The sequence below is a fragment of the Altererythrobacter sp. BO-6 genome, from assembly GCF_011047315.1.
GTDB lineage: Bacteria > Pseudomonadota > Alphaproteobacteria > Sphingomonadales > Sphingomonadaceae > Erythrobacter.
The window spans coordinates 2839272-2895958 of sequence record NZ_CP049259.1 but is presented as its reverse complement, the minus strand read 5'-3'; the positions used below and the strand labels follow the sequence as shown (position 1 = coordinate 2895958).

General features: G+C 61.5%; 56 protein-coding genes (2 of these 56 cut by a window edge). 20 read left to right on the top strand and 36 right to left on the bottom strand.

Features of this window, described 5'->3' with window-relative positions; all coding sequences use genetic code 11:
* The 24 genes from rpsE to G6N82_RS14020 all read right to left on the bottom strand — a co-directional run.
* Positions 1–617: the 5' portion of a 30S ribosomal protein S5 gene (rpsE, locus tag G6N82_RS14135; protein ID WP_241255123.1), read on the bottom strand. Its footprint begins 178 nt before the window's first position; the window shows 617 of its 795 coding nt (coding positions 1–617); its start codon is at positions 615–617; the stop codon falls past the left edge of the window.
* Positions 617–961 carry a 50S ribosomal protein L18 gene (gene rplR, locus G6N82_RS14130; protein ID WP_165197518.1) on the bottom strand — a complete coding sequence of 115 codons (345 nt, stop codon included), beginning with the start codon at positions 959–961 and terminating at the stop codon, positions 617–619. The genes rpsE and rplR overlap by 1 nt, the downstream gene beginning before the upstream one ends.
* Before the next feature lies 1 nt (position 962).
* A complete protein-coding gene (gene rplF / locus G6N82_RS14125) occupies positions 963–1496 on the bottom strand; it encodes a 50S ribosomal protein L6 (RefSeq protein ID WP_165197516.1) in 534 nt (177 codons plus the stop codon).
* Positions 1496–1891 (bottom strand): 30S ribosomal protein S8, encoded by a 396-nt coding sequence (gene rpsH / locus G6N82_RS14120; protein ID WP_165197514.1) that lies wholly within the window; start codon positions 1889–1891, stop codon positions 1496–1498. Before rpsH ends, rplF begins: the two co-directional genes overlap by 1 nt.
* Before the next feature lie 11 nt (positions 1892–1902).
* A complete protein-coding gene (gene rpsN, locus G6N82_RS14115) occupies positions 1903–2208 on the bottom strand; it encodes a 30S ribosomal protein S14 (RefSeq protein WP_165197512.1) in 306 nt (101 codons plus the stop codon).
* A 42-nt stretch (positions 2209–2250) separates the two neighbouring features.
* Complete coding sequence (rplE, locus tag G6N82_RS14110; protein WP_165197510.1) at positions 2251–2829, bottom strand: 50S ribosomal protein L5; 579 nt, start codon at positions 2827–2829, stop codon at positions 2251–2253.
* Positions 2822–3142, bottom strand: a complete 321-nt coding sequence (gene rplX, locus G6N82_RS14105; RefSeq protein ID WP_165197507.1) for a 50S ribosomal protein L24 — start codon at positions 3140–3142, stop codon at positions 2822–2824. The genes rplE and rplX overlap by 8 nt, the downstream gene beginning before the upstream one ends.
* Positions 3142–3510: a 50S ribosomal protein L14 gene (rplN, locus tag G6N82_RS14100; RefSeq protein WP_066765590.1), complete on the bottom strand. Its 369-nt coding sequence runs from the start codon at positions 3508–3510 to the stop codon at positions 3142–3144. The genes rplX and rplN overlap by 1 nt, the downstream gene beginning before the upstream one ends.
* A 59-nt stretch (positions 3511–3569) precedes the next feature.
* Complete coding sequence (rpsQ, locus tag G6N82_RS14095; RefSeq protein ID WP_165197505.1) at positions 3570–3860, bottom strand: 30S ribosomal protein S17; 291 nt, start codon at positions 3858–3860, stop codon at positions 3570–3572.
* Between the two features lie 11 nt (positions 3861–3871).
* Complete coding sequence (rpmC, locus tag G6N82_RS14090) at positions 3872–4081, bottom strand: 50S ribosomal protein L29 (RefSeq protein ID WP_165197503.1); 210 nt, start codon at positions 4079–4081, stop codon at positions 3872–3874.
* Positions 4078–4515, bottom strand: coding sequence for a 50S ribosomal protein L16 (rplP, locus tag G6N82_RS14085; protein ID WP_165197501.1), 438 nt, complete (start codon positions 4513–4515; stop codon positions 4078–4080). The genes rpmC and rplP overlap by 4 nt, the downstream gene beginning before the upstream one ends.
* A 14-nt stretch (positions 4516–4529) precedes the next feature.
* Positions 4530–5225 (bottom strand): 30S ribosomal protein S3, encoded by a 696-nt coding sequence (rpsC, locus tag G6N82_RS14080; protein ID WP_165197499.1) that lies wholly within the window; start codon positions 5223–5225, stop codon positions 4530–4532.
* A gap of 1 nt (position 5226) precedes the next feature.
* The gene (rplV, locus tag G6N82_RS14075; protein WP_165197497.1) at positions 5227–5604 is read right to left on the bottom strand and encodes a 50S ribosomal protein L22; all 378 of its coding nucleotides are present in this window, start codon (positions 5602–5604) and stop codon (positions 5227–5229) included.
* Complete coding sequence (rpsS, locus tag G6N82_RS14070; RefSeq protein WP_165197486.1) at positions 5604–5879, bottom strand: 30S ribosomal protein S19; 276 nt, start codon at positions 5877–5879, stop codon at positions 5604–5606. The genes rplV and rpsS overlap by 1 nt, the downstream gene beginning before the upstream one ends.
* Before the next feature lie 6 nt (positions 5880–5885).
* Positions 5886–6722: a 50S ribosomal protein L2 gene (gene rplB / locus G6N82_RS14065; protein WP_165197484.1), complete on the bottom strand. Its 837-nt coding sequence runs from the start codon at positions 6720–6722 to the stop codon at positions 5886–5888.
* Between the two features lie 23 nt (positions 6723–6745).
* Positions 6746–7054 (bottom strand): 50S ribosomal protein L23, encoded by a 309-nt coding sequence (locus G6N82_RS14060; protein ID WP_165197482.1) that lies wholly within the window; start codon positions 7052–7054, stop codon positions 6746–6748.
* Positions 7047–7670: a 50S ribosomal protein L4 gene (gene rplD / locus G6N82_RS14055; RefSeq protein WP_165197480.1), complete on the bottom strand. Its 624-nt coding sequence runs from the start codon at positions 7668–7670 to the stop codon at positions 7047–7049. The genes G6N82_RS14060 and rplD overlap by 8 nt, the downstream gene beginning before the upstream one ends.
* A gap of 3 nt (positions 7671–7673) precedes the next feature.
* Positions 7674–8507, bottom strand: coding sequence for a 50S ribosomal protein L3 (gene rplC / locus G6N82_RS14050; RefSeq protein WP_165197478.1), 834 nt, complete (start codon positions 8505–8507; stop codon positions 7674–7676).
* 259 nt (positions 8508–8766) lie between these two features.
* The gene (gene rpsJ, locus G6N82_RS14045; RefSeq protein ID WP_006831877.1) at positions 8767–9078 is read right to left on the bottom strand and encodes a 30S ribosomal protein S10; all 312 of its coding nucleotides are present in this window, start codon (positions 9076–9078) and stop codon (positions 8767–8769) included.
* A gap of 315 nt (positions 9079–9393) precedes the next feature.
* Positions 9394–10569: an elongation factor Tu gene (tuf, locus tag G6N82_RS14040; RefSeq protein WP_165197476.1), complete on the bottom strand. Its 1176-nt coding sequence runs from the start codon at positions 10567–10569 to the stop codon at positions 9394–9396.
* Between the two features lie 91 nt (positions 10570–10660).
* Positions 10661–12793: an elongation factor G gene (gene fusA / locus G6N82_RS14035; RefSeq protein WP_165197474.1), complete on the bottom strand. Its 2133-nt coding sequence runs from the start codon at positions 12791–12793 to the stop codon at positions 10661–10663.
* 54 nt (positions 12794–12847) lie between these two features.
* A complete protein-coding gene (rpsG, locus tag G6N82_RS14030; RefSeq protein ID WP_165197472.1) occupies positions 12848–13318 on the bottom strand; it encodes a 30S ribosomal protein S7 in 471 nt (156 codons plus the stop codon).
* 152 nt (positions 13319–13470) lie between these two features.
* Positions 13471–13842, bottom strand: coding sequence for a 30S ribosomal protein S12 (gene rpsL, locus G6N82_RS14025; RefSeq protein WP_165197470.1), 372 nt, complete (start codon positions 13840–13842; stop codon positions 13471–13473).
* A 495-nt stretch (positions 13843–14337) separates the two neighbouring features.
* Complete coding sequence (locus G6N82_RS14020; RefSeq protein ID WP_165197468.1) at positions 14338–14814, bottom strand: hypothetical protein; 477 nt, start codon at positions 14812–14814, stop codon at positions 14338–14340.
* A gap of 217 nt (positions 14815–15031) precedes the next feature.
* Between G6N82_RS14020 and G6N82_RS14015 the strand changes: the two genes are divergently transcribed.
* Positions 15032–16030: a transglutaminase-like cysteine peptidase gene (locus G6N82_RS14015; RefSeq protein ID WP_165197466.1), complete on the top strand. Its 999-nt coding sequence runs from the start codon at positions 15032–15034 to the stop codon at positions 16028–16030.
* 127 nt (positions 16031–16157) lie between these two features.
* Here G6N82_RS14015 and G6N82_RS14010 read toward each other — a convergent pair whose 3' ends face one another.
* Genes G6N82_RS14010 through G6N82_RS13985 form a run of 6 tightly spaced genes read right to left on the bottom strand, consistent with a single transcriptional unit; the run spans position 16158 to position 33472 of the window.
* Positions 16158–17447, bottom strand: a complete 1290-nt coding sequence (locus G6N82_RS14010) for an HlyD family type I secretion periplasmic adaptor subunit (protein WP_165197464.1) — start codon at positions 17445–17447, stop codon at positions 16158–16160.
* Positions 17444–18478 carry a cell wall hydrolase gene (locus G6N82_RS14005; protein WP_241255122.1) on the bottom strand — a complete coding sequence of 345 codons (1035 nt, stop codon included), beginning with the start codon at positions 18476–18478 and terminating at the stop codon, positions 17444–17446. The genes G6N82_RS14010 and G6N82_RS14005 overlap by 4 nt, the downstream gene beginning before the upstream one ends.
* Positions 18475–20643 carry a type I secretion system permease/ATPase gene (locus tag G6N82_RS14000; RefSeq protein ID WP_277601948.1) on the bottom strand — a complete coding sequence of 723 codons (2169 nt, stop codon included), beginning with the start codon at positions 20641–20643 and terminating at the stop codon, positions 18475–18477. Before G6N82_RS14000 ends, G6N82_RS14005 begins: the two co-directional genes overlap by 4 nt.
* 28 nt (positions 20644–20671) lie before the next feature.
* Positions 20672–22075 carry a TolC family protein gene (locus tag G6N82_RS13995; RefSeq protein WP_165197462.1) on the bottom strand — a complete coding sequence of 468 codons (1404 nt, stop codon included), beginning with the start codon at positions 22073–22075 and terminating at the stop codon, positions 20672–20674.
* A 12-nt stretch (positions 22076–22087) separates the two neighbouring features.
* Positions 22088–22801 (bottom strand): OmpA family protein, encoded by a 714-nt coding sequence (locus G6N82_RS13990; RefSeq protein ID WP_206520231.1) that lies wholly within the window; start codon positions 22799–22801, stop codon positions 22088–22090.
* A 27-nt stretch (positions 22802–22828) separates the two neighbouring features.
* Complete coding sequence (locus G6N82_RS13985; RefSeq protein ID WP_165197458.1) at positions 22829–33472, bottom strand: DUF5801 repeats-in-toxin domain-containing protein; 10644 nt, start codon at positions 33470–33472, stop codon at positions 22829–22831.
* Positions 33473–34400: 928 nt separating this feature from the next.
* On the opposite strand from G6N82_RS13985, the gene G6N82_RS13980 reads away from it, so the two are divergent.
* The 16 genes from G6N82_RS13980 (at position 34401) to G6N82_RS13905 (ending at position 48982) form a co-directional block, all read left to right on the top strand.
* Positions 34401–34580 (top strand): Flp family type IVb pilin, encoded by a 180-nt coding sequence (locus G6N82_RS13980; RefSeq protein ID WP_165197456.1) that lies wholly within the window; start codon positions 34401–34403, stop codon positions 34578–34580.
* A gap of 118 nt (positions 34581–34698) precedes the next feature.
* Positions 34699–35604, top strand: coding sequence for a Flp pilus assembly protein CpaB (gene cpaB, locus G6N82_RS13975; RefSeq protein ID WP_165197454.1), 906 nt, complete (start codon positions 34699–34701; stop codon positions 35602–35604).
* Between the two features lie 10 nt (positions 35605–35614).
* Positions 35615–37078: a type II and III secretion system protein family protein gene (locus tag G6N82_RS13970; RefSeq protein WP_241255120.1), complete on the top strand. Its 1464-nt coding sequence runs from the start codon at positions 35615–35617 to the stop codon at positions 37076–37078.
* Positions 37068–37358, top strand: a complete 291-nt coding sequence (locus tag G6N82_RS13965; protein WP_241255119.1) for a hypothetical protein — start codon at positions 37068–37070, stop codon at positions 37356–37358. The genes G6N82_RS13970 and G6N82_RS13965 overlap by 11 nt, the downstream gene beginning before the upstream one ends.
* Positions 37359–37424: 66 nt before the next feature.
* A complete protein-coding gene (locus tag G6N82_RS13960) occupies positions 37425–39059 on the top strand; it encodes a pilus assembly protein TadG-related protein (protein ID WP_165197452.1) in 1635 nt (544 codons plus the stop codon).
* Positions 39056–39559 (top strand): TadE/TadG family type IV pilus assembly protein, encoded by a 504-nt coding sequence (locus tag G6N82_RS13955; protein WP_346773739.1) that lies wholly within the window; start codon positions 39056–39058, stop codon positions 39557–39559. Before G6N82_RS13960 ends, G6N82_RS13955 begins: the two co-directional genes overlap by 4 nt.
* Before the next feature lie 2 nt (positions 39560–39561).
* Entirely contained in the window at positions 39562–40179 is a 618-nt protein-coding gene (locus G6N82_RS13950; RefSeq protein ID WP_165198285.1) for a TadE family protein, read from the top strand.
* A complete protein-coding gene (locus tag G6N82_RS13945; RefSeq protein WP_165197448.1) occupies positions 40176–41363 on the top strand; it encodes an AAA family ATPase in 1188 nt (395 codons plus the stop codon). The genes G6N82_RS13950 and G6N82_RS13945 overlap by 4 nt, the downstream gene beginning before the upstream one ends.
* 1 nt (position 41364) lies before the next feature.
* A complete protein-coding gene (locus G6N82_RS13940) occupies positions 41365–42759 on the top strand; it encodes a CpaF family protein (RefSeq protein WP_165197446.1) in 1395 nt (464 codons plus the stop codon).
* Between the two features lie 3 nt (positions 42760–42762).
* The gene (locus tag G6N82_RS13935; protein ID WP_165197444.1) at positions 42763–43764 is read left to right on the top strand and encodes a type II secretion system F family protein; all 1002 of its coding nucleotides are present in this window, start codon (positions 42763–42765) and stop codon (positions 43762–43764) included.
* 2 nt (positions 43765–43766) lie between these two features.
* Positions 43767–44741 (top strand): type II secretion system F family protein, encoded by a 975-nt coding sequence (locus G6N82_RS13930; RefSeq protein ID WP_165197442.1) that lies wholly within the window; start codon positions 43767–43769, stop codon positions 44739–44741.
* Between the two features lie 4 nt (positions 44742–44745).
* Positions 44746–45561, top strand: a complete 816-nt coding sequence (locus G6N82_RS13925; protein ID WP_165197440.1) for a tetratricopeptide repeat protein — start codon at positions 44746–44748, stop codon at positions 45559–45561.
* A 9-nt stretch (positions 45562–45570) separates the two neighbouring features.
* Positions 45571–46035, top strand: coding sequence for a prepilin peptidase (locus tag G6N82_RS13920; RefSeq protein WP_165197438.1), 465 nt, complete (start codon positions 45571–45573; stop codon positions 46033–46035).
* A 205-nt stretch (positions 46036–46240) separates the two neighbouring features.
* Positions 46241–46867, top strand: coding sequence for a hypothetical protein (locus G6N82_RS13915; RefSeq protein ID WP_165197436.1), 627 nt, complete (start codon positions 46241–46243; stop codon positions 46865–46867).
* 166 nt (positions 46868–47033) lie between these two features.
* Positions 47034–47969, top strand: a complete 936-nt coding sequence (locus G6N82_RS13910; RefSeq protein ID WP_165197434.1) for a helix-turn-helix domain-containing protein — start codon at positions 47034–47036, stop codon at positions 47967–47969.
* Between the two features lie 113 nt (positions 47970–48082).
* The gene (locus G6N82_RS13905) at positions 48083–48982 is read left to right on the top strand and encodes a sterol desaturase family protein (protein WP_165197432.1); all 900 of its coding nucleotides are present in this window, start codon (positions 48083–48085) and stop codon (positions 48980–48982) included.
* Positions 48983–48984: 2 nt separating this feature from the next.
* Here G6N82_RS13905 and G6N82_RS13900 read toward each other — a convergent pair whose 3' ends face one another.
* The 3 genes from G6N82_RS13900 to apaG are packed head-to-tail and all read right to left on the bottom strand — an operon-like array spanning position 48985 to position 50770.
* Positions 48985–49527 (bottom strand): GNAT family protein, encoded by a 543-nt coding sequence (locus G6N82_RS13900; protein WP_165197430.1) that lies wholly within the window; start codon positions 49525–49527, stop codon positions 48985–48987.
* Positions 49527–50315 (bottom strand): LysR family transcriptional regulator, encoded by a 789-nt coding sequence (locus tag G6N82_RS13895; protein ID WP_165197428.1) that lies wholly within the window; start codon positions 50313–50315, stop codon positions 49527–49529. The genes G6N82_RS13900 and G6N82_RS13895 overlap by 1 nt, the downstream gene beginning before the upstream one ends.
* Positions 50316–50371: 56 nt before the next feature.
* Entirely contained in the window at positions 50372–50770 is a 399-nt protein-coding gene (gene apaG / locus G6N82_RS13890; RefSeq protein ID WP_165197426.1) for a Co2+/Mg2+ efflux protein ApaG, read from the bottom strand.
* Positions 50771–50930: 160 nt separating this feature from the next.
* Between apaG and G6N82_RS13885 the strand changes: the two genes are divergently transcribed.
* Positions 50931–52724: a hypothetical protein gene (locus G6N82_RS13885; RefSeq protein ID WP_165197424.1), complete on the top strand. Its 1794-nt coding sequence runs from the start codon at positions 50931–50933 to the stop codon at positions 52722–52724.
* An 18-nt stretch (positions 52725–52742) separates the two neighbouring features.
* Here G6N82_RS13885 and G6N82_RS13880 read toward each other — a convergent pair whose 3' ends face one another.
* The 3 genes from G6N82_RS13880 to G6N82_RS13870 are packed head-to-tail and all read right to left on the bottom strand — an operon-like array spanning position 52743 to position 55162.
* On the bottom strand, positions 52743–53345 hold the full coding sequence (locus G6N82_RS13880) for a 2-hydroxychromene-2-carboxylate isomerase (protein WP_165197422.1): 603 nt from the start codon (positions 53343–53345) through the stop codon (positions 52743–52745).
* 28 nt (positions 53346–53373) lie between these two features.
* Positions 53374–54579 carry an aminotransferase class I/II-fold pyridoxal phosphate-dependent enzyme gene (locus G6N82_RS13875; protein ID WP_165197420.1) on the bottom strand — a complete coding sequence of 402 codons (1206 nt, stop codon included), beginning with the start codon at positions 54577–54579 and terminating at the stop codon, positions 53374–53376.
* A 43-nt stretch (positions 54580–54622) separates the two neighbouring features.
* Positions 54623–55162: a TetR/AcrR family transcriptional regulator gene (locus tag G6N82_RS13870; RefSeq protein WP_241255118.1), complete on the bottom strand. Its 540-nt coding sequence runs from the start codon at positions 55160–55162 to the stop codon at positions 54623–54625.
* 72 nt (positions 55163–55234) lie between these two features.
* Between G6N82_RS13870 and G6N82_RS13865 the strand changes: the two genes are divergently transcribed.
* On the top strand, positions 55235–55627 hold the full coding sequence (locus G6N82_RS13865) for a hypothetical protein (protein ID WP_165197418.1): 393 nt from the start codon (positions 55235–55237) through the stop codon (positions 55625–55627).
* Positions 55628–55675: 48 nt separating this feature from the next.
* Positions 55676–56687: the 5' portion of a phospholipid carrier-dependent glycosyltransferase gene (locus tag G6N82_RS13860; protein ID WP_165197416.1), read on the top strand. Its footprint extends 263 nt past the window's final position; 1012 of the gene's 1275 nt are visible here — the first part of the coding sequence; its start codon is at positions 55676–55678; the stop codon falls past the right edge of the window.

Sequence of the window (56687 nt, the reverse complement as noted above, 5' to 3'; positions counted from 1 at the left end):
TTGGTCACCACATCGGCCACGCCCAGGCTTTCGAACACAGCACGCATCGGACCACCGGCGATGATGCCGGTACCCGGAGGTGCGGTGCGGACGGTCACCTTGCCGGCACCGAACCGGCCATTGCCGTCATGGTGCAGCGTGCGGCCTTCCTTCAGCGGAACGCGGATCATCTTCTTGCGCGCAGACGCGGTCGCCTTGGTGATGGCTTCCGGCACTTCGCGCGCCTTGCCATGACCGAAACCAACCCGGCCCGAACCGTCGCCGACCACGACCAGCGCAGCGAAACCGAAGCGCTTGCCGCCCTTTACCGTCTTCGAAACGCGGTTGATGTGAACCAGCTTCTCGATGATGCCGTCGTCTTCTTCCTCGCGCTTGTTGCGCTCGTCACGGCGGCCTCGGCCACGACCACGGCCTTCACCACGGTCACCACCACGCCCGCGGCCCCGACCGCGACCTTCGGCCTGCGCTTCGTCTGCTTCTGCAGCCGGTGCTTCGGGCTCGGCCGAAGCCGACTGGTTGTCCGCCGCTTCCGACGGGGTTTCAGCAACCGCAGGGGTTTCCACAACTTCCGCCGTTTCAACCGGGGTTTCTTCGTTCTTGTTTTCGTCAGCCATCATCAGAACTCCAGCCCGCCTTCGCGGGCGGCATCGGCCAGCGCCTTGACGCGGCCGTGGAACAGGAAGCCGCCGCGATCGAACACGACGGTGGTCACGCCAGCCTTCTTGGCAGCCGCGGCGATGTCCTTGCCCACCTTGGCAGCAGCATCGACATTCGCACCCGACGCCTTGGCGCCCAGGGTCGAAGCGGCGGCCAGCGTCTTGCCGGCGGCGTCATCGATGATCTGCGCATAGATGTGCTTGCCGGTGCGGTGCACAGACAGGCGCGGACGACCACCAGCCCTGCTCTTGAGTGCAGTACGCACCCGGCGGCGGCGACGTTCAAAGAGTGAAAGCTTTGCCATCTTACTTCTTCTTCCCTTCCTTGCGGAAGATGTACTCGCCGCGATAGGCAATACCCTTGCCCTTATAGGGTTCGGGCTTGCGCCAGCGGCGGACCTCGGCGGCAAACTGGCCTACGGCCTGCTTGTCGATACCCGAAATCTCAACGGTGGTCTGGTCAGGGGTCTTCACTTCAAGGCCTTCCGGCACGGCGAGATCGACGTCATGGCTGTAGCCGAGCTGCAGCTTGAGCGTCTTGCCCTGTGCGTTGGCGCGGTAGCCGACACCCTTGATGTCGAGCACCTTGGTGAAGCCTTCGGTAACGCCTTCGACCAGGTTCGACACCAGCGTGCGCTGCATGCCCCAGTGGCTGCGTGCCGCCTTGGTGTCATTGGCCGGCGAGACCGAAATCTGGCCGTCTTCAAGCTTGTATTCGACCAGGTCCGACAGGCCCAGGGTCAGGGTGCCCTTGGGGCCCTTGACGCTCAGCGCGCCGTTGTCGATCGAGGCGGTCACCCCGCCCGGGATCGCGACCGGCTTTTTACCGATGCGGCTCATCAGAACACCTCCGCCAGCACTTCGCCGCCGACGTTCTGGGCACGCGCTTCGGCATCCGAGAGCACGCCCTTGGGCGTCGAGACGATGGTGATGCCAAGGCCGTTACGGACAATCGGAAGTTCCTTCGAACCCGAATAGATCCGGCGGCCCGGCTTGGAGACACGGGCGACATGCTTGATCGCAGGTTCGCCCTCGAAATACTTCAGTTCGATCCGCAGCGCGGGATGCTTGCCGGTGCTGTCTTCGCTGTAGCCACGGATGTAGCCTTCGCGCTGGAGCACTTCGAGCACGTTTGCACGCAGTTTCGACGCCGGCGAAAGGACGCTGTCCTTCTTCGCCTGCTGGCCGTTGCGGATGCGGGTGAGCATATCACCCAGGGGATCGGTCATTGCCATCTCTCAGATCCTCACCAGCTCGACTTGGTCAGGCCCGGGATCAGGCCCTTGTTGCCGAGTTCACGCAGCTCGATACGGTTGATGCCGAACTTGCGGTAATAGCCGCGCGGGCGGCCGGTGGTGGCGCAGCGGTTACGCACCCGGGTCGGGTTACCGTTGCGCGGAATTTCCGCCATCTTCAGGCGCGCGATCAGACGCTCGCTCTCGTCGAGCGAGTTGTCGTCCGCAATCGCCTTGAGCTTGGCGTACTTGTTTGCGTACTTCTTCACGAGCTTCTTGCGACGCTCGTTCTTGTTGATGGAACTCAGTTTCGCCATTGGACTTAAGCTCTCTTTCCTATCTCAATCAAAGGGCGCGGCTTACGCCGCTTCCTTTTCAGCCGACTCTTCAGCCGGGAACGGGAAACCGAACAGCTTCAGCAGTTCGCGTGCTTCCTCGTCGGTTTTCGCGGTGGTGGTGACGATGATGTCCATGCCACGCACCTTCTCGATCTTGTCATAGCTGATCTCGGGGAACACGATCTGCTCCTTGAGACCCATCGCGTAGTTGCCACGACCGTCGAACGAACGCGGGTTCAGCCCACGGAAGTCGCGGATGCGCGGCATGGCGATGGTCACCAGGCGGTCGAGGAATTCGTACATGCGTTCGCGGCGCAGGGTAACCTTGCAACCGATCGGCATGCCTTCACGCAGCTTGAACTGCGCGATCGACTTCTTCGCCTTGGTGATGACCGGCTTCTGACCGGCGATCAGCGCCATTTCCTCGGCAGCGGTCTGGACCTTCTTCTTGTCCTGGCTCGCTTCGCCCACGCCCATGTTGAGCGTGATCTTCTCGAGCTTGGGGACTTCGAGACGGTTCTTGTAACCGAACTTCTCGGTCATCGCCTTGACGATTTCGGCCTCGTACTTGGCCTTCATCCGGGGGGTATAATCAGCCATCGATGGTCTCCCCACTCTTCACGGCAACGCGCACCTTCTTGCCGCCCTTTTCTTCAAAGCGGACGCGGGTGGGCTTGCCAGTCTTCGGATCGGCCACGGCAACCTTGCTGATGTGCATCGGAGCCTCGCGGCGCTCGATGCCACCCTGCGGGTTGACCTGGCTCGGCTTGCGGTGACGGGTGGCGATATTCACACCCTCGACAACGACCTTGCCTTCCTTCGGCATGACCTGGGCGACCGTGCCGGTCTTGCCCTTGTCCTTGCCCGAAAGGACGACGACGCTGTCACCCTTCTTGATCTTTGCGGCAGCCATTACAGCACCTCCGGCGCGAGCGAAATGATCTTCATGAAGCCGCGGCCGCGCAGCTCGCGCACCACCGGGCCAAAGATACGGGTGCCGATCGGCTCCTCGTTCTTGTTCACGAGCACTGCCGCGTTGCTGTCAAAGCGGATGACGCTGCCATCGGGACGGCGCACGTCCTTCTTGGTGCGCACGATCACCGCCCGGTGAACGTCGCCCTTCTTGACCTTTGCACGCGGCTGGGCTTCCTTGACGGAAACCACGATCACGTCGCCGACGGACGCAGTACGGCGCTTCGAGCCACCCAGTACCTTGATGCACTGGACGCGCTTTGCGCCGCTGTTGTCCGCGACGTCGAGATTGGATTGCATCTGGATCATCGATCCGTTTCCTTCTCACTGGCTTGCCGGAACCAGTCCGGCAGTTCCTAACGTCTAACTCAGTTACCTGCGGCTTCGACTTCCAGGTCGGCTTCCACCGCCTGTACGCCGCCAGCCTGCACCCGGTCCTTCACGGCCCAGGTCTTGGTCTTGGAGATCGGCCTGGTTTCCTCGATGCGGACCACATCGCCAATCTTGTATTCATTCGCTTCGTCGTGCGCGTGATACTTCTTCGAACGGCGGATGATCTTCCCGTAAAGCGGATGCTTCACCTTGCGCTCGACCAGCACGGTCACGGTCTTGTCGGTCTTGTCGGAGGTGACGGTCCCGATCAGGATACGCTTCGGCATCGTTTAACTCCTCAGGCCTTGGCGGCGGCAGCTGCCGCACGCTCGCTCTGCAGCGTCTTGATCTTGGCGATCGTGCGACGCACCTGGCGCACGCGCGCCGGGGCTTCGAGCTGGTTGGTGGCAGCCTGGAAACGCAGGTTGAACTGCTCGCGCTTGAGCTCGGTCAGCTCAGCGTCCAGCTGGTCATCGGTCTTGGTGCGCAGATCTTCGATCTTGCTCATTTGTCGCCTCCCAGGTGCGAGGTGTCGCCCAGGCGGGCCACGACCTTGGTCTTGATCGGCAGCTTCATCGCAGCGCGCTCGAACGCTTCGGCAGCCAGCGGACCGGCCACGCCATCGAGTTCGAACAGGATGCGGCCCGGCTTAACCCGTGCTGCCCAGTATTCGATCGAGCCCTTGCCCTTACCCTGACGGACTTCGGCAGGCTTCTTCGATACCGGCACATCGGGGAACACGCGGATCCACAGGCGCCCCTGGCGCTTGATGTGGCGCGTGATCGCGCGACGCGCAGCTTCGATCTGGCGTGCGGTGATACGCTCGGGCTCCATCGCCTTCAGGCCATAGGACCCGAAGTTCAGCGTGGTGCCGCCCTTGGCGTTGCCGTGGATGCGGCCCTTGAACGCCTTGCGGGATTTGGTTTTTTTCGGTTGCAGCATAGCTCTTACCTACCTCAACGAGCCGGCCGGACGCCGGACGTCTGGGCTTCCATCATCAAACGGTCCTGCGCGGTCGGATCGTGAGCGAGGATCTCGCCCTTGAAGATCCAGACCTTGATGCCAATGATGCCGTACGCGGTCAGCGCTTCGGCTTCGGCATAGTCGACATTGGCACGCAGCGTGTGCAGCGGCACACGGCCTTCGCGATACCATTCGACGCGCGCGATTTCTGCGCCGCCCAGACGGCCGCCGCAGGTGATCTTGATGCCTTCCGCACCCAGACGCAGCGCCGACTGCACCGCGCGCTTCATGGCGCGGCGGGATGCGACACGGCGGATCAGCTGGTCGGCAATGCCCTGGGCAACGAGCTTCGCATCGATTTCCGGCTTGCGGATCTCAACGATGTTCAGCTTCACTTCGCTTTCGGTCATGGTCGAAAGCTTGGTGCGCAGCTTCTCGATATCCGCGCCCTTCTTGCCGATGATCACACCGGGGCGTGCAGCATAGATCGACACGCGGCACAGCTTGGCCGGACGCTCGATCACCACCTTCGAAATGGCTGCCTGGGGCAGCGCTTCGACGATGTACTTGCGGATTTCGATGTCTTCCTTGAGCAGCTTGGCATAATCACGCCCTTCGGCGTACCAGCGGCTGTCCCAGGTGCGGTTGATCTGCAGGCGCAGACCGATCGGATTGCTCTTCTGGCCCATCTTACGCCTCTTCCTGCTCGCGCACCACGATCCGCAGCCGGCTGAACGGCTTGAGGATCCGGGTCGACTTACCGCGACCGCGGGTGTGGAAACGCTTCATGGTGATCGACTTGCCAACCGAAGCCTCGGCGACGACGAGCGAGTCGACATCCAGGTTGTGGTTGTTCTCAGCGTTGGCGATCGCCGAAGCGAGCACCTTGCTGGCGTCCCTGGCCATCGCCCGCTTGCTGAAAGCGAGGATGTTCATGGCCTCTTCGGCCTTCTTGCCGCGGATCAGTGCAGCAACGAGGTTGAGCTTCTGCGCCGAACCACGGATCGTGGTGCCGACGGCCAGCGCCTCGTTATCGCCAACGCGGCGGGGTGCCTTTGCCTTGCCCATTATCGCTTGCCCTTCTTGTCGGCGGCGTGACCGGGGAAATTGCGCGTGGGCGCGAATTCGCCAAGCTTGTGGCCGACCATCTCTTCGGAAACCGAGACGGGGATGAACTTCTGCCCGTTGTAGACGTTGAACGTCAGGCCAACGAACTGCGGGAGAATGGTCGAACGGCGCGACCAGGTCTTGATCGGCTTGGTGCTGTTCGCTTCCTGTGCGTCCTCCGCCTTCTTGAGAAGGCTGAGTTCGACAAACGGACCTTTCCAGACGGAACGTGCCATGTCGGATTACCTCTTCTTCTTGGCGTGACGCGAACGGATGATCATCTTGTCCGTCTGCTTGTTGTTGCGGGTGCGGGCCCCCTTGGTCGGCTTGCCCCATGGGGTCACCGGATGGCGGCCACCGCTGGTGCGGCCTTCACCACCACCGTGCGGGTGGTCGACCGGGTTCTTGGCGACACCGCGGGTGAGCGGCTTCACGCCCATCCAGCGCTTGCGACCGGCCTTGGCGAAGTTCTGGTTCTGGTTGTCGGGGTTCGACACCGCACCAACCGTGCCCATGCAATCGCCGCGCAGGTAACGCTGCTCGCCGCTGTTTAGGCGCACGATCACCAGGCCGCGGTCGCGGCCGACGATCTGCACATAGGCGCCGGCCGAACGGGCGATCTGGCCGCCCTTGCCCGGCTTCATTTCGACGTTGTGGCAGATCGTGCCGACCGGCATCTGGCCCAGCAACATCGCGTTGCCCGGCTTGGTGTCGGTCTTTTCGCCAGCGATCACCTGGTCACCCACAGCAAGGCGCTGAGGGGCGAGGATGTAAGCCAGTTCACCGTCTTCATACTTCACCAGCGCGATGAACGCAGTGCGGTTGGGATCGTATTCGATCCGCTCGACGGTTGCCGGCATATCCCACTTGCGACGCTTGAAATCGATGAAGCGGTACTTCTGCTTGTGGCCACCAGCCATGCCGCGCGAAGTGACATGACCCTTGTTGTTGCGGCCACCGGTCTTGCGCTTGCCTTCGGTGAGCGACTTGACCGGGCGACCCTTGTAGAGGCCCGACTTGTCGATCAGGATGAGGCCGCGGCGCGCGGGGCTCGTCGGTTTGTAGTTCTTGAGTGCCATTGTTCGTTTCCTGTCCCTTGGCCTCAGATACCGCTCGTGATGTCGATCATTTCGCCCTCAGCGAGGGTGACGATCGCCTTCTTCACGTCGGAGCGCTTGTAGGGCTTGCCCTTCCAGCGCTTGGTCTTGCCCTTCACGACGATGGTGTTCACCGAAACGACCTTCTTGTCGTAGATCGCTTCGACCGCTTCCTTGATCTGCGGCTTTGTCGCGTCGCCGGCCACCTTGAACACAACAGCGTTCTGTTCCGAAGCCAGAGTCGACTTCTCGGTGATGTGCGGAGCAACGATCACATCGTAGTGACGCGCGTCGATTTCCTGCTTCTTAGCCATTGAAGCGCGCCTCCAGCTTGGCGACAGCGTCCTTGGTCAGGACCAGCGTGTCGTGGTTGAGGATGTCGTAGACATTGGCGCCCATGGCGGGGAGCACGTTGACGCCCGGCAAATTGCCAGCGGCCTTCTTGAAGCCTGCGTCCACGCTTTCACCGTCGATCACCAGCACCTTGCCGGTCAGCCCGGCCTTGTCGAGGTGACCCTTGAGCACCTTGGTCTTGGCGTCCTTCAGCTCGAGGCTGTCGACGACCACGAGGCCGTCCTTTGCCTTGCTCGAAAGCGCCATCTTCAGGCCAAGCGCACGCAGCTTCTTGTTGAGCGACTGGTTGAAGTCACGCTTGCGCGCACCGTGGGCCTTGCCGCCGCCGATGAAGATCGGAGCTGCGCGGTCGCCGTGACGGGCGGTACCACCACCCTTTTGGCGGCCGAACTTCTTGCCGGTGCGGGCAACATCCGAACGCTCGCGGGTCGGACGAGCCGTGCCGCGGCGGTTCTCAAGCTGCCATGTGACGATACGATGCAGGATGTCGGCGCGCGGTTCGACGCCGAAAATGGCATCGTTCAGCTCGATGTCGCCCGACGCCTTGCCGTCGATTTTCTGGACCTTCACCTTCACGGATCAGCCCTCCTTGTTTTCGTCGCTGGCCGGAGCGTCAGCTGCGGGAGCTTCTGCTTCGGGAGCGGGAGTTTCAGCTGCAGCCTCAACTTCGGTTTCAACCACAGGGGTTTCTTCAACCGGAGTCTCGACCACGGGCTCTTCAGCCACCGGTGCGGCGTTGAGATCGAGGACAGCGCCGGGGAACGGCAGGTCCGCATGGTCGATCTTCACTGCGTCCTTGACCAGCAGCCAGCCGTTCTTCGAGCCAGGGACCGAGCCCTTGACGAAGATCAGGCCGCGCTCCGCGTCGGTGCGGACGACTTCAAGGTTCTGCTGGGTGCGCTGGCGATCGCCCATGTGGCCCGCCATCTTCTTGCCCTTGAACACACGGCCCGGATCCTGGCGGTTACCAGTCGAACCATGTGCGCGGTGGCTGATCGACACACCGTGTGTGGCGCGCATACCGCCGAAGCCCCAGCGCTTCATCGCACCGGCAAAACCCTTACCCTGGGTATGACCGGTGATGTCGACCTTCTGGCCGGCAACGAAGTGATCCGCGCTGATCGTGGCGCCGACCGGGACCAGCCCGTCTTCGCCTTCCACGCGGAATTCCGCGACGCGCTTCTTCAGGCCGACCTGGGCCTTGGCAAAGTGCTCGCGCTGCGGCTTGTTGACATTCTTCTGCTTGGCCTCGCCCGCACCCAGCTGGACAGCGAAATAGCCGTCACGTTCTGCGGTACGGTGCGACACGACCTGGCAGTCTTCCAGCGAGAGAACGGTCACGGGAACGTGACGTCCATCCTCCTGGAACAGGCGGGTCATCCCGACTTTCTTTGCGATAACGCCTGTGCGCATCGTCAAAACTCCTAAACAGAGGCACACGAGGCCCATCCCCGCGTGCTTGCCAGCCCAAATTGTGATGCATCGCCCCGTCCGGGCTGAGCGCTTCCCGCGCCAGATGGCTTGGGGAGCTAGACGGGGGACGCAGCCCGAGCATGCTCGGCGGTATCCCAATGTCTGCGGGAGAACTTCTCCCACTGTGCGTTCCTACAAGTGCAGGAACCCAGAGCCTTGGTGCCCTGGCCCCCGGATCAAGCCCGGGGATCACTCGCGCTTAGGCGAGCTTGATCTCTACGTTCACGCCAGCAGCGAGGTCGAGCTTCATCAGCGCGTCAACGGTCTGGGCGTTGGGCTGCACGATGTCGAGCAGCCGCTTGTAGGTGCGTACCTCGAACTGCTCGCGCGACTTCTTGTCGATGTGCGGGCCGCGGTTCACGGTGAACTTCTCGATACGCGTCGGCATGGGAATGGGGCCACGAATAAGAGCACCCGTGCGACGCGCGGTGTCTGCAATCTCGCCAGTTGCCTGGTCAAGAACACGATGGTCGAACGCCTTCAGGCGAATGCGGATATTCTGAGCTTCCATTACCTACACCAATGCGAAAGAGCCAAAGGGACCTTTCAGCCCCTCAAAACAACAAAGGCCCGCCCCGCGTTAACCCGGTCTCCCGGAAAGGGCGGCCCTTCAAAAATTCTTGTGGCAGGGACGAATCCCTGCGTGTGGCCGGGCCTATACGGAGGAAGTAGGATTCTGGCAACCCCGTTTCCTGCAAATTTCGGTAACTGGCCGGATGAGTGCCCCGCCCCGCAAATTCAGGGTTCGTCCCTCATAAAAAGGGGCCCGGCACCCTTGCGGGAACCGGGCCTCCTCTTGTCGCTGCAGGCCAGGGCCTGCGAGCGCTTACTTGGTGATCTTTGCGACCACGCCCGAGCCGACGGTGCGGCCGCCTTCGCGGATAGCGAAGCGCAGACCTTCGTCCATGGCGATCGGAGCGATCAGCTTGACGTTGATCGTCACGTTGTCGCCCGGCATCACCATTTCCGTGCCTTCGGGAAGGATCACTTCGCCGGTCACGTCGGTGGTGCGGAAGTAGAACTGCGGGCGGTAGTTGGCGAAGAACGGCGTGTGACGGCCACCTTCGTCCTTCGACAGCACGTAGACTTCTGCGCTGAACTCGGTGTGCGGGCTGACCGAACCGGGCTTGCAGAGAACCTGGCCGCGCTCAACCGCTTCGCGAGCAACGCCGCGGATCAGGGCGCCAATGTTGTCGCCGGCTTCACCGCGATCGAGCAGCTTGCGGAACATTTCCACGCCGGTCACGACGGTCTTCTGGGTGTCCTTGATGCCGACGATTTCAACTTCGTCGCCCACGTTCACAACGCCGGTTTCGACACGGCCGGTCACCACGGTGCCGCGACCCGAAATCGAGAACACGTCTTCGATCGGCATCAGGAACGGCTTGTCGACCGGACGGTCGGGCTGCGGGATGAACTCGTCGACAGCCTTCATCAGCTCGAGGATCGAGTTTTCGCCGATTTCCGGATCGCGCCCTTCGAGAGCAGCCAGAGCCGAACCCTTGACGATCGGAATATCGTCGCCCGGGAAGTCATAGCTCGAGAGCAGTTCGCGAACTTCGAGTTCGACGAGCTCGAGGATTTCCTCGTCGTCAACCTGGTCAACCTTGTTCATGTACACGACCAGCGCCGGAACGCCGACCTGGCGAGCCAGCAGGATGTGCTCGCGGGTCTGCGGCATCGGGCCGTCAGCGGCGTTCACAACCAGGATCGCGCCGTCCATCTGCGCCGCGCCGGTGATCATGTTCTTCACGTAGTCAGCGTGACCCGGGCAGTCGACGTGAGCGTAGTGACGTGCGTCGGTTTCATACTCGACGTGTGCGGTCGAGATGGTGATGCCGCGCTCGCGCTCTTCCGGAGCCTTGTCGATGTTGGCGAAATCAACCGGTGCGCCGAGCACCTTGGTGATCGCTGCGGTCAGCGTGGTCTTGCCGTGGTCGACGTGACCGATGGTGCCGATGTTGCAGTGCGGCTTGGTCCGCTGGAATTTTTCCTTAGCCATTTGTCAAATAACCTCTGTTTGAAATTGAATCGGTGCGGGAGAAGGACGGCACCCGCTGAATCAGGCGCCGCCCCTAGACGGTGTCGCTCGCTTAAGCAAGCTTCTCCTTGACTTCCTGCGCGACGTTCGCCGGCACTTCGTCATAGTGGCTGAATTGCATCGTGTACTGGGCGCGGCCCTGAGTGAACGAACGCAGTTCATTGACGTAGCCGAACATGTTGGCCAGCGGCACGAATGCCTCGACCGCCTGCGCGTTGCCGCGCGTGTCGGTGCCCTGGATCTGGCCACGACGGCTGTTGAGGTCGCCGATCACGTCCCCGAGGTAATCCTCAGGCGTGACGACTTCCACCTTCATGATCGGCTCAAGCAGCTTGATGCCGGACTTCTGCGCGACTTCACGCATGGCGCCGCGGCCAGCGATTTCGAAGGCGATCGCCGATGAGTCGACATCGTGGTAGGCGCCGTCAAACAGCGTGATCGAGAAGTCGATGATCGGGAAGCCGACGAGGTGACCGCTTTCAGCCTGCTCGCGGAAGCCCTTTTCGATCGCGGGGATATATTCCTTGGGAATGTTACCGCCCTTGATGTTGTCTTCGAAAATCACGCCCTGACCGCGTTCACCTGGAGTGACCTTGACCTTCACGCGACCGAACTGGCCCGAGCCGCCCGACTGCTTCTTGTGGGTGTAATCGACTTCGACTTCACGGGCGAGCGATTCGCGGTATGCCACCTGCGGCGCACCGACATTCGCTTCGACCTTGAATTCGCGCTTCATGCGATCGACCAGGATGTCGAGGTGAAGCTCGCCCATGCCCTTGATGATCGTCTGCCCGCTTTCGTGGTCGGTCGACACTCGGAACGAAGGGTCCTCGGCAGCCAGGCGGTTGAGCGCAACGCCCATCTTTTCCTGGTCGGCCTTGGTCTTCGGTTCCACCGACAGTTCGATCACCGGCTCGGGGAATTCCATCCGTTCGAGGATGATCGGCTTGGCCGGATCGCACAGCGTATCGCCCGTGGTGGTGTCCTTCATGCCGGCCAGCGCAACGATGTCGCCGGCGAATGCTTCTTCGATGTCCTCGCGGTTGTTCGAGTGCATCAGCAGCATGCGACCGATCTTTTCCTTCTTGTCCTTCACCGAGTTCAGGACCTGGCCCTTGGTCAGCTTGCCCGAATAGATGCGAGTGAAAGTCAGCGAGCCCACGAACGGGTCGTTCATGATCTTGAATGCCAGCGCGGCAAACGGGGCATCGTCGCTCGACGGGCGCTCGTCTTCCTGATCGCTGTCGGGCAGCACGCCCTTGATCGCCGGAACGTCAAGCGGAGAAGGCATGTAGTCGACCACTGCATCGAGCAGCGGCTGCACACCCTTATTCTTGAACGCCGAACCACAGGTGACGGGAACGAAGTCACGCGCCATCGTGCCCTTGCGGATCAGCTTCTTGAGCGTTGCAACGTCGGGCTCGTTGCCTTCGAGATAGGCTTCCATGACATCGTCGTCCTGTTCGACGACGGTCTCGATCAGCTTTTCGCGATATTCGGCAACCTTGTCGGCCATGTCGGCCGGGATGTCGACGAACTCGTACTTCGCGCCGAGGTCTTCCGCCTGCCACACGATCCCGCGGTTGTTGACGAGATCGACAACGCCCTTGAGGTTCGATTCAGCGCCGATCGGGAGATACAGCACCAGCGGCACCGCGCCGAGGCGGTCGATGATCGACTGGACGCAGTAATAGAAGTCGGCACCGGTGCGGTCCAACTTATTAATGAAGCACATTCTGGGGACGCCGTACTTGTCAGCCTGGCGCCACACGGTTTCCGACTGGGGCTCAACGCCGGCCACACCGTCAAACACCGCAACTGCACCGTCGAGCACGCGCAGCGAACGTTCGACTTCGATCGTGAAGTCGACGTGGCCGGGGGTGTCGATGATGTTGATGCGATACTTCGGCTGGTTCGCGCGCAGATCTTCGGGAGCCGAACGCGGATCCATGGTCGGATCCTCGGGCGTCCAGAAGGTCGTCGTCGCTGCCGAGGTGATCGTGATCCCGCGCTCCTGCTCCTGCTCCATCCAGTCCATCGTCGCCGCGCCATCGTGCACTTCGCCGATCTTGTAGGACTTGCCGGTGTAGTAGAGGATACGCTCGGTAGTCGTGGTCTTGCCGGCATCGATGTGGGCCATGATGCCGATATTGCGGTACCGCTCCAGCGGATATTCGCGTGCCATGTTAAGTCTCCGTGAGGGGGGTTGCCCCCTATATAGGTGTTACCAGCGCCAGTGTTACCAGCGGTAATGCGAGAAGGCGCGGTTGGCGTCCGCCATGCGGTGCGTGTCTTCGCGCTTCTTGACGGCATTGCCGCGGTTGTTCGCCGCATCCATCAGCTCGCCCGACAGGCGGGCAGCCATGGTGGTTTCGGGGCGACCGCGCGCTGCGGTGATCAGCCAGCGGATCGCCAGCGCCTGGGCACGCTCGGGGCGAACCTCGACCGGCACCTGGTAGGTCGCACCGCCAACGCGGCGGCTGCGCACTTCCACCTGCGGCTTCACATTGTTCAGCGCATCGTGGAACATCTGGATCGGATCGGCCTTGGCCTTCGCTTCGACCGTTTCCAGCGCGCCATAGACGATGCGCTCGGCAACGGACTTCTTACCGTCCAGCATGAGGTTGTTCATGAACTTCGACAGCACCTGATCTCCGAACTTGGGATCAGGCAGGATTTCCCGCTTCTCGGGACGACGACGACGTGACATTTCGTATACTCCTTCGGAGTTTTTCTGCGGTGCCGGCCCGCTCCCCCTCCCAAGCCACCCGATACGCTACCCGAGTAAGTTATCGGGTGGCTTGGGAGGGGGAGCGGGCTGGAACCGACACCCGGCCGTTCAGGCCGGAAAAAACCTAAACCTTACTTCGGCCGCTTGGCGCCGTACTTCGAACGGCTCTGCTTGCGGTCCTTCACACCCTGCGTGTCGAGCACGCCGCGCAGCACGTGATAGCGCACACCGGGAAGGTCGCGCACACGCCCGCCGCGGATCAGGACAACGCTGTGCTCTTGCAGGTTGTGGCCTTCGCCCGGGATGTAGGAGATGACTTCGCGCTGGTTGGTCAGGCGGATCTTGGCCACCTTGCGCAGTGCGGAGTTCGGCTTCTTCGGCGTCGTGGTATAGACGCGGGTGCAGACGCCGCGCTTCTGCGGGTTCTGCTCCATCGCAGGGACCTTGCTCTTGGCCTTCTGCGGGGTGCGGCCCTTGCGGACCAGCTGGTTGATCGTCGGCATAGGTTACTCTTCACCGTGTTGCTGGTGGAACCCGGACCGGATGCTGGAAGGAGGGTTAGCCGCTTTTCGCGCCGTGATCTCCTGCGCAAGCAGGAGTCCATCTGCGCGCTGGGCTCCTGCCTTCGCAGGAGCGCACAGCCAAGCGAGCCTGAAACGCTCCACCACACCGGCCCTTCGGCCACCGGGTTACTTTGACGGCTGCCCCAAACCCGCTTTCGTCATTCCCGCGAAAGCGGGAAACCACATCAGCGAGCCCAATAGAAAAGAGCCCCTTGCATACCGCGAAGGAGCCCCGGGACATAACCGGCAATGTTCAGCTCTATTGCCCGCGCGAGAATCGTAAGGCCCGCCCGGTTGGCGCGCCTTTATGTTGGAAAGGGAGAAAGGTCAAGGCTTCCCTTGTGGCCTCATCCGCGCCGGATCGCGCTTCGATATCCCTTCGCCCCCGCCCGCATTCTTGCGCCAGAAGGCTGTTCCATCAGGCCGGCCCGCAGCTCAGCCGCCTTCAACGAAGGCGTCCACGATCACATAGCTCTCCGGGCCGAATTTCACCGTCACCCGGTCGCCCTCGCGGCTGGTGGCGAAGTCCCACCCGGCCGATCCGTCCGCCTGCGCACTGTCCGCGCCATAGGGTTCGGTGCCTTTAACAAAGATCGCGCGCTTCATCCCGTCCGGCTTCTGCACTTCGACCAGCGTGGTACCGTCCTCGCCCCATTGGCGGATCACCCCCGCCTCGCAGGTCTCGGTCGGTGCGGCCCCGCCAAAGCCGCAGGGGATTGGCGCGGTGGCATGATATTCGGTGCCGGGCACCTTGGCGTCTTCATCCGCCGCGGCCATCGCCCCCGCCTCTGCGGTGCTGTCTGCTGCCGTGTCGCTCGCCGCAGCTTCAGGCGCCTCTTCCGCCGCGCCGCCGCAGCCGGCCAGCCCCAGTGAAAGCCCCGCCATTCCCGTTACCAACCAGACCTTGCGCATATGCGTCTCCCTTCGCGGGAGAGACTATCGCCAAGCCCTGCCGCCCGCAAGAATTCACCACGCCTGTGAGCACCCATTTGCGCCGCGTTAACCATCGAACGCCTTGCGGCAAAAGCCTGCCGCCCGCGCGGCAAGGGGTTTCCGTCAACCTTCCCTAGCGATTTGGTAACCTTGTCTTCAAACCCCGTGGTGACGGGTGCCGGTGCATGTCGGCAGGATGATCAGGAAGACCCATCTTGCCGCAGGGCTTGTCACCAGCCTGCTCGCCGCCCCGCTGGCCGCTGCCACGCCGCCGCTGGCAGTGACCGTGCCGAGCGCCATGCCGCTCGCCGCGGTGGGTATTTCGCAGACTGCCTGCACCGTGCCCTCCGCCCCTGCCCCCGCCCTGCTCGCCGTGCCGCTCAACGCGCGCATGATGAAGAGCGCGGCGATCCTGGGCGGGCAGATGAGCGCGCTGGAGCGGATGAAGCTCGAACAATCGGGCCAGCTGGCGCTTGCCGCCGCGGCCCCTGCCCCTGTGGCGCCGCCCGTCGCGCTTTCGGCCGCACAGGCCAGAGCATGCGATATGCTGGGTGCGGGCAAGCCCGCCGCCGCCTCGCTGGCAGTGAATACCGTGACGGGCGACATGCAGCACCGCTGGGGCGGTGGGCTCCAGACCGGTCGTTTTCTTGGCACCGAGCGGATCGCCATCGGCCGCACCCGCTTCGATGCCTCGTGGGAGCGCGTCGCCGCCGCAGAGCTCACCATGGGCGAGGCGGAGCGCGCACTCGGCACGCTGGCGCAGGACCGCACGCAGCTGATGGCGCAGGTCAACGGCTGGGTGAACAAGGCGATCACCTATCGCCGGGACAGCGCCTTGTTCGGGCGGCGCGATTACTGGGCCGATGCGCGTAGCACGCTGGCACGCCGCGCGGGCGATTGCGAGGACTATGCGATCCTCAAGCTGCAGCTGCTTGCCGCCGCCGGGGTAGCGCGTGAGGACATGATGCTGACGCTGGCGCGCGACACGCTGCGCCGCAGCGACCATGCGGTGCTGCTGGTGCGCGACGAGGGCGAATGGTTCATGCTCGACATGGCGAGCGACCGGGTGGCGAACGCGGCGGCGGATTACGGCTATCGCCCGCTGATGAGCTTTACCGGCAGCGAGCGGTTCATCCACGGCACGCCCACCGGCGAGCTGGGCCCGCGCACGACGCGGCTGGCGCTGGCTGATTGACCACTATCGCGAGTTGATCACATAATCGGCGCGCAGTGCCGCAAGGGCGACTGCCCGCCCGCAGGTGCACCGTAGCGAAGCGGAGGAGCTGCACCGAGGACGCAAGCGCGGACGCGCTTGCATGAAACTATCGTTCGGTCATCGCCTCGCTAAGGCCGCGGGTGATCGGTTTCATCAGATAGCTCAGCACGCTCTTGCGGCCGGTGATGATCTCCACGTCGCAGATCATGCCGGGCACGATCGGCAGGCGCTGCCCGCCGCGCGAGAGGTACGAACGGTCGGTCTCGATCAGCACGGTGTAATAGGTTTCGCGCTCGACCTCGTCATAGACGCTGTCCGCACTCACCTGCAGCACTTCGCCGCGCAGGCCGCCATAGGTCGCGAAGTCATAGGCGGTGACCTTTACATTGGCACGGTCCCCCACCTTGATGAAGGCGATATCCTTGGGCGCGATGCGTGCTTCGATCAGCAGCTTCTCGCCCACCGGCACAACCTGCATGATCTGTTCGCCCGCGCCGACAAAGCCGCCGACGGTGGTGATCTGCACATTGTTGACGATGCCATCGGCGGGTGAGCGCAATTCATTGCGGTCGCGCCGGGCCGCCGCGCCACGAATGGTCTGCTCGTTCACGGCAATGCGCGTGGTGATTTCGGAACGCTCATTGAGCGCCTGCTGGCGGAATTCGCTGCGGGTCGCGGCAAGATCGGACTGGGCCTGGCTGATCGCCGCCTGCGCGCGCGCCACGCCCTGCCGCGCGGCTGCCAGCCGCCCGCGTGTGTCAACGAGATCGCGCTGCGCCGTCAGCAATTCGGTGCGCGGCACGATGCCCTGCGCGGCCAGCGGCTCCAGCATGTTGACCTGGTCCTGCGCCAATCGCGCACTGTTTTCCAATGCACTTACAGTTGCTTGCGCCTCGCCAAGGTCGCGCCTGCGCTGCTCGACTGCGGACGCAAGCGCCTGTTCACGGCTGCGCGCGGTTGCCACGCGCACCGCCTGCAGGCGCTGTTCGTCGGCGCAGACAGTGCCCTCTTCGCAGCCGATTTGCGTACCTGTAGCCTCGCCTTCGAGGCGATCTGCCCGCGCGGTCAGCCGCGCGTTCTCGGTTTCGAGCCGGCTCAGCTCGGGATCCGCGATGTCATCATCCAGCCTGACCAGCAACTGCCCCTTCTTCACGCTCTGGCCAGCGCGCACGAGGATTTCCTCGACCACGGAGGCCTCGGCCGGCTGGACAAGCTGCGCCTTGGACGAAGGGATAACCTTGCCCATGCCCCGCGTCACCTCTTCGGTTTGCGCCAGGCTGGCCCACACCAGCAGCAGCAAAACGGTGGCCGCACAGACCGCGATCAGCTTGCGATTGGCATCCCAATCGGCAACGATTTCATACCACTTCTTGATTGTATTAATCGTAGCGTTCACTTCTCGCCCTCATCCAGGCCGATAGCATTGTCCTCACCCTGGCGCGCCAGGGTGGCGTTGTAGGATCCGGTGGCGTTCACCGGATCGGGGATCGAAAGCCGCCAGCTCTTGGTGGTATCAATCCGCCCGCCCACATCGGCGGGGGCATGCCGGTCAGCGACATGCGGCGTCACGGTAAGTCCCGGCACATATTCCGGCTCGACTGGTCCCAGCTCAGCTTCGAGCATGCCGCGCAGACGGTCATAGTCGATTGCGGGTACCGCCTCGTAACCGTTCCAGCGACCGATAAAGGCGCGGTTGTTGCCCGCACTGCCGGGGAACCGATAGAAGATGTGCGTACCGATCTGCGTGATCTTGGCGAGGGTAAAGGCCCAGCGCGGCACCACATAATCGGCATGGTAATGCGTGGCGGTACCGACCGAGGGTTCAACCGACCCGGCCAGCATGGCTTGTGCAACCGCCTTGGATTCGCCCCACTGCCGCGCCATCGGCTGGCGCAGCAGCGCGCCATCGCAGGTAAAGCTGAATTGGCAAACGGGCCGGTAAACACCTTCGTATACCACGCCGCAGACTGAGTTTGGATAAGCGGGGTGCTTCAGGCGATTGAGCACCACCTGCGCCACCGCGCGCTTGCCCTGCAGCGGCTCGTTCGCCGCTTCGTAATAGATTGCCTGCGTCAGGCAGGTCAGCGCGCTGTTAAATTGCGCACCGCCCTTGGGAATGGCACTGAAACCAGCGACCTTGCCAATTGGCAGATCGGCGATCGGGATCATCGCGTTGCGTTCCTGCGCGCTGGTTCCTTCGATCAGGAGTTCGGCCTGCGTCCCCTGATCAAGGTTTTTGAGCCGCGCGACTTCGCTCGATCGCATGGCTATGCTGCTTTCCGCGCGCGAGGGATCGGGCGTGCCAATGACCAGTGCCAGGCCCACGCCGACAAACGCAGTCAGGCCAATTCCGACGGCCAGCCAGCTGCGGGTCGCGCCGCTGCTGTCACGCCAGGCCTTGGAAATCGAGGCGAGGTGGGCTGTCACTTTGCTGCCTCACCGCCACTGGCGCCCTGCGGCATGCCGGCTTGTGCCGCGGCACGCGACAGGATCGCCTGCTTGCTGCCGTCCGCCACAACCTTGCCCTTGTCGAGCACGATGATGCGGTCACACAGTTCGAAAAGGGCCGGGCGGTGCGTCGAAATCAACAAAGTCTGGTCAGGCGAAATCGACTGCTTCACGCGGTCGACAAACTGCCGCTCGGTCTGCGAATCCATTGCGCCGGTCGGCTCGTCCAGGAACAGCAGTTCGGAGGGCGAAACGAAAGCTCGGGCCAATGCCAGAAAGCTGCGCTGGCCGCCGGACAGGCGGCGGCCCTGCTCACCGACCGCACGGTCAAAGCCGGTGTCGTCGCGGGCAAGGAATTCATCGGCGCCGCTCATCCGCAGCGCTTCGAACAGGCGCTCGTCCCCAACCTCGGGCGCGCCGAGCGCAAGATTGTCTTTGATCGAACCGGTAAACAAGGTGGCATCCTGACCCACAAAGCGGAAAGCATTGCGCAGGTCCTGCGGCCGGAACTGCCGCGAGTCGATGCCATTTACCAAGAAAGCGCCTTCATTCGGCTGATAAAGTCCGCAAATTAACCTCCCCAGCGTGGACTTTCCCGAAGCGACACGCCCGATCAGGCAAATCCTTTCACCCGGCTTGATGGTGAGGTTGATCCGGTCAAGCGCCGCCACCGGCGCATCGGGATAGGAGAAGCTTACATCCTCCAGCTTGAGCGTGGCCTTTTGCACCGTTGCGGGCAGCATGGAAGAGCCCTGCTTGCGCTCGTCGGGCACTTCGAACAGACGCTCGATCGATTCGAGCGTTTCGCGCGCCTGGCGGCCACGGGTCAGCAGGAAGGCGATCTGGCCGACCGGCGCCAGCGAGCGGGATGACAGCATCACCACCGCGATGATCGCGCCCATGGTGATCACCCCGGCGTCGAAAAGGTAATAGCCACCCACCACCAGGGCGATCGACGAAACCTGCTGGCACGTCTGCGCCAGCCCCACCGCGATCGACTGTATCTTCTTCAGCCGCTGCTGCGACACGCTGCCGATATCGGCCAGATTGTACCAGCGACCCATCATGGCGCGTTCGCCATTCATCGACTTGAGCGTTTCCATGCCGGCCACGGATTCGACCAGCAGTGTCTGTTGCAGGCCATGGTCCGCCTGTGCATCGCGCGCGGCATCGGTTACCTTGCGTTGCAGGAAGAAGCCGGCAGTCCCCATCACTGCCATGGCCACGAGCGGGACCAGCGCCAGCCAGCCCGCGATATAGGCGATCACGGCCACGAACAGCACCAGGAAGGCGATATCGACGATCAGGACGATCGTGGTCGAAGCGAAGAAATCGCGCACCACGGCATATTCGCTGACCCGCGCGGCGAGCGCGCCGGTATTGCCCTGGCGCGAGGCCAGCGGCAGGCCCATGACCCGTCCGAACAGTTTCTGCGACAGCTTGATGTCGAGCCGCCGGCCAATCTCGTCGATCACATTGGTGCGCGCCGATCGCAGCGCGAATTCCATCGCGAAAGCGAGCAGCACGCCGATGCCGAGCACCCACAGCGTCGAAACCGCGCGGTTGGGGATCACCCGGTCATAGACGTTCATGGTGAACAGCGGCAGCGCCAGCGCGAGCAAATTGATGATCGCCGAAGCGACCAATACGGCGCGGAAGGCCTTGCGTTCCTTGCGCAGTTCGCCCCAAAACCAGTGATGGCGGGCCTTCTGGTGCCACGGCGCCTCTTGCTCGCGCAGTGAATCCGGATCGCCGAATATGCTCAGGAACTGCCCGGCATATTCCGCCGCTACTTCGTCGCGGGGCATCCAGCGCGCTTCGCCGCTGTCGGGCGTCCACAGCAACAGCTCGCCTTCGCGCGCCTCCTGGATCACCGCGCCCTTGCGGTCGGTGGTCGAGATCAGAGCCGGATAGGCCGCATCCTGTGTCGGCAGCTTCTTGTAGTCACGCCGGTCGAAATCGAGCCCGGCCAGTTCGATCGCGGCCTCCGCCTGGTGGAACGGCAGACGCCCTGCGGCATCGCGCGCCAGCGAGTCGAATTGCAACGGGGAGAAAGCCACACCATAACGGCGGGCCAACTCCCCGATACATTTTATCAGCGGGTCATTCGCCTGCAGCGCGTCCAAGTTCCTGTTCTGCAGCACGAAAACCTCGCATTCGTTTTAACCAAGTTCAGTTGGCATAACGGCGATAATCGGTTTCCGCGTCCTTCGAAGGACCATAGTCAAACCGCTCACGCTCGTTCTTGCCCGCACCCGCACCCGGCGCCACGTCAAGCGCGGTCAGGAGGCGGTTGGTGGCTGCCAGGATCTGGTATTGCGCAAAAATCTGAGAAAATCGTGAAGTTTCCAGATTCACCTGCGTGTTATAGCGGGTGTTTTGCGCATCCAGCACGTCGAGCAGCGAGCGCCGGCCGACGTTGAACTGGCTGCGATAGCTCAGCAGCAGGTCATCGCTGACTTCGGACTGGCGCGTCAGCGCACGCCCGATGTTCTGCTGCGCTTCCATCGCGGTCCACGAATTGGCTGCGTCTTCCTCGGCCCGGCGGACCATCTCATGCAGGCGATAGCGAGCCTGCGAAGCGCGGTGCACCATTTCCTGGTACTTGCCCTGGGTCTGGCCGCCGTTGAAGATGTTCCAGCGCATGTAGACACGCGCCTGAACGTCGTTGGTTTCGCCAGCAAAGCCATCGATGTCCTCACCGATCCGGCCGCGCACATCGACGCCGACGGTCGGGAAGAAATCGCCCTTCGCGTTCATTACCAGGCCATGAGCGGCATCGACATCCGCCTGCGCTTCACGCACCAGCGGGTTGTCGGTGCGCGCCATGCCGATCGCCATTTCGCGTGAAGCGGGCAGCGAGGTCGACAGGTCGGGTGGCAGGCTGGCCGAGAAGATCGACAGGCCGGTGAGCCGGCGCAGCGAGTTCTGCGCCAGTTCCAGGCCCTGCTTCGCTTCTTCTTCACGAACGACGGCCGATTGCAGCCGCTCTTCCGCCTGTTGCAGGTCAGCAACCGAAATCGATTCCTGTTCCACGCCCTTGGTCAGATCGCCCACCAGGGTTTCGTGGAAAGCGCGGTTGTCAGCGCTCGCCGCAACAACGCGCTGTTGCAGAAGCACGTCGAGATACTGGCGCGCCACCTGCAGTGCGATGAACTCCGACCGTTCGATCACACGCAGCGACGCACCGTCGACACGCGCAGCCTGGCGCAGCAATTCACCCCGGCGGCGGCCGAAGTCGAACATCGTCCAGTCGATCGTTCCCTGCGCCTCGAGCGGATAGAGCTCGTTATCGGCAATGCCGAGGTTGCGGCGGGTGTTGTTCTCCAGGCGCCGGATCCCGGCCGACGCTTCCAGGTCGACGCGCGGGTAATACAGCGACTGGGCCTGTTCGCGTTCGAACTGGATCGCCTCGGTATTGTACTGCGCCTGCAGGATTTCCGGATTGGCCATCATGGCCGTTTCGATCGCTTCGCGCATCGACACCGTGCCCTCGCCCGACTGCGCCAGCGCAGCCGGAGAAGCGGTGGCAAGCAGGACGGCGGCGGCGAAGCTCGTGATAGTGGTTGTCTTCATGTCACCCTCCCCTTAGCGGACCTTGATTTCCACACGGCGGTTCTGCAGCTCGCGCACACCGTCTTCGGTGGGCACGCGCGGCTCTTCCTCGCCCCGGAATTCGACCGTTACGCTGGCGCTCGGCACCGCCGGGCGCAGCATGTCAGCCACGTTATTGGCGCGTTCCTGCGACAGCTTCATATTGTAGGAATTCGAACCCGACTTGTCGGCATGGCCGATCACCATCAAATTGGTCCAGTTGCAGGCCGCGCGATTGGCAGCGATGAAATCGACCACCTGCTGCGCTTCGGTTGCCGGCGGAACCGGATTGTCCCATTCGAAGAAGATCAGCGCCGGATTGTCGCACTGGGCCGGCGGCGGCGGCGGGAGCGGCGGCGGCGGCGGTGCCGGCGGGGCCGGAACGCGCTGCATCAGCTCATAGGCCTTCAGGCACTTGCCGATCGACACCGGGTCCTTGGTGCGCGACTTGAGGTAGCCCAGCGCAATACCGCATTGAGCCTTTGCCTCATTCGCCCAAATGTAGCGCGGATCATCAGCGTTGGTGACTGCCGGATCCTTCGACAGGGCGAGGGCCGCGTCGAAACGCATCTGGATCTCGCCGCGCAGGCTGCCGACATCCATCGCCATCAGCCGGTCGAAGTCGCTACTTTGAGCGAGCGCGGCCTGGTGGGTGGCCAATGCCACCACCAGCGACGCACCTGTCGCCATTATCTTGGTCAACCGCATATCATTCCCCCTGGTCAAGGATCCCTATCAAGCATTGATTGCCGCAAGGACTGCCGCATCTTCGTGCGTGTCAGCCATCGCATTGTTGCCGTGGAAGGCAAATGCACCCGCTTCAATCATCTGAGCCAAAGCTCCGCCATCAAGATAGCTGCTTTCGCCCGAGTTTCCAACGATATCCGCATTATCGCCCGCGAGGTTGTCGATCATCAGGTCAATCGAGCTTTCCGCCATGACGTCATCGACGATGGCAGCCAGTTGCGGCAGCCCTTCGCCAATGTCGCCATCGCTTGCATCGGCCAGCTGCGTGCCTGAAGGCTCCGCCGTCGGTTCAAGCGCCAGCAAGGCGTCCATCATTGCGGGATCGACATCGCTGCCGGTGGCAAAGGCGGCATCGGAAACTGCACCGGTGCTGCCGTCCATCCAGGTGAAACTGGCGGTGCCGAACACCGTCACGTCACCATCGGCTTCCGAGGTCTGGATGCCGTCGGATACGAGGTCGATCGACTTGATGCCGGCCTGCTCGAGCGTCTGGAACTCGCCAGCCTCGAACACGGCGTCGCCATCGTCCATCCAAACCCCAAATTTACCATAAGCGGAGTCGGAAGCGTCGAGGACGTTATCGCCATTTTCATCATATTTAGCTGCAATCGCTTCGAGATCGGTCATGTCGCCACCGCCGAACACGAATTCCGAAGCATCGTTCACGATGCCGTCGCCGTTCATGTCATAGGCCAGGATGGCGCTGCCCGCGGCTACCCAGGCGGTTTGCGTCTTCACGCCATCGCCGTTGTAGTCATAGGCCAGCCCGCTGCTGAGCGGAGTGAAGCCGTTGCCGCCGCCGTCGAGGTCGAGAACGACGGGGACAACCGGATTGACCACCAGCGTCTGGTTGAAACTGTCGCCATCAGCGTCGGTCACAGTGACGTTCAGGTTGAGCGTCAGAGCTTCCGAAGTCTCTGTAATGCGCTGGATCCCGATATCGGTGATCTTTACCACGTCGTTATCGGTAAGCACGGATGGTCCTGAATAGACCGTGCCCGTGGTATCGGTCGCGGCAGATCCAACCGCCCCGTTGAACTCGTATGCCGTCAGCGTGATACCTTGGGCCGAGGTCAGGAACTGCGCACCGACGATCTGGTAACCTGCCGGCACCAAGTGCGCATAGTCAGCCGCTTCTATCACGATCAGGCCCTGATTGGCGCCGGTCAATGTCGGGTAGCCCGCCTGATTGGTGGTCAGCACGTCGTTGGAGTCGATCTTCAATGCCACAGTGGTCAAAGTGCCAGGGATATCACCCGGAAGTGCCAACTTGAGCACGACGATGAAGTCTTCGGATCCGCTGTTGAACTGGTCGATCTGGATATAAAAACCGGTGGCCGCAGCGGTCGGATCTTCCCCAGCTATATTGCCGGGATCCGCATTGTAGAAGTTGAAGTCGATAACTTCGCCTTGCTGGATCGAGTTGCCCGCAACCCCGGTGTTGGCCGAGGACAGCTGCACCCAGCTCTCGTTCCCAGTGAATTCTCCGCTGCTCAAAGCCAGTGGTGCTTCCCTGCCAGTGAACTGGACGTAGAAGGGATCACCATTGAACGCCACGTTTGCGACTTCCCACTGCGACGCACCGCCATAGGGATTGGTATCGGAGTTGAGGTAAGTAATCGTTGTATCGCCAAACACAGAAGTGAGCGAATAGCTCTGGATCGGCGCGTCCAACGTAACCGTCCACTGGCCGCTATTGGTGTTGAACGATACCGTGCCGGTTGCGGCAACCGTGGTGCCTGGCTCATCGGGGTTGGGAGCATAAGTGAAGCTTATATCGTAGGTATCGATGCCGTCATTGGGATCAGCATCGTTGAGTGCCACACCGGTAGGCTGGATCGCCAAGCCCCCAACTGCGCCTGTGAAGCTATTGAGCACTACTTCAATGCCAGTCGGGTTGTCGGAGCCAATGTCATAAACGAAGGTGCCGGTGCCGGTTGGCGAGGCACTGTCGTCCAGGATTGCAGCTGTCTTGCTCGTGAAGGTCGGCCCATCGTCCTCGAAATGGAACGAGTCACCGATATTCACCGTCTGGCTGGCATAGTCGCCATCGCCGTCGGTGATCTTCGCGGTCAACGTGATCAGGCCAGCTGCCATGGTCTCAGCTTCACCTGACAGGAACGTCTCCGCCGGATCGGCAGTGTTGTCATGCTCGATCGCGCGCAGCTGGGTCAGTGTGACGATGCCGGTGGTTGGATCCACGGAGATCGTGAAGGCCACATCGCCGTCGGTCTGCAGATAGCCTTCGATCGTGTTCGGATCGCCGGCTTTGACCCGCAACAGGATCGACTGGTCGGTGATCGAGTCAGTCAGGCCGGAAGCTGCGCCGCCCAAGCCTAGAGTGTAGACGATCGCGGCGGAGGCAGCCGCACCATCCGCGCCGTAAACCGGAGTGAACAGGCTGGCGAAGCTGGCGCTGGCGCTGTCGGTGATGTCGGTATCGTCAGTCACAAGATCCGGCGCAGCGGTCGAATTGCTGGCGAAGGTCGGGCCATCGTCGCCGAAGATGATCGTCACCGTCGCGTCCGGGCTGACTTCATTCTCGCTGTCAATCGCGTTGTAAGTCAGGTTCAACGATACAGCGCGTTCTCCGTTATCGGCATCGCTAGTTGGTTCCGGATGCAACACGTTCTGCAGCAACGTCATCGTGTAGTTGCCAGTTGCCTGGTCGACTACGATCGTGAAAATGGTGCCACGCGAGCTGGTTGCGGTCAGCGTGTCAGTAGCGTCATTCCAGGTCCAGCTGATCGCTTCGGTTCCCAGAGTGCCCGACCCGTCGGCGAATGAATAGCTGCCTGGGGTGTCGTTTCCGAACGAACCGTTAAGGTTGCCTATGGTGATTGCCTCGGTATCGCCTGGCTGGCCAGCATTCAGGTCACCCCCATTCGCGTTAATGTCATCGCTTGGCGAACCCGTCAGGTTGGCATTGGCCAATCCGTCGTCGTCCACCGCAGTAACGTGGTTCGGAGCAAACGGATCGCTATCGTCGACAAGGTTGATGGTTACCTGCTTGGTTACCGCATCGCCATCCCCATCGGTAAGCGTGTAGGTGAAAGTAACCATACCTTCTTCGCCGGCCGCGGGGGTGTAGGTGAAGGCACCCGTCGCAGAGTTGAAGTCCAGTATGCCAAGGCCATTGTGGTCATCGTTGTAGGTGTATGCACCCAGTCCGTCAGCGCCCGCTGAGTCATTGGTGCCCACGTTGCCGGTGACTGCCGTGTTTTCACCACCCTGATCGGCCTGGTTAAAAACATCGTCGGTTGCTTCCGGCGTGTCATCATTCACCTTGACCGTGAAGGTTCCAGTCTTGGTATCGCCGTCGGCATCGGTCACCGTGTAGGTGAGATCGAACGCGGGGTTCGATTCGGTCTGGTCGCCGACCAGGTGATGGTCGAGCACGCCGAGCTGCGTAACGGTATATTCGCCGGTGGTCGGGTTGACTGTGACGCTGAAGACATCGTTGTCGCCATCGTTCGCGGTCAGCGTGTTGCCGGCCCAGGTGAAGGTCACGGTCACGCCGTTCACGATGACGGACTGGCCATTCATCGAAGCCAAGGTGATCGTGCCTGCACCGTCGGCGCCAAAGTCATGCGCCAGCGTACCGGTAAGGACCAGCGAGGAGGCAACGTCGCCGTCACCGCCCGGATTGCCATCCGAACCAAAGTCATCGTCGTCCAGCTGCACCATGGCATTGCTGCCGGTGCTCGGGCCGTCGTCTTCGAAAGCGAACTTGTCGCCGATGTTGACAGGAGCGCTAGTGACGCTGTCCTCATCGCCATCGGTGATGGTCGCGCTGATGCGGATCAGGTCGGCCGCCATGGTTTCGGCATCGCCATTGGCGAAGGTCTCGTCCGGATCTGTTGCGTCGTCGTGCTTGATCGCACGCTCTTGCGTCAGTTCGACCGTGCCGTTGGCATCGACTGTGATCGTGAAGGCAACCGTGGTGGGCGAGCCCGCCAGGTAACCTTCGATCGTGTCGGTGCCGACCAGGCGCAGCAGGATATTCTGGCCGGTCACCGCATCGTCGAGACCCGAGTCCGTGCCATTCACACCGTTGATCGACAGCGCATAGGTGATCGCATCGACCGCCGCCGCACCATCCGCGCCGTAGAGCGGCGTGAACAGGCTGGCGAAGCTGGCGCTGGCGCTGTCGGTGATCAACGTGTCGTCAGTGACGAGCGTATCGACCGTGTTGGTGTTCGCACCAAAGGTCGGGATATCGTCTTCGACAGTCACGCTGACCGCATTGTTCGACAGGGTGATTTCGTCACCGTCGAAGTCGGTCGCAACGATCGCGCCGCCGATGTTGAAGCTCAGCGTCTGGTTGTCGTTGTTCGCCGGATCGTTCGGCAGGTGATCGACCTGATCTTTCAGCGAAACCTTAACGCTCCAGTTACCGCCGGTGTTAACCAACTCGACCACGATCACATGGCTCGATGCGTCGGTGATATTGGCACCAGTGTAACCCACCAGCTTGCCGCTGGCATCGATGCCCCAGTTAACCGTTACGCCGCCCGAAGTCAGGTTCGGATCGGTGAACCCAGCCAGGTTGAAGGCAAAGCTGCCGGGCGTGTCGTTGCCGAAATCGACCAGCGCGTTGAGCGAACCGGACTCTTCGGTGTCCACACCATCGCCGTCGGTGTTGCCCCCGTTCAGTTCGTCTTCATCGACCTGGACATTGACCGTCGCATTCTGCGGGGTCGGTAGATCGTCGTTGAACTTCAGGTTGCCGCCGAGGTCAGCGGTCTGCGTGTCGGAAACCGGATCGTTGTCACCGTCGGTGATCGTGACGCTGTAGGTCGCGTTGATCAGGCCATTCGCCAGCACCAGCTGGGTGTCGGTCGCCGAACCGTTGTCGGTGTGATCGAGCACACCCGACTGTTCGAGCGTCAGTTGGCCCGTCGTCGGGTTAACGGCCGCGACGAATACGACGTTGGTGCCGAAATCGACATCGCCCTTGGTCGCCGCAGTAGAAGCGACAACCGAGTTGCCGTCCTGGTACAGGTAGACCGTGGCGTTGCCCGAGGTGAAGCCGCTGTTGATGCCAACCGTGGCATCGCCCAGATCGGTATCGCCCAGCAGGTCGATGCCATAGGTCTCGATCACTGCCGACCCCTCGCCATCAGCACCATAATCGGCGGCGGAGACGAACAGCGCGACAAGCGACATGCTGTCGGTATCGACAATGTCTGCGTCCGACGTGATCGCCACCACGCTGTTGTTGTCGATGTTCAGCGCGGTCACGCTCGGGCCGTCGTCCTCGAAGACGATGTTGGCCGAGATGTCGATCGCATTACTTTCAACCTGGTCGCCGTCAAAGTCCTCGACGGTCACGACTACGCTGATTGCGCCATCGTCAAGGTCGATCGGCTCGTCCTGGTTCGGATTGAGCGGATGCTGCAGCGAGAGATACTGCTCGACGGTCACCACGCCGGTGCCGCTGTTGATCGCAATCGCGAAGGCAGCCTGGCCGGCGAACGGGCCATTGTCGACCACGCCGACGATCACGTCGCCCACCATCTGCAGCGTGATGGTCGAACCGTCGGTCAGCGTCACATCGCTGAGTGCCGCGGTGTCGATCTGCAGTGAATAGACCGGGGCCGGACCCTGACCGTCTGCCCCGTAGACCGGATTGCCGGCGGCAAAGGTGACAACCGCGGTACCGCTGGTCGCACGCGAAATCGCGCCGTCGCCCGCCACATCGGGATCATTGCCCTTCACGATCGAACCGGTGTTGATCGTCGCTGCACCAGCACCGTCGCCGCTTTCGTCAAGCGTGACGTCAGCATTGGCGTCGAGCTGGATCGCAACCACGGGGATATCGTCAACAATGCTGACTTCGATCGGGTTGCCACCCGGATTGCGGCTGTCGACGATCACGTTGGCGAACTCGTCAACCACCACATAGTCGAAGCTCTCGACATCGGGTGCGGTGTTGCGGCCGCCCCCTGCACTGTGATCGAATTCCTCGTTCAGCGTATAGGTATAGGCGCCGGTCGCAGCCTGCAGCACGATCGTGCCGTAAGCCGTGGTCAGAGTGTAGGTATCGTCGCTGGCATCGCCGGGGGTGCCGTTGTCGTTGAAGGTGCCGCCCACAAGCTGGTAGGTCAGCGTAGCCGAGCCGGAGGCTCCGCTCACTACGATCTGGCCGCTGGCCACCTCCGACTGGTCGGAATTGAGTGCCGGATTGGCAAGCTCGCCGGTTCCGTCAGCCAGGCCCTTTTCATCGACCGTCAGCGCATCGACCGTGGCAGAGCCGCCTACATTGGTGACGTCGATCGTCAGGTTGGCCGTCGCGCGGTCGCCATCGCCATCTTCGATCGTGTAGCTGAACACGATCTCGGCATCGCCGTCGACCGAATTCGTCAGCGAATCAAAGGCATAGGTGCCGTCGGTTGCCAGCGTCAGCGTACCCGCCGAAGTGACGATGGTGATCGTCCCGTCAGGCGCGACGGTCTTGCTGACGAAGGTCACCCCCTGATCGGCGCTTACGAACGCTGCATCGACGACCGGGCCGTTGTCGGCATAACCGTCAGCACCCGCCGAATCGTCGGTCACGACATTGCCGCCGGTGCTCTCGCCCTCGCCAACCGTGTCATCGTCAGCAACCGCGACAGCCATGTCATCGTCGATGCTGATCGCCAACTGCGAGGATACAGTGTCCCCGTCGCCATCCTTCGCAACGATGCTCAGGTTAAGGACCAGGTTGTCCTCATAGCCGATTTCCGGCCCATCGTTGGCACCGTCCGCGTCAGTCGACGGATGATCGAGCGCGCCCAGCAGCGTGAAGCTTGCGGTTCCCGCATCAACATCGAATACCAGCGTGAAGACCGGGTCATTGATGTCGGTCGTGTAACCGGTCAGCGTGTTGGTGGCCGCATTCCAGTCATAGAGCACGGCGACACCGCCCGAGGTAAGCGCAATCGGGCCAAGGCTCGGATCTGCAGTGGTCACCGAAGCGACCGAAACGGTCAGTTCGTCAGCATTCTTGCCGTCTGCTCCGAAGTCCACGGCGAACACGATCGCGGCGCTGTCGCCACCGGCATCGTCGCCAGCGGCATTGTCGCCATTACCGCTGCCCAGTGAGTCTTCGTCGACTGCTACGCTAGCTGTATTCTGTTCGCCTACTTGCGGACCGTCGTCGGTAAAGGTGAAGGCGTCGCCGATATCGATCGACTGTGAAGCCTGGTCGCCATCGCCATCGGTGATTTCCGCGGTCAGCGAGATGACGTCGGGTACCATCGATTCAGCATTGGCACCTTCTTCAAGCGCATCGGCTGGATCGTCATGCTCAATCGCGCGCAACTGCGTTTGCGTGACGTCGCCGGTCGCCGGATCGAGCGTCAGCGTGAACGCAATCGTCGTCGGCGAGTTGGCGAGGTAACCCTCGACCACATTACCGTTGACCCGCAGAAGGATGTCGTCACCCGAAGCGGTATCATTCAAGCCCGAATCCGTGCCGTTGCCGTCCTTAAGGCCAAAGGAATAGACGATCGGATCGGTCGATGCCTGGCCATCCGCACCATAGAGCGGCGCAAAGGCGGCAGCGAAATTGGCGCTGTCGCTGTCCGAACCATTGTCGCCAACAAGCGTATCGTCGGTCACCAGGGTCGGGGCGGGCTCTGCCTGCTCGCCGAATTCCGGCGTATCGTCATTGAGGTTGATGGTGAGCGTGCCGGTGGCGGTGTCAGTGTCGCCATCGGTCACGGTGTAGGTCAGATTGAAAGTCGCGCCGGCTTCCACATCATCGCCGCTCGCGTGATGGTTGAGCGGGGCGAGCTGGGTGACGGTGTATGCGCCGGTGGCCGGGTTCACCTGAACGGTGAAAACGTCATTGGTGCCGTCATTCGCGATCAGCGTGTCGCCAGCCCAGTTGAAGGTCACAGTCACGCCGTTGATGTCGACCGTCTGGCCGTTCATCGCGGCAAAAGTGATGCTGCTGGCGCCGTCGGCACCGAACTGATGCGCCAGAATGCCGGTCAGGTTGGCGCTATCGGGATCCGTATCGCCAGTGCCGCCGGGGTTGCCGCCCAGCGCGTCATCATCGAGCGCGACCGGGGCGTTTTCGCCTGTCAGCGGCACATCGTCGATCACCCGTACGTCAAGCGAGGCATCGTCCACCGAACCGTCGGTGTCTTCGATTTCAACCGCAAAGCGGTCGAACACATCGTCTTCGCCTGCATCATCGTGATCGAGCGTGTTGGTGCCGAGCGTATAGTCATAGGTGACAGTGCCGCCGATGATCGAACCGTCTGGTGCCTGCTGCAGCGTGACGCTCTGGATCGTCAATGTGCCGTAATCGCCCGTGATGGTAGTCGGGAACGTGCTGCTGTCGAGCAGTTGAGCTGCGGTGAAGGTTTCGCTGCCGATCTTGAGAGTTACCAGCCCATCGACCGACTTGAAGGTAAATGCTCCGTCCGGCACCGGCTGGGTCAGCGGTTCCTTAGTGGTGTCCGTGCCAAGCGGCAGGTCGTCTTCGTCGACGGTCACTTCAGGTGCGTCGAGATCGAGTCCTTCGATCACTACCGGATCGTCAGCACCGTTAACCTGGATCCGCAGCTGCGCGGTCGAGGTGTCACTGTCGCCATCGGTGATGGTGTAGCTGAACACCTCGTCGGTGAAGATATCGTTGGAATCGAGCCCCTGTACCAGCGCGTAAGCGTCGGGGTTCTGTTCCTGGGTGTACAGCGTGTAAGTGTAATTGCCGTCGGCATCGACCGTGAGCGTGCCGTATTTGCCCGGGACCGTCTGGCCAAGCCCACCTGAAACGGGGCCATCAACGTCGCCCGCGACTACGCCGGTTACGCTGGCACCGTCAGCACCCTCGATATCGGCGACGCCATCGGTTGCGTTCGCATCGTCGCCGCCTACACCGGTCAGCACATTGCCATTGGCAACCGCCGGACCGTCTTCGGTGACCGAGTCAAAATCATCCTTTGCTTCCGGCTCGTCATCGATGATGGTGATGACGAGGTCATCGTCGGCCTTGTCGCCATCGAGGTCGGTCACGACCACTTCGAACGACACCGAAGTGTCATCACCCGAGGTGTTGTCGCCCAGCGTGTATTCATAGGTGATCGTGCCGTCACCGGTCACCGGGTCATAAGTGTAACCGGTGATCACCAGCGTGCCGGTGGCATTGTCGACGATCGTCTGCGGCAGGCTGCCTGGAGTGATCGCAACGCCGTTGACCGTCACGCTCTGGACGCCGTCGGGCGAATTGAAGGTGATGGTGCCGCTGGTGGTTTCGGTATCGGCTGTTTCGTCGGTGCCTTCCGGCTCCAGCGGATCGCCACGCTCGGGCAGGCCGCTTTCATTCACGACAGTGCCATCGCCGATCTTCGGCAATTCGATGTTGTTGCCCGCGTCTTCGATATTGATGGTCAGCGTCGCGGTGTCGCGGCTGCCATCCTGGTCGGTGATGGTATAGGTGAAGCTCTCGCTCACCCCGCCCGGCGTGTTGAAATCGCGGACGTAGGTATAGGTGCCATCGGCGTTGAGCGTCAGCTTGCCATAGGTTCCCTGGATCGTTTCGCCCGGCTGCGCGGTCGTCGCGCCCTTGGCAAAGCTGACGACCGCTTCAAGGCCGCCCTCGCCGACCGGATAGTCATCCGCGCCGGATTCGTCATTGACCAGCACATTGCCGCCAATCGGGGCATGGCTGCCGGAAGGCACGATGCCGATATCGTCGGCGGCGATCGGGCTGTCATCCTCGACCAGGATCTTGAGCGAGGCGCTGGCGGTGTCGCCATCGCGGTCGACCACGGTGACGAAGAAATTGCCGTCTTCGGTCTCACCAAGCAGATTGTCAGCCAGTGTGTAGCTGAAGCCGATTTCGCCGGCCGCTAGGTTGATGCTGGTAATCGTCAGCGTGCCGAACGGAGTCGTGAACTGCTGGCCGACGCTGGTGATTTCAACGCCGTTGAGGATGATCGCGGAGATGCCGTCGGGCGAATTGAACACGATCGTGCCCGTGGTCGTTTCGGCATTGGTTTCGTCGGCGGTGCCTTCGGGCTCTTCGCCACGCTCAGGCAGTCCGCGCTCGGCAACAGTGGCGATGGCATTTTCAACGCCGACCGGATTGTCTGGCGTTTCGATGACAACATCGGGCTCGTTGTTGTCGAACGGAATGATTTCTTCGTCGGGCTGCGGCTCGTAGAACAGTTCGGTGTAGGGCAGCAGGTCGCCGAGGTCGAAAGCGTCCTGCAGGTTGAGCTGGCTATCCTCGAAATCGCCGCCCGAGCTCGGCGGTGCGCCGGGCAGGTCTTCCGGGTTGAAACCCTCTTCATCGGGCGACAGCGGCAGGCCGTTCAATGCAGCCGAAACCACCAGCGGCGAAAGCGCGGTGCCGTCGATCACGATCTGCGGCGTGTTGATCGCGCCATCGGGGATGATGATGGTCGAACCATCGGCCAGGGTGATCACCAGATCGCGCCCCACCACGGCGAAATTGTCCAGCGTCGTGCCCGCCGGGAGGGTCACCACCCCGTTGGCGTCGGCAACCAGAATTCGCGTTCCGGCCGAAGCACTTGCAGGCGAATCCTGATACCCGTTCGAGCCAGGCTGCACAGCATCGTTGATGCTGTCATCCCGTTCAAAACCCCCGCGCTTGCCGCCTTCAAAATCAACCATGGTAAGACCCCTCTAAGGTGAACCGGACCATCCGGTTCAGCTGGCAAGACCGAAATGTGTGGATCAGCCGCATTGCTGCTTCCAACCACCCGTAAGAGTGCTCAATTTCGATCTTGCGGCCCGTTTGTATTTGCCATCCGGTGCCCGATACGACTCGGACCAGTGGCGTTTTGTTAGGTAGAGGAAACCAGTGAATCGCTTTGCTTGCAAGCGCGGTAACCATATTTCGATCTGCGCCCAAGGCCCCCAAACCCCTGAAAAACCAAATGTGAACGATAACTGGAGTCGCCCCGTCCCGTTGTGACACAGGCTGTTAGCCAGAGATGAACAACGCGGCCTAAATCGGCTTGCAATCAGGCTCCTATCAGTGCCCGATCAGTGCCCGATCAGGAGGCGCCGTATAATGGAGCCGAATGATAGCGCCATATGATAGCGACATATAATGGGGTATCGCAGACGCAGCTGGCGCAGCGGCGATTGCCCGGCTGGCCGCAACCAGGGTGGCAAGGCTGCACGGCGGCAGTGGTGCAAAAACGAATCACTTATTTTTCAAGTGCATCGAATCGTCCCGATAGCGCTTGCCAGCGCGCCAGCGATTCGCCTATGCTGCTTTGCAACGAGGTCTCGGGGGACCAGCGCATTAACCGGTTCTGTTAGCAGACTAACGGTGTAAGTGCCTCTTTTCCTGAGATAGTTTGAAAAGGAATTAGGAAAGTTGACCCCAGCGGGTTAACCTATGAACATTATGGACAGTTCCGAGGGGGAGCCAAGTGCGAGAACCGGCGCGAGCCGGAAAATAAAAACGGGTCGCGCTGGTTCCAACATTTACCCCCCTCGGGGCAGGTTTGCCGGACAAGCCGGAAGCCTTGTTTAGGACAGTATCGCAGTTCTGCCGGGCAGGCGCGGTGCATTTAATGGGGTAAATGACATGACTTTTGTGAAAACTTTTCTTCGTGACGAGTCGGGTGCTTCGGCTGCCGAATACGCTCTGATCCTCGCCATCGTCGGCGCTGGCATTGCTGGTGCGGCTTTCGCACTCGGCGGCGCTATTACGGGCGCCATGGGCGATGCAACTGCATGTATCAATAACGCTAACGGCACCTGCTAATCAGCGTTTCTCAGACCAATCCCCGGCACTTCTGGGGATTGGTCTGACTCAATCTTGATCTTAGTCTAACTGGTTCCTGTTGGGAAACGTAACAGACAGAGCGTTTTGAGGGGGCAATATGCGGGGCAGAAATCTTCTGATTGTGGGGCTGGCCGTATTTCTCGGCCTAATCGCGGTCTATCTCGCGAATTCCTATTTCAGCGGCGTCGAGGAGCGGCAGACGCGCGCAGCCGAGGCGAACCAGCTGGCCCAGATCGTGGTCGCCACGCAGGAATTCCAGTTCGGCACCGCGCTCGCCACCACCAATCTCCGTCTGGCCAACTGGCCGGCCAATTCCGTGCCGCAAGGCGCCTTTGTCTCGATCGAAGAGGCAACCCGCGGCGGCCGTGTGGCGCTGCGCCCGATTGCGATCGGCGAACCCATCCTGGCCAGCAAGGTCAGCGGCGAAGGTGGGCGCGCCACGCTGGCATCGATCCTGCCTGAAGATTTGCGCGCTGTGGCCGTGCCCGTTTCCGCCGTGACCGGCGTGGGCGGCTTTGTGCGCGCGGGCGACGTGGTGGATGTGCTGCTGACGCGGCAGATCCCCGGCGATGGATCAACTTCAACCGACAAGATGACCACCGTGGTGCTGGAAAACGTGCTGGTGCTGGCGATCGACCAGATCGCCGATGAAAACCAGACCGAACCCGCCGTGGGCCAAACCGCCACGCTGCAAACCGATGTGGTCGGCGCGCAGAAGCTGGCGCTGGCGCGCGAGGTCGGCTCGTTAAGCCTGATCTTGCGCAATGTCGAAAACCAGGACATGGGCGGCACGCGCACCGTGACAAGCAGCGATCTGGGCGGTGCAGGATATTATATCGCGGCGCGCACCACTACGCCCACCACAGCACCTGCAGCTGTTGCTGCTGCGCCGCGCAGTTCAGGCGGCACCGCCGCGCCGCGCCGCGCCAGTGGCCCGACCATGGCGATTGTGCGCGGGGTCGAATCGACCACATATGAAGTCAAGCGCAACGGGGGGTATTGAGGTCATGCGCATGAACCTGAAAAAACAGCTGAAGGCCATGGGTGCCGCGACGCTGATCGGCCTTGCCGCCGGCGTGGTTCCGGGCCTTGCCCTGCCCCTTGCCGCGCAGGATGACATGTCGATCCATGCCGGATCGGTCGAAGTGCCGGTGAACAAGAGCCAGGTGATCACGGCGGACCGCCCGATTGCCCGCGCGATGATCGGCAATGACGAGATTGCGGACATTTTCCCGATTTCCGACCGGTCGGTCTATGTCTTGGGCAAGAAGCTCGGCACCACCAGCCTGACCCTGTATGATCGCAGCAACAATGTGCTGGCGGTGATGGACGTGGCAGTTGGCCCGGATGTGATCGGCCTGCGCGAACAGCTGTCCCAGCTGCTGCCGGGCGAGCCGATCGACGCGCGCATTTCCAATGAATCGATCGTGCTTTCCGGCCTGGTTTCCGGCACCAGTGCGGCAGATCGTGCGACGCAGCTGGCCAAGGCCTATGCCGGGGACAAGGTGGTAAACCTGATGTCGCTGGGCGGCAGCCAGCAGGTAATGCTGGAAGTGCGCTTTGCCGAGGTGAACCGAAATGTCGGCAAGGATCTGGGCGTTCGCACCTTCTTCAATTCGCGCGGCGGCCGCTTTAGCGGTGTAACCGGTTCGGGCTCAAGCCTGATCCCCGGCGGCGGCAACAGCAATTTCGGCAATGGTGATCTGCAGGTCGGCTCTGTTACCAATGCATTCGGCGTGCTGACCCGTTCCTTCACCGATGTGCTGGGGCTGGATATCGATGTCGCGCTTGATGCGCTGGAGGAAAAGGGCCTGTCCAAGACGCTGGCCGAACCCACGCTGGTGGCGCTTTCGGGTGAAAAGGCCAATTTCCTGGCCGGCGGCGAATTCCCGATCCCTGTGCTGCAATCGGGCGGCGGACAATCGACTGCCGGTGGCAATGGTACCGTTGGCATCACGATCGAATTCAAGCCCTTCGGCGTCAGCCTGGGCTTCACCCCCACCGTGCTGGGTGACAATACGATCAACCTGCTGGTGGAACCCGAAGTCAGCTCGATCGATGAAGGCGCCTCGATCACCGTCGGCGGCTTGCGCATCCCGGGCCTGCAGACTCGCCGCGCCAGCACCGTGCTGGAACTGCGCGACGGCGAAAGCTTTGCCATCGCTGGGCTGATCCAGAAGGATTTCGCCACTTCGGTGGAGCAGGTACCGTTGCTCGGCTCATTGCCGATCATCGGTTCGCTGTTCCGCTCCTCAAGCTTCCAGAAGGGCGAGACCGAGCTGCTGATCGTCGTCACCCCGCGCCTCGTCCAGCCGATCCGGCCCGACCAGGTGCGCCTGCCGACCGATCGCGTGTCTGACCCGGTCGAGGCGGACGTGCTGCTCAACGGCACGCTTTATCGCCCGGTGCCGGTGACGCCCAATGGCGTCGCCGCACCAGCCGCGAACACAAGTGAGGAGAGCGATTATGAGCTCTAAGTCGAAACTGATCGCCGCGATCTCGCTGGGGCTGATGGCCAGCGCCTGTTCCACCGCCGAAGGGCTGGAATTCGTGGGCCAGCAGGATCCCGGATTTGGCGAGGCCAACCGTACCACTTTTGCGGCTATGGTCGTCAATCCCGATCCGCAGTATGATGCGCCGATGATCACCAGCGCCGCCAAGGCCGCAGCTGCGATCGAACGCTATCGCACCGACCAGGTCAAGCAGCCCGAACGGGTCAGCACGACCGAAGGCATCAGCGAAGGCGGCGGTAACTGACGCGCAACGATGAAAAAGAAAACCGTAACGGGCGCATGGCAGAAGCAAAGCAGAACGGTATGACCCATGATTACGAAGGCAAGATATAGGAGATTCCTCAAGGATCAGAATGGCGCGGTTGCCGCCACCTATGCCCTTGCCCTGTTTGGACTGCTTGGCATCTTGGGCCTAGCTTTCGACTATGCCCGCATGGTGGGCATGCACACAGAGCTACAGAACGCGGCTGACCAGGCTGCACTGGCGGGTGCGAGCCAATTGGATCGCGAGCCGGGAGCCATGGCGCGCGCGGTTACCGCGATACAAGGCGGGCTCGCCGAAAATTCAACCGTTCTGGCTAATGATGGCGACGGACAAACCGTGACCTTTGCCGGCGGGGCCGAAGTCAACGTCTTCTTTTACAGGACCCGTGCGGAAGCCGAAGCGGGCGGACAGGTTTCAACGGCCACCACCGATGCCGAAGCCGGCTATGTCGGCGTGTTCGTAGACGGGCGCGAAGTGAACTATGCCTTCACTCCGATAGTGGGCGCGCTTGCCAGCGGCGACCTGGTCGCTAGCGCAGTGGCTGGCATGGGATCGGCGCTGTGCCGCATTCCTCCGCTGATGATCTGCAACCCGGACGAAGACTTTAACGGGGGCCTGGGTGACGAAAATGCCAATTTTGACCTCAATCGCGTAGGTACCGGGATGCTCGTGGTGGAAGGCCCGACCGGCTCTGGCCCAAGCTATTGGCAACCCGGCAATTACGGGTTCCTTGATCTCGGCAACGGCGCACAAGCCGTGTCGCAAGGCCTTGGCTGGATCGGCCCTCCGGGCGGATGCATCTCGATCGAAGGCAACGAGACGATTGCACCCGATACCGAGCCAGGGCTGAAAACCGGCGCAATTGACGCGATCAATACCCGCTTCGATATCTACGAGAACAACAGTTCGTGCCCCGCCGGCGGTCAATGCCCCTCGGCCTTCAATGCGCGCAAGGATCTTGTTCGCACGGCGCAGAGTACGCCTCCCTCGGGCCAGAACGCTTGTTCGATATCGAACAATAACACCGGCTGGCATGAGACAAGCGGAACGCGCTACCTTCCGCCCACCAATTCCGCGCTCCCTGATACAGTCACCCCGACCTCGATGGGCCATCCGCGTGACATATGCCATGCGGTTAGTTCGGCAGGAGTATGTAGTGAAGGCAAGTTCGGCGACGGGATCTGGGACCGCGATGCTTATTTCCGTTCGCACTACGGGTGGGATCGAGCCACCTGGCAAACCTACACCAAGACCGGCAACAGCCCGGTGCCAAATAATACGCCCACCCGCTACCAGGTCTATCTTTGGGAAGTGGCGAACGCGGGAGATACAATTAACGGCGTCAAGATTCTGGAGACTGATCCGGTTGGGGCCACTGGCGCGACGGAAATTAGGCAAGCCAAGCCCGTTTGCAGCGCCAACAAGACCTTCGAAGACCCGGACCGTCGAGTTATGACCATCGCAGTGGTCAATTGTACTGCGGAACAGGTGCGCGGCAAGACGCAGGACGTTGCTATTGCGGACTGGCTCGATGTGTTCCTGGTGCAGCCATCTGCAGCGCGCGATCGTACCTCGAAGAGCGACATATACTTCGAAGTGATCCGCAAGACTAATATCACGCGTACCGGCGCGCCCATCGGCCCGACGATCCGCCGCGACATGCCCTATCTGGTGCGATGATGGTACGTGCGCGCTTTCTTTCCTGCACGCGTGGTGCCGCAGCGGCCGAGATGGCGTTGATCCTGCCGCTAGCGACACTGCTGCTATTCACCACACTGGAAGCAGGGCACTGGATGTATACCCAGCACCAAGTCGTCAAGGGCTTGCGCGATGGCGCACGCTACGCTGCAAGGCAGAGCATCGACGATGTGGACTGTGCTGGTATTTCAGCGACGGTCATAAGCGAAGTGCAGAACCTTTCAACTACCGGCCAGCTTGTTAATGGCGGGTCCCCGCGAGTATCTGGCTGGGATCCAAGCGAAGTCGAGGTTCTGGTAAATTGTACGAGGGTTGATGCAACGGTCGCTCAAGCCGGTATCTATGACAGCTCTGAGCCGGGACGATCAGTGATTGTTCGTACAAGATTTGATTATGACTCGCTGTTCAACGGCCTAGGCATCCTCTCGGACACAACGGTCGACCTCAACGGGGAACAGGAAGCGGCCTGGATGGGCATATGATCATGCACGGTTTCATTTCCTCATTCGCCCGCGACGAGCGCGGCATGGCGGCAGAGTTTGCGCTGGTACTCCCATTGCTGCTCATCTTCGTGCTCGGCACAATAGACATTGGGCTTTACGCTTGGCGTATCAACCAAGCCGAGAAGGCAACCCAGTTCGGCGCACGTTGGGCAGCGGTCAATGAACCGCTCGCCAATCAGATTGCTAGCACCAGTTACGTTAATTTGCCATTTGGCAGCGGTGTTGTGGCCCAGGGCGATCGTCTCCCGCAAGGGGTCTTCGCGACTATCACCTGCGATAGCGATGGTTGCGATGGCGGAAACACACTTAATCAGTTGGCCTTCGATACTCTTGCTGACAGGATGAGGGCGGTTCTGCCAGCGATTCAAGACGACGATATCGAAGTTATCTATTCTGATTCGGGCCTCGGTTTTGCCGGCAACCCTAACGGTCCTGACGCTTCGCCTCTTATTACGGTGCGACTTAGAAATATGACGTTTACGCCAATTACACTGCTTTTGTTGGATACAGAGGTTTCATTGCCGGATTTCGCCTATACTCTTACCGCGGAAGATCTTTGTTCTGCTGCGGCGACCACACCAGCAGATTGTAAAATATGATGGGACGGATTGAGAACATTACCGAACCGTTTGGTAACGATGCCGCCAAACTTCCCCGGGGCGTCCATATTGTCGCTCAACCCACGATGCTGGCAGAGCTGCAAGGCTTTGCTTCAAGCGTCCAGGCTGTTCCTTGCGGTATCGAGGATCCCCTGCCCGTCGCCGATCTTGCAACCGCCAGCATCATCGTGATGGAGGTCGATCCGGCCTCCCGCAACTCGCTCGAGCGCGTGGATCGCCTGCGCAGCCAGATGCCCTCCGTGCCGGTGATTGCGGGCCTGGCAAAAGTGGATATCGCCACGTCGCGGCAATTGCTGCGCCGCGGGGTCAGCGATATCGTTGCCCTGCCCTTCTCGCTTGACGAGCTGGTGACTTCGATCGTCGACGTTGCGCAGCAGAGTGGCGCCGACAAGGTGGCAGAAGTCAAACTTGCGCCGTTTATCGCCGTCATGAAGACGATCGGCGGATCGGGCTCGACCACGATCGCCACTCATTTGGCTGCGCAGCTTGCGCATGATCTTGGCGAAGGCAAGCGCGCTTGCGTGATCGATTTGGACCTCCAGTCTGGCGATGCGGCTTCCTATCTCGGCTGCAGCCCGCGGATGACGCTGGCTGACCTGCTCGAGGCCGGTAGCAGACTGGACGATCAACTGATCACCTCGGTCGCGGCACATGGCCATGAACTGGTCGATGTCATCGCCCCGCCAAGCGATATCGTGCCGATCGAATCGATCGATTTCGAACAGTTGATGCGGGTGCTCAATATCGCCCGGCGGCACTATGATGTGGTCCTGGTGGACCTGCCTGCATCCTTCACCAACTGGTCGCTATCCACCGTCTATGCGGCAGACCTGACCTTGCTGGTGGGCACGCTGACGATACCGAGCCTGCGACATTCCAAGCGCCAGATCGATTTCCTCGTTTCGATGGGCATCCCGAAGGACACCATCCAAGTTGTCCTTAACCAGGCCGAGAAGGGCCTTTTCAAGACTATCAGTACTACAGACGCATCGGAGGCCATCAGGCATCCGGTGCTGGCAACAGTAAGTGAAGAAGCCTCCCTCCTGCGCGCGGCACAAGACCAGGGCCAACTGGTCTATGCCATCCAGAAGCGCAGCAAATTCAGCAAGGATATCATGCACCTGGCCGAACTGGTGGCCGGGCGCCTGAGGGAGGAGAGCTAAGATGTGGAAAATCAAACGCGCCGGCGAAGATGAGCAGGTCGATACCCCGCTCGCCAAAGGAACACCCAGCAATGATTCCGCTGACCCGGCGGTAGCGCTGCATCCGCAAATTTCTGCGCGGCAAGAAACCTTGCTGCGGCTGCGCATGGCGATCCATCAGGGGCTGCTCGATCGCATAAATCTGTCGCTGCTCGACAAGATGCCTGAAGAGCAGATCAAGGCCGAAATTGCGCAGATCATCCCCGAGCTGCTGGTCACGTTCGATCAGCCGCTCAATCGTGACGAGCGGGCAAACCTCGTCGACGAAGTAATGGACGAGCTGCTCGGTCTTGGCCCGCTGGAGCCGCTGATCAAGGACCAGAGCATCACAGATATCCTCGTCAACGGGTGCGAGACGGTGTTCGTTGAGCGCAGCGGCCTGCTGGAACGCGTGCCGACCCGGTTCCAGGATGAGAAGCACCTGATGCGGATCATCCAGAAGATCGTCAGCGGTGTCGGCCGCCGGATCGACGAAAGCTCGCCCTATGTCGATGCGCGCCTTAAGGACGGCAGCCGTGTGAATGCGATTGTCGCACCACTGGCGCTGGACGGCTCGCTGCTTTCGATCCGCAAATTCGCCAAGGTTCCCATCAGCATGCAAAAGCTGGTTGACCTCGGCTCGGTACCTGAAGCGATGGCCGAAGTGCTCTCGGCGATTGTCCGCTCGCGCCGCAACGTGCTGATTTCGGGCGGCACGGGTTCAGGCAAGACGACGATGCTCAATGCGCTGTCGAGCTTTATCGACGAGCGCGAGCGTATCGTCACCATCGAAGACTCAGCCGAACTGCAATTGCAGCAGATGCATGTCGCAAGGCTGGAAACGCGCCCGCCGAACATCGAAGGCCGCGGCGAGGTTTCCCAGCGCGACCTCGTCAAGAATGCGCTGCGTATGCGCCCCGATCGCATCATCGTGGGCGAAGTCCGCGCCGGCGAAGCGTTCGACATGCTCCAGGCGATGAACACCGGTCACGATGGCTCCATGACCACGGTCCACGCGAACAATCCGCGCGATTCCTTGAGCCGCGTGGAGCAGATGATCGGGATGAGCGGGATCGACATGCCGCAACGCTCGGCCCGGGCACAGATCGCATCGGCAATCAATGTCGTGATCCAGGTATCCCGTCTCAGCGACGGCCGGCGCAAGGTCACCAGCCTCTCGGAAATCACCGGGATGGAAGGCGACACCATCACCATGCAGGAAATCTTTCGGTTCAAGAAAACGGGGATCGACGACAACCAGCAGGTGATCGGCCATTTCGAGGCGACCGGGATCCGGCCCAAGTTCCTGCTCGACGCAGAGGCCTATGGTATCAAGATGCCTGCCGAGCTCTTCCGACCAGAGCTGAAGATCGGTTAAGCCATGACAGCAGAGATCATCCGTATTTTCGTCCTTTTGGCAATCTTTGCGGGCGTCTTCATCGTCACTCAGATTGTCGCGACAAGTATCGCCCAAGGCCGCAGCCACCGGGGCGCGGTCAACAAGCGCCTGCAGATGATCAGCTCAGGCCAGGATCGCGAGGATATTGTCGGGCAATTGATCAAGAACCGGCCGCGCGACTATCTTGATTTGCCTCAGGTACTGGCCAAGGCGCTCAACCGCTTCGAGCGGATGGTTTTCACCTCAAATGTGCCATTTACCGTGCCCCAGATAGGTGTGGCGATGGCTGTCGGCGTGGTCGGAATATTCCTGCTGCTGTTATTGCTTACTGCATTTTCCGGATGGGCGATCACCCCTGGTGTCATCTTCATTGTCGGGCTTTTCAGCGTCGCTCTCGCTTTAGCCGTGCCGCTGCTGATATTGAGCAAGATGGCGGACTCCTACCGCAAGCGCATCGAGCGGCAATTCCCGATCGCGCTCGACATTTTTGTGCGCGCGCTTCGTTCGGGGCATCCGGTGGCCTCGGCGATCGACTTGATTACGCGGGAAATGGACGATCCGATCGGATCGGAATTCGGCGTCATCTCCGACGAGGTCGCCTATGGTGCCGACCTTGTAACCGCGCTTGAAAACATGGCCGACCGGTGGGACCTGGAAGACATGCGCATGTTCGTAGTCAGCCTGTCGGTGCAAAGCCAGACCGGAGGCAACCTTGCGGAAATTCTCGAGAATATCTCTAAGGTGATCCGCGACCGCCACCAGATGTTCATGAAGGTGCGCGCGCTGAGTTCGGAAGGGCGGATGACCGGCTGGATGCTGACCGTGCTGCCGGTGCTGACCTTCATCAGTGTTCTTATCGTCGCACCATCATATTACCTCGACGTCGCTGATGATCCGATCGTCATTTACGGATCGATCACGCTGATCGTCATGTATTGCATTGGCGTTTATGTGATCCGGCGCATGATCGACCTGAAGGTGTAACGATGATCGAACTCATCTCTTCCAACTGGGTCTTCCGGATGATCGTATTGCTGGCGGTCTTCTCGCTGGTCACTCTGTTCGTCTTTGTTGCCAGCAACCGCACATCCCGCCGGTTGCGCCTCGCACGCGAATTGGAGAAGATTCATGAAAGTGCTGCAGTTGGCGGCACCGAAAGCCTTGCCAGGAAGCAAACGGAGAGCATTTGGGCAAATGTTGCGAAACGCATCGAGGACGCTGGCCTGAACCTGGGCGACACGAACGAAACCGAAATTTCCAAGCTGTTGCGTAGTGCCGGCTACCGATCGGCAACAGCCCCGCGGGTTTACACCCTGGTCCGTTTCCTGCTGATCTTCGCGCTTCCCGGTCTTTTCCTGCTTTATGTTGCAAACCAGGCCGAAGCACCCTCGCTGCTTCGGATCTATTTCACTTGCGCGATTCTCGCCATCCTCGGCCTTTACGTGCCGAACCTGGTTGTCCGGGCGCAAGCGGAAAGCCGGCGCCGCGAAATCATCAACGGCTTTCCCGACAGCCTGGACCTAATGCTGGTGTGCGTCGAGGCGGGCCTTGGCCTTGAAGCGGCACTCGACCGGATCGGGCGCGAAACCGCGCGATCGCATCCGCTGATTTCCGAAATGATAACGGAAACAACGCTGCGCATGCGGGCTGGTGCCAATCGCGAGGACGCACTTCGGTTACTTGGTGAAACAGCCGGCGTCGATGAAATCCGGTCATTCACCACTTTGCTGATCCAGTCTGACAAGCTGGGAACCAGCCTTGCCACCACGCTGCGCGTGTACTCGTCGGAGATGCGCGAAGCCCGCCGTTTGCGTGCTGAAGAGAAGGCGCATCGTTTGCCGGTCCTGATCTCGATCCCGCTGGTCGCCTTCATGCTGCCGGCGATGATCGGCGCCTTGATATTACCGGCTGCCACATTGACCATTCGCGAAGTCATACCATCGATGACGGGAGGAGGATAATCCCATGAAAGCCCATATTCGCATCGCCAGCTGCGTCGTTGCGGCACTGACGCTAAGCGGCTGCCAGAGCTTCGTTAGCGAGCTGGGTTTCGGACCCAAGCCGGGTGCAAATTCCGAACAGCGCGCCGAAGTCTTCGGCAGCGATGAACTGGAACGTGGACGGCTCGCGCTTGAGCAGGGCAATGTCGCCACGGCAATCCAGCTTTTCCGCCTTGCCGCGCTCAATGAGAAGACCGCGGCCGATGCCTTCAACGGGCTGGGCGTTTCCTATGCGCGGCTGGGCCGGGCGGATCTCGCCGAACGCTACTTCAAGGCAGCGCTCGAACTGGACTCGTCCAACCCCAAATATGCCGCCAACCTCGCGCGCTTCTATCAGTCGTCGCTGGGTTCCTCACCACAGGCCCTCGCCATGCGCCAGCGCGAAGCCGACGAAGCGCTAAAACGGGCAGAGATTGCCGCGATCTCGCAGGGCCTGACTGGCCCCCTATCGGCGGGCGATATGGCCGCAAGCGATGTTGTCGCCCCGGCAGCGCCATCCGTGGCACGCTCGAGCAACCGCGAAATCCAGGTTTCGAGCAGTTCTGCCACCAACGCTACCGCGCCGCAACCGCGGGTGACCGTCGGACAGTCTCAACAAGCTGCAGCACCTGCCCGCAGCCGGATCACGCTTGTGGGCAACACCGCGCCCGCGAAGGCTGCGACCAATCCTGCGAACGGTCCCGTTCGCATTACCATTTCGCGCGGTGGCGGCGGTCGCTGGGCAAGCAGGCCACGGATCGCGAGCTATCCCATTCGCGTTGCGTTGAAGCGCCAGGATTAAGGCAAGCAGATGCCTGAGCTGCTTTGGCCAGCGGCACTTTCGCTGCTGCTGGTGGTCGGCGCGATTGGCGACATCCTGAAGCGTCGTCTGCCTAACTGGCTATCGCTCGCCCTGCTGGTTACTGGGCTGGCATTTGCATTCGCAAACGGCGGTATCGAGGCCATCGGGTGGCATGGAGCGCACGCCGCGATTGCGCTGGCGGTTGGGATGGCGCTGTTCGCCGGGGGAATCATCGGCGGCGGCGACGCGAAATTCTACGCCGGTGCAGCGGCTTGGTTTCCCCTGAGCGATGGTCTTTCCCTTTTGCTTTCGGTCTCACTGGCAGGCCTGGCAGCCATCATCATATGGTTCGGTTCGCGGCGAGTTTTCAAGCCGGGCGCGATAGATCCGGACAGCCTCTATGCAAAATTCCCGTATGGGGTGGCCATCGCGGGCGGTGGCTTGTGGTTGTTATGGAGCGCCTTGCCAGCGTGACTTGGTAACCCTTGTGAGGCATATTGGTCCCATGAGTCACTCCGATACAGCGCCGGTCTGGCATCGTTGGGTAGACAGCGGTTATGGCCGTTTGTCCCGGCTTGCCGCGCTTGTGCTGATTTCGCTCGCGTCCGCGGTGACTCTTGCTTGGCCCCCTCCTTCGTCCGAGACTCGACCACAGGTCGCACGCCTTGATGAGTTGGGAGTGAGCAAAAGCTACCCACTGAGGATAGAACTGCCCAAGGCAAGGCCGATTGCCATTTTCGAGCTTGCCGAGTTGGTGCATCGCAATGACCAACTTGAGCTGGCTGACGTCGGGCTGTCACCCGATGGTACAGAAGCTCAACCCACCCACGAGGCTAACAGCTTCGCCACCGCATTTGCGGGTTTGTTCGGAGCGGCCTCGGCACCGCGTACGACCGGGAAACTGGTGCCCAGCCGCATACCAGACCTGAAGCCCGGCGAGGTGCTGGCGGTCGACTATGATCTGGCCAAACTTACCCCGGTCGAAGCTCCAGGCGCGGCGCCCGCAAGCGGCAAACCGCGCTTCAATGCGCAAGACGGCAGCCTGACGGTCAGCAAGCCTTTGCTCGTCAACGGCCAAAGCCGCGGCAATGCCACCATCCGGATCGAGGAAGGGGCGCAGATCTTCATAGCGACGGCTTCGGTTGCCGACGCTTTGGGTGATCGTGCCGGAGCGTTGCCTTCGCGCATTTCAAATGCCCTTGCCACCCGCAGCGGCTTCATACCTTTCAACGAGTTGCGCGGGGCAGGCATAGCGGTGGAATATGATCCGGTGAAAGACAGGGTCTCGCTTTCGACCAACTCCTAACCTATCACGACCGGTGACCCGTGACGGACCGATCGACGTGCCCTAACATCCCCTAGCAATGATCGAGACATTGGATGCAACCGCGCGGCTGATCGCAGTTGGCGCAAGCCTGATGCTCCTTACGCTGTTGCTAGCCGGGAAGCTGCGCCCGGCAATCCGCTTTGCGATGGCCGGACTGTTGGTCTCCGGGACAGCCTATCTTGTCAATTCGACTGGCGTATTGGAACCGCCCTCGGGGATCCGGCGCTTTGTCGACCTCGCGTCGATTTTCACACCATTTTGGACCTGGCTGTTCGGGAGACGACTGTTCGAAGATGAACCGACCGCGCCGGTAATCGGCGGAGCAGCCGCCGGCTTGCTCCTTGGCTGGCTGATCGCATACTACACACCCGCGCTCGACCCGCTCGGATTCTATGCGATCCACGTGGTCGCCTTGGCCCTGGTCGCGGATTTGCTTCGCGTGGCATGGGTAATGCGCGCGGACGATTTGATCGAAAAGCGCCGCACGGTGCGGCTTTGGCTGCCGCTGCTGGTCGGACTCCAGACAGGCGGCGTGCTGGTATTCGAAACGTTGCTCGGTCGATCGATACCGTACCCGCCCGTGCAGCTAGCCAATGCGCTGTTGATCCTGGCGTTGATCCTGTTTGCCGGCCTGGCGCTGCTGCGCATCGACAACGAACTATTGCCAGCGGTCGCGCCTGCGACAACCGGGCCACGCGACCCGGCCGAGCTGTCAGCATCTGAAACGGTTTTGAGCCATCGGCTTGCCGAGGCCATTGCGGACGGTATCCATCGCACGCCAGGCCTAACGATCACGGGACTTGCTGCATATCTTGAGACCCCGGAACACCGCCTACGCGCGCTCATCAACCGCCGCCTGGGCTATCGCAATTTCTCTGCCTATCTGAACCACCATCGCATCGCCGATGCGCGCGAAATGCTATCGAATCCGAAACTGGTCGACCTGCCTGTGCTGACCATCGCAATGGACCTCGGCTACAACTCCCTGCCCACATTCAATCGTGCCTTTCGCCAGGAGGCCGGAATGACCCCCACCGATTTCCGGAGGGACGCACTGATCGGCGGAGCTATTCAGAACTGAAAAAACGCGATCAATTTCGAAATTGATCGGCCTTTTCCGAACCTGCGAGGCTTTTCTGCGGGCGAAGTGCCACATCACCCATCACACAACTTCGCCATTACGGAATCGCTTATATGCAAGAACAAAATCTCGAATTCTGGATCGCCCGCATCCAGGATCATTTCATCGGTGTCTTCACTTTCGATCTTGGGCGCTACCTGATCGCAGCAAGTGCGCTTTCGTTGTTCTTATGGGTGGCAAGCGAATGGAGCGCTGCGCGCAGGATCCAGCACCGGCAGGCGCAGCGCAGTGATTACATACGCGAAGTCAGCTCGTCATTTCGCACAGTCTTTTTCTTCGCGTTGACTGGGCTAAGCACGGTCCTCTTGATCGAAGCGGGCGTGGTGAAAACTCATGACGGGCCATACGATCTGGCTCCTTTCATAGTGCAAATCGTGGCGATTACGCTGTTTCATGACGCGTACTTCTATTGGATGCACAGGGTGCTGCACCATCGCAGATTGTTTCGCGCCACGCACCTGCATCACCACAAGTCGCGCACCCCTACCCCTTGGGCCGCCTATAGCTTTTCGGCATGGGAAGGCGTGACCGAGGCCGCGTTCATGCCGATCTTCTTGCTGCTCGCCTCGCTCGCTGGCGTCGAATACATGGGTTCTGCCCTGTTTGCTTTCCTGGCATGGATGATAGCCCGTAATGTGATGGGGCACGCCGGTGTCGAGTTGCATCCTGCGGGATGGGTAGACAGCAAATGGACCGACTGGCTGACAACAACCACCCACCATGACCTGCACCACAGCGAAGGCAACCACAATTTCGGGCTCTATTTCACCTGGTGGGACCGCTGGATGGGGACCGAGCATCCTGAATACAAAGCCCGCTTTCGCGCGGTGGCCAAGCCGCTGGTGATGTCCCTTCGCCTCGCCGAAAAGCTCAGCGTAGCGTTGATGGCGCTCTTCGCCAGCGCGATAACGCTTTCTGTCGGCGCAGCATCGATGGGCGCGTTTGGAGTTTGACGCTACTGGGCTTGCCCGTGCCATTCCCGCGCGAGCAAGCCCCAGAAATATTCGTCGCACCACCCTTCATGGGTGTGCACGCTCTCCAGATAATGCCCTTCGAGACGGAAGCCGAGCTTCTCGAGCAGGCGATTTGAGGCGACGTTACGCGGATCGGTGCTGGCATAGACCCGATGGTGCCCTTCAGCCTCGAATAATTGCTTGAGCAGGCGGCGCATGCATTCTTCCGCGATCCGTTGCCCCTGCCGGTGAACAACAGTAGTGTAGCCGACCTCAGCGATCCGCTCGCCACGCGGCATGGCCACCACCCTAGCCACCACTTCGCCATTTGCGCGGTCAATCGCGCTCCAGCTCCGCCCGTCCCATTCTGCGTCGCACAGCCAGTCTTCCAGCGTCATTAGGTCCGTGAACGCCGGATCCAGCAGGTAACGGCACTGTTCCGGGTCAGACATGGTCGGAAACAGTGCAGAGGCGTCCGAGCGATCGAGAGGGCGCAGGATGAAGCGCTCGGTCTCGAGCGTCGGCGTAGCGAGTCTTGTTGCCATTATGCGGTCAGGTGCGCGACCAGCGCTTTCACCTTCTTCTGTCGCCACTGCGGCAGGGGTGCGACCAGCCAATAGCCCCGCCGCCCTTCTTCCGGACCTTCGAGGATGGTCAGCTTGCCGGCTGCCACCGCCTCTTCGACCAGCGGCAGCGGCAGCGCCGCCTTGCCCAGCCCGGCGATGGCAGAGCTGAGCGCCTGGCCAGGATTGCCAGTGGTCACGCACGGCTTTGCATCTTCCGGCAGGTTCGCTCCCGGCCAGTCGATCCAGCTGTCCTGCGCATCGGGCGCAGCGACGACAACCCGCTCTGCCGGAGCCAGCAACACGCCCTCAAGGTCGCCCGGCCCGTCGACCAGCCGCACGGCGACATCGAGGTTCGCCTCGGTAAAATCGGCATTCTCGTCAGCGACGATATGATACTGGATTTCCGGATTGGCGGCCTTGAATGCGGCCAGCCGCGCGCCCAGCCATTGGGCATAGAATTCGCGCGGAACGGCGATAGTGTAGCGATCCGAGGCCTGCCCGGCCTGCATCGCCTGTACGCTTTCTTCGAACTTCAGGAAGCCTTCACGCAGGGCATCGAGGCCTGCACACCCCTCTTCGGTCAGTTCCAGCCCCTTGCTGGTGCGGCGGAACAGCACCACGCCGAGGTGATCCTCCAGCGCGCGGATCTGCTGGCCGACCGCTGCGGGTGTGACTGCCAACTCGTCCGCCGCGCGCGTGAACGAGAGGTGCCGCGCAGCGGCATCGTAAACGCGCAAGGCATTGAGAGGCAGGTGGGTACGCTTCATGGCAGGGGCGATTTAGAGCGGCTCGCCCCTTCCGGCAAGCTTCGCGATGACCCCAATCAATCGGCTGTGGCAGGTGCGGCGAGCGGGAAGAATGGGATGCGCACTTCGAGCGGTGTGCCGTCATCGCGGTAGAAGGTATAGAAGCCCTCCATCGAGCCATGCGGGGTCGCCAGCGGGCAACCCGACACATAATCATGACTGTGGCCGGGCTTGAGCACGGGCTGTTCACCCACCACGCCTTCGCCATCGACATGGTTCACCATGCCGCGCCCATCGGTGATGCGCCAGTGGCGGGTGCGCAGCTGGATGGTCTCGTGGCTGCCGTTCTCGATCCGGATATGGTAGACCCAGAACCACTTGCCCGCATCGGGCTGCGATTGTTCGGGCAGGAAGTTGACCGCGACCCGCACGGTAACGCCATCGGTTGTGGCAGCGTGTTGGAACAGCTCTTTCATGACAAGGTAAAGGTAGCAATTGCAGCGCGCGCGGCAAGATGCCTGCTCAGTTAATCCACCTCCATTGCACCGTTGAACAACTTTGATTGATCGTTCCGGAGTGGTAGAACGTCTGATCGGACAAAGCGGGGTCGCCTCACTGAAAGAACGGGAGGCCTGAATGTTCAAGATTATAGGATTGCTGGCCGCGTTGCTGACCACCACGGGAATCGGCGGCGTTGCGATGCAGGATGGCGCTGTCCAAGCAGAGAAGGCATCGTTGGCCGCACTCGATCCGACCCTGGCAGGGCGCAAGGCCTGCCGCGGAATCGATGCCCGCGCTGTCACGCTCGATCAGAGGCTTCGGTTGGCCGCTGCCATGCCAGTTGCGCTTGCAGCACAGCCAGGCGCTGGATCATTTCCGCTTTACCCGGCGATCCCGGAATCCGACATCGGCGTGACCGGTATCAGCGGCGAGGCGCGCGCCTATTTCAACCAGGGCGTGGCGCTGCTTTACGGTTTCAACCATGCCGCGGCGGTGCGCTCATTCCGCAAGGCCCGGGCATACGCGCCCGAATGCGCCATGTGTTGGTGGGGCGAAGCCTATGCCAATGGGCTCAACATCAACGCCGGAATGAGCGAAGAGCAGAACCGCATGGCGATCTTCGCGGTCAAGCAAGCGCAACGGCTGTCGGCCAGTTCCAGCGAAATCGAAAAAGCGCTGATCGCCGCACAGGCCGTGCGCTTCCCCGACGATCTTGCCGCCGACCGGGCAGAGCTGGAACGCCAATATTCGGAAATGATGGTCAAGATCGCTGACCGGTTCCCGCAGAGCAATGATGTGGCTGTCCTCGCAGCTGAGTCGGCGATGAATACCACACCGTGGGATTATTGGGATCCCGCGACAAACGAAGCACGCCCGCAGATTGCCACCGCGATCAGGCTGATCGAGCGCACGATCGCCAATAATCCGCGCCACCCCCAAGCCTCCCACCTCTACATCCACCTGATGGAAAACAGTCCCGATCCCAAGAAGGCCGAGGCGGCCGCTGACCGGCTGGTGGCCGATGCCCCACCCGCGCTGGGCCACCTCGTGCATATGCCCGGCCACATCTATTATCGGATCGGTCGTTATCGCGATTCGGTCGAAGCCAACATCAAAGCTGCGCGAGCCGACGAAGCCTATCTATCGGTCGCAGGCGATGATGGGCTCTATCGCTATGGCTATTATCCCCACAACGTCCATTTCCTGCTGTCGTCAGCGCAGATGATAGGCGACATGGGCCGGGTGGTCCACGAGACTGAGCGGCTGAAGCGCATACTCGACACGGATGTCGCACGCGAACTTCCGTGGGTCCAGGCGATCCATGCCGCGCCCTATTTCGCGATGACGCAATATTCCTCGCCTGTGGCCGTGCTCGCACTCACCAGCCAATCGAGCGAACTCGCCTATATCGAGGCGATGCGCCACTATTCGCGCGCGGTCGCTCTGGCGCGGAGCGGCAACGATGCCGGTTTCGCAAGCGAAATCGCGGCCATGCAGCGGCTGAAATCGGATCCGCAAATGGCCGCTATGCTCGATGCCGGTTTCCCCGCCCCCGATATCATCGATCTGGCAATCCACGTCGCCCATGGTCGGCAGGCGCAGGCGCGAGGTCAATACATGGATGCGGCAGAGCATTACCGGCAGGCCCAGGCGATCGAGAAAATCATTCCCTATAACGAGCCTCCTTACTGGTATTACCCCATCGCCCAGTCGCTGGGCGCGTCGCTCTACCAGGCCGGCCGCTATCGCGAAGCATCGGCAGCCTTTCGTGAAGCCCTCTTCAAGGCGCCCAACAACGGTTGGGCGCTATACGGTCTTGCCCAAAGCGAGCGAAGGCTTGGCCATCGCCCTGAAGCCAGGGCAGCCGAAGCGGCGCTTGCCAAGGCCTGGGTTGGCGATCGCGAGTGGCTGCGGATGGATCGGCTATAAGGTGAAGCTGGCCTTAGCCTAGCGTCCCAGTTCTTCTTCAACCTGGCCCAGCCGTTCCTTGCCGAAGAACATTTCGCCGCCAACGAACATGGTGGGAATGCCGAAAGCGCCGCAATCGACCACTTTCTGGGTGTTGTCGACGAGGCCTTGCTTCACGTCTTCGCTCTGCGCCCGCTCGAACAAGTCGCGCGCGTCGAACCCCGCTGCAGCCACCGCAGCGCCAACCGCTTCGGGGTCGGTCACATCAAGGTCCTGTTCCCAGATCGCGGGCAGCAGCGCCTCGGCGAATTGCACCCCGCGGCCGTCCTGGTCGGCGGCAAAGAGCATGCGCTGGAGCAGGATCGAATTGAACGGAAACTTCGAATTCATGCGGTATTTGTCGAGGTTGTGCCGCGCAATGAAGCGCTGCATTTCCAGCATGGCGTATTCGTTCTTGCCCTTGACCTCTGCGTCGCGGATCATCGGTGGTGCATTGCCGGTGATGCGGTGCATGCCGGCAAGGAACACGGGGATGACGTCGAGCCCGGCTTCCGTGCGGCGCAACAGGTCGCGCAGCGGCCACCACACCAGATAGGCATTGGGGCTGACGAAATCGAAAACCAGTTCCACCCGCTTGTCCATTTCGATTCCTCTCTGTCCGCTTGGCCCGTCAGAATCCCGCTGCCGCAAGCGCCTGGTCCAGGTCTTCCTGCAGGTCTTCCGGGTCTTCCAGCCCGATATTGATCCGCAGCAACCCCTCGGTAACGCCCATTTCCGCGCGCGCTTCCTCGCTCATGCTGGCATGGGTGGTGCTGGCCGGATGGCACATCAGGCTGCGCGCATCGCCGATGTTGTTGGAGATATCGACCAGCTGCAAGGCGTCGAGCACGGCGAAGGCACGCTCTCGACTCTCGACGTCGAAGGCGAAGATCGGGCCAGTCGCATCCATCTGACTGAGCGCCATTTCGTGGCGCGGGTGGCTGGGCAGCCCCGGATGGAGCATGCGCGGAACGCGGTGCTCCAGGAAATGCCCCAGCCGCACCGCGCTTTCGCTTTGCCGCTGCGCGCGCATGGCCAGCGTCTCCAGACCTTTCAGAACAACCCAGGCGTTGAAGGGCGAGATGTTGGGGCCGGTATTGCGCTGGAACGGCAGCAGCACCTCATTGATCCACTGTTCGTTGCCGCACACAGCGCCCGCGAGCACCCTGCCCTGCCCGTCCATCATCTTCGTGGCGGAATAGGCGACCACGTCGGCGCCGAACTCCATCGGCCGCTGCAGTGCGCTGGTGGCAAAGGCATTGTCGACTACGGTGGTGATGCCGTGAGCCCTGGCAAGGTCGCAGACGAATTTCAGGTCGACGATATCGAGTGTGGGATTGGCCGGCGTTTCGAAGAAGAACACCTTGGTGTTGGGCCGGATCGCATCTTCCCAGGCGGCGTTGTCGGTGCTGTCGATCACGCTCACTTCGATGCCGAAGCGCGGGCACAGATGATCAAGCAGCCAGCGGCACGATCCGAAAGCGGCGCGCGCACCCACCACATGATCACCCGCCGATAGCTGGCACAGCAGCGCCGCGGTCATCGCCGCCATCCCGCTCGCCTGAGCCCGGCAAGCCTCTGCCCCTTCGAGCAGCGCGATCCGTTCCTCCAGCATCGCCACGGTCGGGTTCTGGAGGCGCGAATAGGTCATCCCCTCGGCCTCGCCGGCAAACCGGTCAGCCACGGTCTGCGCGTCGTCATAAGTATAGCCCGAGCTGAGGAACAGTGCCTCGCTCGTTTCGCCGTGCTCGCTGCGCCAGGTCCCGCCGCGCACTGCCTGAGTGGCAGGACGCCAGCGACGCGTGATCGAGCGGTCCATTCCGGTGGTCTTCTTCATATCGCGGGCGGGTTTAGGCGGCTGTCGTCAAGCGGGCAAGCCGCTATAGATCGACCGCTTCCAGTGCCGCCCGTGCGATCTCCTCGCAACCCACAGCGGACAGCATCAACGTGCCTTCGATCAACGTCATGAGATAGCGCGCGCCGCCCGCAGGATCGGGATCCTCGGGTGGCATGTGCGCCTCCAGCCATTCCAGGAGGCGCGACATCATTTGATGCGCAGCCTCGCGATATCCCGCATTGCCGCGGGCGGAACCGGACACGATGTCCCACCATAGCGCCATGAATGGACGCATTGTCTCGCCGCCCGCCTGGTCGAGAATGCGATCGACGCATTCGCGGCGGCTGGCGGCTGGCTGGCTTCCGAAGGCGGTGTCCAATGTCTGGGCATAGACCTCCGCAACATAGGCAAGGAGATCGGCGACAAGGCGTTCCTTGCTGCCGAAATGATACAGAAGCATCCGGTCGCTTGTTCCAGCTGCGCGCGCAAGCGGGCGCAAGCTTGCCCCGGCAAGGCCATGTTCAAGCACATGCGCCGCCAGCATGGGCATCAAGGTTTCGCGCGACATTCGGGAATTGCTCATATCGACTCTTGTAGCAGTCGCTACAGTACGCTACAAGGCAATGTAGCAAGTGCTACATAGAAAGGTTGGTTCATGTCCTCATTCGAAATTCTGGCCCTTGTCGGCCTGGCCATTGCATTGCTGGCCGTGTTTCACATCCTTTCGGCCCGGCCGACGGTAGGGAATGCCGCGATTGCGGCTGCACTGGCCGGCGCCTTCGGTGCGTTCACAGCGGTGACGATCACCAATGAGGGCGTGTTGCAGGTCTGGACCAATCATACAAACAACCTGTGGGGAGTGCAGGTGTGGTGGGATCTTTTGCTTGCCGTGACGCTCGCGCTGTTCCTGATTGCGCCGCGTGCGCGACAGGTCGGCATGAATGTCCCACTCTGGACGCTGCTGGTGGTGGCGACGGCGAGCATCGGCTTGCTGGCCATGGCGGCACGGGTGTTCTGGCTGGAGCGCCAGCAAGACGGGGCAAACTGAAACCTTTGATCTTGTGGCTGCGGGGGAGCGCATTTATGCCTTTTGGCGATGAGCCAGGCCCCCGCCCAACCGCGTGACCCGATCGGCCCGACGCTCGTGCTGGCGGCAATCTTCGCCGGGCTTTGCGCGATCAGGCTGACCACACTGGCCGAACCCTATTTCGACGAAGTGCACTACCTGCCCGCCGCGCGCGAAATGCTCGCCGGCGGCGCCTATATCAATCGCGAGCACCCGCTGCTGGGCAAGACGATCCTCGCCGCGGGTATTGCGTTGTTCGGCGATACGCCGCTTGGCTGGCGCATCCTCCCGCTGCTGGCAGGCGTCGTTACATTGATCGCCAGCATGCGGGCGATGTGGCACGCCAGCCTGTCACGCTTTGCGACGCTGGCGTTCGGGGTGCTGCTGGCGAGCGGGTTCATGCTGCTGGTCCTGGCGCGGATCGCCATGCTCGATATCTTCATGGCTTGTTTCCTGTCGCTGGCGGCATGGCAATTTGCCGCGGCGATGCACAAGCCCGAACAGGGCCGCTGGCGGCTGATGTTGACCGGCGTCTTGCTGGGCGCGGCGATGGCTGCAAAGTGGAACGCGATCCCGCTGGCCATGGTGCCGGGTCTCGCTTTCCTTGCCGCGCGCCTTTCCGCAGGCAGGCGGCGCCTGTTCACCAGCCGGCGCGGGATACCGGTGCCCGGGGTCTCTCTGGTCGAGGCGGCGCTGTGGCTGGGTATCGTACCGCTCGCGGTCTATGCGCTGAGCTTCTGGCCGGCACTGTTCCTGCAGGAAAACACGCTCACCAGCGGCGGGCTGATCGCCCTGCACCGCGAAATGTTGTCGCTCCAGACACAGGTACTGGCGCCGCACAACTACCAGTCCACCTGGCCTGACTGGGTGCTCAACGCCCGGGCGATCTGGTTTTTCTACGAAGCGCCCGAAGGCGTACAACGCGGTGTGCTTCTGTTAGGCAACCCGATCACCATGCTGCTAGGAATTCCCGCGCTTTTATGGTGCCTTGTCAGCGGTATTTCAGAGCGAATCTGGGTTCGTATCGCGATGGTAGCGGGCT

What these genes read in the sequence shown, in the direction of transcription:
- fusA (WP_165197474.1), bottom strand. Translation starts at nt 12,793, where the DNA reads ATGGCACGCGAATATCCGCTGGAGCGGTACCGCAATATCGGCATCATG.
- apaG (WP_165197426.1), bottom strand. Translation starts at nt 50,770, where the DNA reads ATGAAAGAGCTGTTCCAACACGCTGCCACAACCGATGGCGTTACCGTG.
- G6N82_RS13930 (WP_165197442.1), top strand. Translation starts at nt 43,767, where the DNA reads ATGATCGAACTCATCTCTTCCAACTGGGTCTTCCGGATGATCGTATTG.
- G6N82_RS13925 (WP_165197440.1), top strand. Translation starts at nt 44,746, where the DNA reads ATGAAAGCCCATATTCGCATCGCCAGCTGCGTCGTTGCGGCACTGACG.
- G6N82_RS13980 (WP_165197456.1), top strand. Translation starts at nt 34,401, where the DNA reads ATGACTTTTGTGAAAACTTTTCTTCGTGACGAGTCGGGTGCTTCGGCT.
- G6N82_RS13920 (WP_165197438.1), top strand. Translation starts at nt 45,571, where the DNA reads ATGCCTGAGCTGCTTTGGCCAGCGGCACTTTCGCTGCTGCTGGTGGTC.
- rpsL (WP_165197470.1), bottom strand. Translation starts at nt 13,842, where the DNA reads ATGCCGACGATCAACCAGCTGGTCCGCAAGGGCCGCACCCCGCAGAAG.
- G6N82_RS13970 (WP_241255120.1), top strand. Translation starts at nt 35,615, where the DNA reads ATGAACCTGAAAAAACAGCTGAAGGCCATGGGTGCCGCGACGCTGATC.
- rpsC (WP_165197499.1), bottom strand. Translation starts at nt 5,225, where the DNA reads ATGGGCCAGAAGAGCAATCCGATCGGTCTGCGCCTGCAGATCAACCGC.
- G6N82_RS13870 (WP_241255118.1), bottom strand. Translation starts at nt 55,162, where the DNA reads ATGAGCAATTCCCGAATGTCGCGCGAAACCTTGATGCCCATGCTGGCG.
- cpaB (WP_165197454.1), top strand. Translation starts at nt 34,699, where the DNA reads ATGCGGGGCAGAAATCTTCTGATTGTGGGGCTGGCCGTATTTCTCGGC.
- G6N82_RS13895 (WP_165197428.1), bottom strand. Translation starts at nt 50,315, where the DNA reads ATGAAGCGTACCCACCTGCCTCTCAATGCCTTGCGCGTTTACGATGCC.
- rpsH (WP_165197514.1), bottom strand. Translation starts at nt 1,891, where the DNA reads ATGGCAATGACCGATCCCCTGGGTGATATGCTCACCCGCATCCGCAAC.
- rpsJ (WP_006831877.1), bottom strand. Translation starts at nt 9,078, where the DNA reads ATGGAAGCTCAGAATATCCGCATTCGCCTGAAGGCGTTCGACCATCGT.
- G6N82_RS13995 (WP_165197462.1), bottom strand. Translation starts at nt 22,075, where the DNA reads ATGAAGACAACCACTATCACGAGCTTCGCCGCCGCCGTCCTGCTTGCC.
- G6N82_RS14060 (WP_165197482.1), bottom strand. Translation starts at nt 7,054, where the DNA reads ATGGCTAAGAAGCAGGAAATCGACGCGCGTCACTACGATGTGATCGTT.
- rplP (WP_165197501.1), bottom strand. Translation starts at nt 4,515, where the DNA reads ATGCTGCAACCGAAAAAAACCAAATCCCGCAAGGCGTTCAAGGGCCGC.
- tuf (WP_165197476.1), bottom strand. Translation starts at nt 10,569, where the DNA reads ATGGCTAAGGAAAAATTCCAGCGGACCAAGCCGCACTGCAACATCGGC.
- rpsN (WP_165197512.1), bottom strand. Translation starts at nt 2,208, where the DNA reads ATGGCGAAACTGAGTTCCATCAACAAGAACGAGCGTCGCAAGAAGCTC.
- G6N82_RS13985 (WP_165197458.1), bottom strand. Translation starts at nt 33,472, where the DNA reads ATGGTTGATTTTGAAGGCGGCAAGCGCGGGGGTTTTGAACGGGATGAC.
- rplV (WP_165197497.1), bottom strand. Translation starts at nt 5,604, where the DNA reads ATGGGCAAGGCAAAGGCACCCCGCCGCGTTGGCGATAACGAGGCGCTG.
- G6N82_RS13905 (WP_165197432.1), top strand. Translation starts at nt 48,083, where the DNA reads ATGCAAGAACAAAATCTCGAATTCTGGATCGCCCGCATCCAGGATCAT.
- G6N82_RS13965 (WP_241255119.1), top strand. Translation starts at nt 37,068, where the DNA reads ATGAGCTCTAAGTCGAAACTGATCGCCGCGATCTCGCTGGGGCTGATG.
- G6N82_RS13990 (WP_206520231.1), bottom strand. Translation starts at nt 22,801, where the DNA reads ATGCGGTTGACCAAGATAATGGCGACAGGTGCGTCGCTGGTGGTGGCA.
- G6N82_RS13955 (WP_346773739.1), top strand. Translation starts at nt 39,056, where the DNA reads ATGATGGTACGTGCGCGCTTTCTTTCCTGCACGCGTGGTGCCGCAGCG.
- G6N82_RS13945 (WP_165197448.1), top strand. Translation starts at nt 40,176, where the DNA reads ATGATGGGACGGATTGAGAACATTACCGAACCGTTTGGTAACGATGCC.
- rplN (WP_066765590.1), bottom strand. Translation starts at nt 3,510, where the DNA reads ATGATCCAGATGCAATCCAATCTCGACGTCGCGGACAACAGCGGCGCA.
- rpsQ (WP_165197505.1), bottom strand. Translation starts at nt 3,860, where the DNA reads ATGCCGAAGCGTATCCTGATCGGGACCGTCACCTCCGACAAGACCGAC.
- G6N82_RS13960 (WP_165197452.1), top strand. Translation starts at nt 37,425, where the DNA reads ATGATTACGAAGGCAAGATATAGGAGATTCCTCAAGGATCAGAATGGC.
- G6N82_RS13910 (WP_165197434.1), top strand. Translation starts at nt 47,034, where the DNA reads ATGGCCGGACTGTTGGTCTCCGGGACAGCCTATCTTGTCAATTCGACT.
- rpsG (WP_165197472.1), bottom strand. Translation starts at nt 13,318, where the DNA reads ATGTCACGTCGTCGTCGTCCCGAGAAGCGGGAAATCCTGCCTGATCCC.
- G6N82_RS13880 (WP_165197422.1), bottom strand. Translation starts at nt 53,345, where the DNA reads ATGGACAAGCGGGTGGAACTGGTTTTCGATTTCGTCAGCCCCAATGCC.
- G6N82_RS14020 (WP_165197468.1), bottom strand. Translation starts at nt 14,814, where the DNA reads ATGCGCAAGGTCTGGTTGGTAACGGGAATGGCGGGGCTTTCACTGGGG.
- G6N82_RS14015 (WP_165197466.1), top strand. Translation starts at nt 15,032, where the DNA reads ATGATCAGGAAGACCCATCTTGCCGCAGGGCTTGTCACCAGCCTGCTC.
- G6N82_RS13885 (WP_165197424.1), top strand. Translation starts at nt 50,931, where the DNA reads ATGTTCAAGATTATAGGATTGCTGGCCGCGTTGCTGACCACCACGGGA.
- G6N82_RS13950 (WP_165198285.1), top strand. Translation starts at nt 39,562, where the DNA reads ATGCACGGTTTCATTTCCTCATTCGCCCGCGACGAGCGCGGCATGGCG.
- rplC (WP_165197478.1), bottom strand. Translation starts at nt 8,507, where the DNA reads ATGCGCACAGGCGTTATCGCAAAGAAAGTCGGGATGACCCGCCTGTTC.
- G6N82_RS13935 (WP_165197444.1), top strand. Translation starts at nt 42,763, where the DNA reads ATGACAGCAGAGATCATCCGTATTTTCGTCCTTTTGGCAATCTTTGCG.
- rplR (WP_165197518.1), bottom strand. Translation starts at nt 961, where the DNA reads ATGGCAAAGCTTTCACTCTTTGAACGTCGCCGCCGCCGGGTGCGTACT.
- rplF (WP_165197516.1), bottom strand. Translation starts at nt 1,496, where the DNA reads ATGAGCCGCATCGGTAAAAAGCCGGTCGCGATCCCGGGCGGGGTGACC.
- rplE (WP_165197510.1), bottom strand. Translation starts at nt 2,829, where the DNA reads ATGGCTGATTATACCCCCCGGATGAAGGCCAAGTACGAGGCCGAAATC.
- rpsS (WP_165197486.1), bottom strand. Translation starts at nt 5,879, where the DNA reads ATGGCACGTTCCGTCTGGAAAGGTCCGTTTGTCGAACTCAGCCTTCTC.
- rplX (WP_165197507.1), bottom strand. Translation starts at nt 3,142, where the DNA reads ATGGCTGCCGCAAAGATCAAGAAGGGTGACAGCGTCGTCGTCCTTTCG.
- G6N82_RS13900 (WP_165197430.1), bottom strand. Translation starts at nt 49,527, where the DNA reads ATGGCAACAAGACTCGCTACGCCGACGCTCGAGACCGAGCGCTTCATC.
- rpmC (WP_165197503.1), bottom strand. Translation starts at nt 4,081, where the DNA reads ATGAGCAAGATCGAAGATCTGCGCACCAAGACCGATGACCAGCTGGAC.
- G6N82_RS13940 (WP_165197446.1), top strand. Translation starts at nt 41,365, where the DNA reads ATGTGGAAAATCAAACGCGCCGGCGAAGATGAGCAGGTCGATACCCCG.
- G6N82_RS13875 (WP_165197420.1), bottom strand. Translation starts at nt 54,579, where the DNA reads ATGAAGAAGACCACCGGAATGGACCGCTCGATCACGCGTCGCTGGCGT.
- G6N82_RS13865 (WP_165197418.1), top strand. Translation starts at nt 55,235, where the DNA reads ATGTCCTCATTCGAAATTCTGGCCCTTGTCGGCCTGGCCATTGCATTG.
- rplB (WP_165197484.1), bottom strand. Translation starts at nt 6,722, where the DNA reads ATGGCACTCAAGAACTACAAACCGACGAGCCCCGCGCGCCGCGGCCTC.